Consider the following 56,867-nt stretch of genomic DNA (forward strand, 5'->3'; position numbering starts at 1 on the left):
GCACCAAAGAAGGAAGCGCCCAAAGCCGAAAAGGCTCCGGAGAAGGCACCAGCCGCGCCGGCCAAGGCCGTTGCTCCTTCCAAGCTCGCCGTCACCATCCCCGACGTCGGCAACTACGACCACATTCCCGTGATCGAAGTCTTCGTCAAGGACGGGGATGTTGTCGAGAAAGACGCCCCCCTGCTGACCCTGGAATCCGACAAGGCCACCATGGATGTGCCCGCACCGGCGGCGGGCATCGTCAGCGGCCTGAAGGTCAAGGTCGGCGACAAGCTGTCCCAGGGCGATGCGGTGTGCACCCTGGAGGTTTCCGGTGGCGGGGAAGCCGAGCCGGCTGCCGCAGCGGAAGAAAACAAACCCACTCCGGAGAAGAAGGCCGAAGCCGCTCCGGCCGCTTCAGCGCCGGTTCCGGCCCCCGCTGCACCAGCCTCAAGCGACGCCATCCCCTACGCCAGCCCGGGCCTGCGCAAGTTCGCCCGGGAACTGGGCGTGAATCTTGCTCAAGTCTCCGGTAGCGGCCCGCGTGGGCGGATCACGCGCGATGACGTTCAATCTTTTGTGAAACGGGCGCTGTCATCGCCCACGCCGGCCGCACCAGTTTCTGCTCCCTCCGGGGGCGGGATTCCCGCCATCCCGGCGGTGGATTTCAGCCAGTTCGGGCCGATCGAGTCCAAGCCGCTGGCCAGGATCCGCAAGCTGTCGGCCGCCCATCTGCACCGGGCCTGGCTGAATATCCCCCATGTGACGCAGACCGATGAGGCGGATATCACGGAGCTGGAAGCGTTCCGCAAGAGCCAGAGCGATGAATTGGTGGCGGCCGGCGGGGGCAAGCTGACCTTGTTGCCGTTCGTGATGAAGGCGGTAGCCAAGGCGATTCAGGCCTATCCGGAATTCGCGGCTTCGCTGTCGCCGGATGGGGAGAGCCTGATTTTCAAGAAGTATCTGCATATCGGCTTTGCGGCGGATACGCCCAATGGGCTGGTGGTCCCGGTGGTGCGGGATGTGGACAAGAAGGGGATTGTGCAGCTGGCCCAGGAGACCGGGGAGCTGGCGAAGAAAGCAAGAGACGGCAAGCTCAAGGGCGAGGAGATGCGCGGCGGCTGTTTCTCCATTTCCAGCCTGGGCGGCATCGGCGGCAGTCATTTCACGCCGATCGTGAATGCGCCGGAGGTGGGAATCCTGGGTGTGTCCAAATCCACCGTCAAGCCCATCTGGGACGGCAAGGCGTTCCAGCCCAGGCTGATGGTGCCGTTGTCGCTGTCCTACGATCACCGCGTCATCGATGGGGCTTATGCGGCACGGTTCATCGTGTTGCTGGTGAAGCTGTTGCAGGATCTGCGCAGGCTGGCGTTGTAGCGCATCCACTATCGTCATTCCCGCTTCCGCGGGAATGACGACTTGATAAATTTTCCGCCCACAAAAAAGGGGCCGCATTGCGGCCCCTTTGCACAGCACCTGCCGATCGATCAGAACTTCACGTTCATCTGCGCATAGAAGAAACGGCCGGGCAGGTCGTAGGTGGAGGCGTCGTAGCCGTTCAGCGAGCAGCTGTAGCACACCGGCGGATTGGCATCGAACAGGTTGTTGACGCCGGCGCTGATGCTCGGCTTGTACGGCAGCGGCAGGGTCCAGCCGAACTGCACGTCGTCATAAAGAATCGAATGCAGCCGGTTGGTGGTATCGCAGACCGGACTCCCGGCGGCATTGCCGCACTGCTCGTTCAGCGCCGACAGGTAGCGCAGGGCCCAGGTTGCCGTGAAGGGATCCAGCCCCCAGCTCAGGCGCAGATTGGAACGCCAGCGCGGAATGCCGCTGTCGGTCACCTCGACGCCCACCGCTTTCGGATCTTCGAGGCCGCTGTCGGTGGCAATCTGCTTGTAGTTCGCGGTGTAGGTGGTCTGCCAGTTGGCGCCGAAGCGGCCGATGGCGTACTTGGGACTGTCCCAGGTGATGCCGAAGTCGAGACCCTGGGTATCGATCCGCCCGAAATTCTGCAGGATATTGTTGAAGCCGTTGATGTCTCCGGTACGGCTGCGGGTGATGCCGCTGCAGAAGCTCGAGGTGGGATCGCCGCTGGCGACGCAGCGGTTCAACTGGGTCTGCGCGTCCGGGGCCTTGATGGCGCTGTCGATGCGGTGCTTGTAGTAGGTCAGCTCGAAATCGAGGTGACTCGACCAAGCCTGCCGCTCGGCCCAGGACGGACTATAGATCACGCCCACCGTGGTGCTCTTGGCGGTCTCCGGCCGCAGGCTGCTGTTGCCGCCGGTCTGCACCGAGATCTGGGTGTTGTTCTGCTGATAGGTGGCGGGATTGGGCACGCCCAGCAATGCGCAATTTGCCTGGGTGGCGGCATCCGCTCCGGAACAGGGATCGACCAGCGTGTCGTCGAAGCGCGCCTTGGAGCCGTACAGCTCGCCGACCGACGGCGCGCGGAAGCCCTGGGCGTAGGTGGCGCGGATGGTGATGTCCGCAACGGGTTCCCAGCGCACGGCGAACTTGTTCTTCACCGTACTGCCGAAGGTGGAGTAGTTGGAATAGCGCGTGGCCAGATTCAACTCCAGGCGCTTGGCCAGGAACTGCTTGGACAGCAGCGGCACCGACAGCTCCAGGTAGGCTTCGTCCACCGTGTAAGCCCCGCTGGTCGGCGCAGAAGGCACGCCGTTGGACTCGCCGGCCACCACCACCGAGTCGGGAGAATAGCTGCCCTGCACGCGGCGATGCTCGTAGCCGGTGGCGAAATCCAGGGTGCCGGCCGGCAGGGTGACGGGACTGCCGGAAAGATTGGCGGTGAAATCGTCCAGCGTCTGCGTGCTACTGTCGTTTTCCGTGAACAGGATGTAGCTCAGCATGTCCGAGGTGATGGTGCCCGGACCGCCGAAGACGTCCAGCGGTACGCAGGGCGCCGTGCACGAGCCCACCGGGCCCAGGGCGTTGGCGATATGGCGGATGTTGTAGGTGCCGTGGACCGTCTGGGTGGCGTCATTGGTGGCGCTGACGTAGTTGATGTCCCAGGCGTAGAACTTGTCGAACAGGTGGAACTCGCCCTCGAAGCCGGTGCCGATGTAGCGCGTGTTCACATCCTGGGCGAAGACGCGCGGGCCGCCCTCCACCGGACGCCGGCCGATCAGGGCCAGGTTGGTGTTCGCGTCGAGGGTGTAGCCCAGCGGGTTGTAGGGGTTCGAGGCATCCACCCCCACCGTGTCGGCCAGGCCGCCGGTACCGGCGCCGGCACCGAGGAAGATCGGTTCCGGCGCAGCCTGGTTCACCGAGTGCCGGCCCTGATAAAGACCCTTCAAGTAGAAGCGCACGTCATCGTTCAGCTTGTAGCGGCCCTGGCCGAAAATCGCGGTGCGCCGCGACGGCGTCAGCAGCAGGTTGTAGGGCGCATAGTTGAAGCGGTCGTCATCGCCGAACTGGTGAAAGTCGTTGGGGAAATTCGCCTTGCCGCTCACCGGGCCGTTGAGCGTGACGTCGCATTGCGACTGGCTGTTCGAATCCAGCGGACAGAGCGTGCTGTTGTTGTTGTTCGGCGGGGTAAAGATGTAGCGGCCATTGGGCGTGGCGGAACTGCCGCCGGCCAGCCCCAGTCCCGGAATCGGGAAAGACGATTGATCCCAGGCCGAAGCGCTGATCTGCTGTTGCTGGAAATGGCTGATGTCGATGAAGTAGTCGGAGCGCGCGGTCTGGCCGCCGAGGGAAATATTGCCATTGTAGGTCTGGCCGCCACCCTTCTCGTACTTGCCGAAATAGGCGTGCAGCAGCCCGCCATCCTGGCTTTTCTTGGTGATGATGTTGACCACGCCGCCGATGGCGTCCGAACCATACAGCGAGGAAGCGCCGTCGGTGAGGATCTCGATCCGCTCGATGATGCTGGCCGGGATGGTGTTGAGATCCACCGCGCCCGAAACGCCCGAAGCCGAGGATTCGTTGACCCAGCGGATGCCGTCCACCAGCACCAGGGTCCGATTGGCACCGAGGTTGCGCAGGGAGATGGTGCTGGAACCGGAGCCGACACCGCCGCCATCGGCCGGGAAGCCGAAATTGCCGGCCGAGTTGAACTTGGTGTTGAGCGAGGAGCCGCTCACCGACAGGCGTGCCAGGAAGTCGCCGACGGTGGCGATGCCGCTGGCCTCCATCTCCTTGGCGGTGATCACCTGAACCGGTGAATGGCCTTCGCGTTCCGACTTCTTGATGCGGCTGCCGGTGACTTCCACCGCCTGCAGCTTGGTGGCGCTGGTACCGTCTCCCGAACTGTCCTGGGCCAGCGCCGGAAACGACGCTGCGGCCAGAAGCGCGGCGCACAGGAACAGCTGCGCCAATATCGCCATGACATGACTAGGTTTCACGCGGCTTCTCCCTCTTTCCTTGAGTGGATCAACCGCCACAGCAACAGCCGGTTCCGGCTCGCAAATCCCCGTCCCCTGCCCTGCCGCAGCGGATCATTTGACGAACAACCGATTTGTCCCCTTGTCCCGGCGCCTTGCCCGTAATCCGCAGGCGCCTCGCCGGTACGGCTTAACATTACACCCATGTGAAAGCCTTGTGAAAGCCGCGGCGACCACTCCCTTCCGGGCGCCCTCGTGGGGAAGGACGGCGAGGGGTACCCGGCTCCTCCGATTTGATGGACAATCCCGCGCAGTTCTAGAGCCCAAAAAATGCGCATATTCAGGAATCTGGCCGTGGTCACGGCCACCCTCATGACCGTGGCCGCCTGTCACCTCGACCGCGACGACCCGCTGGTATTCGGCACCCGCCTGCCGCAGCCCGCGGCCGACCAAGGCCAGGCTCAGACCCAGGCCGCCGCGCCGGCACAGCCGCCGCAGCAGGCCCCGCTACCGCCGATGACCATGAACGAAATCGCCGTCGCCTACGTCAAGCTGGTGCTCTCCCTCGGCGAGTTGGACGAAGGCTATGTCGATGCCTATTACGGACCGCCGGAATGGCGCGACGAGGTGAAGGCAAAGAAGCTCGACGCGGCCAAGATCGAATCCGAATCGCAACGCCTGATCGTGCGCCTCATTGCCACGGCGCCGGAAGCCTTGCCGTCCGACCCGGAACTGGCGGCGCTGCGCAAGAGCTACCTGAAGAACCAGCTCGGCGCCCTGTCGGCGCGCGCCGCCATGCTGCAGGGGCGCAAGTTCTCCTTCGACGACGAAGCCCGTGCCCTCTACGACGTGGAGGCGCCGCACTACGCCGAATCCGATTTCCAGCCGGCACTGAAACAACTCGACGCCCTGTTGCCGAAAGAGGCCGGCACCCTGGCGCAACGCTACAACCGCTATATCGACCGCTATGCCGTCCCCAAGGACAAGCTGCAGAGCGTGATGCGCGCCGCCATCGGCTACGCCCAGCTGCACGTGCGCGGTCACCTCGAACTGCCGCAGGGCGAGCGCTTCGAACTGGCCCTGGTCGGCGACAAGCCGTGGAGCGCCTACAACTGGTACCAGGGCAATTTCTACAGCCGCATCGAAGTCAACGCCGAGCAGCCGGTCAGCATCAGCCGCGTCATCCAGCTGGCCTCGCACGAGGGCTACCCCGGCCACCACGTCTACAACAGCCTGCTGGAAAAGGACCTGGTGCGCGGCCAGGGCTGGCCGGAATACCAGGTCTATCCGCTGTATTCGCCGCAATCCTTCATCGCCGAAGGCTCCGCTGATTTCGGCGTGGAACTGACCTTCCCGGAAGCCCAGCGCCTCAATTTCGAGCGCGAGCTGTTCGACCTGGCCGGATTCGACGCGAGCCAGGTCGAAACCTACGACCGCGTGACCCGCGCCGCCAAGGCGCTCAACCCCGCCGCCATCGAAGCGGCGCGGCGCTATCTCGACGGCCGCATGGACGCGGATTCCGCCGCCAACTGGCTGCAGATCTACGCCCTGGCCTCGCCCGAGCGCGCCCACCAGCGCATCGCCTTCTTCGACCACTACCGCAGCTACATCATCAACTACTCCTACGGCGAGGAACTGATCCGGAACTACGTCGAGGCCAAGGGCGGCCGCGACGCCGGCTCCGACGCCCAGTGGCATGCCTTTATCCGCCTGCTGAGCAGCCCGCGCGTCGCCACCGAACTGAACTGAGCCCCGGCATCGGCGAAAACCCGGGGCGGCAGACTGCCGATTTGGGCCCTCCGCACGTTTAAAAATGCAGGGGGGCCTTCCCGCCTCCGGGGGCGTCGCTGCTACACTGGAAGGGTGCAGGCGTCAGCATTCAGCGCGCCGGATTGATGACTACTTTGGAGACAGATGATGTCGGACAGCAAGGTCTATCGTCGCATTGCGCGCATGGACGAAGAGTTTCCGGGGCTGCTCGCCGCGTTCAAGCCGGCGCTGAAGGGCCTGATTCCGGATGAGGTCAATTTCACCGAGGATTCCTACGACGAATTGTTCGCCGTCCTCTCGGCCGCCCTCTACTACGTGAAGGACGTCAAGCTGCGCAAGGCCTCCGCCAACAAGTCCGGTGGCAATCCCAAGCTGGTCGCCATGCTGGTGGACGAGGGCGTCAAGGACAAGGACGCTGTCCTCGCCGCCAAGGTGCTCGAGCGCCTGGCGCCGTACGTGCCGCCGAAGGTCTTCGTCACCACCCTGTCCACCATGTACGGCAGCAGCGATCCGCTGTTCCGTGAATACCACGGCGCCATCGGCCGCATCATGGCCGACCTGTACCGCATCGCCACCGGCTTCGAGCCGGGCGAGCACTGCCCCGAGGCCCTGGTGCAGTGGGCTTCCGGCCCCAATCGCGAACTGCTCTTCAACGAACTGTTCGCCTGAGGCTGACGCGTCCTTAAAAAAGCGGCCGGGAGATTCCCGGCCGCTTTTTTTGTTGCCATTGCTGTCTTTGCGCCTGTTAAAAAAATCTAAAAAACCGGGAGCCCGGCCCGATGCCCCGTGCCGGACTCCCTTACAACGCGCTTACAACAGAACCGCGAAAAGCGTCTTACTTGGCGACGCCGGCACTGGTCGTCGCCGACACGCCGGTATTGAGCGAAGCACTCGGCAGGGCATTGCTGACGGTGGCGCTGGCGCCGGCCGTCGTCGCATCGACCTTGGCCTTGGCCGCGGTCTTCGCATCGGACGCCTTGGTCTTGATCTTCGCCACATGCTCCTTGGCGCTATCCTTGGTGGCGGCGGCAGTGGTCTTGACCTTGTCGGTCGCGGCCTGCGCCGTGCCCTTGGCGGTGTCGGTCGCCGCCTGCGCGGTGCTCTTCACCGTGCCGGTGGCGGCGCTGGTGGTGTCCTTCAGGGTGCTGCCCAGGCCCAGGCCGCCTTGTGCGCTGGCGTCGGTCTGCACCGTCGCGCCCGTACCCAGGCCGAGATTCGCGCCGAGGCCGGCCTTGGCCTCCCCGTCGGCAAACGCCGCACCTGCGGCAAGCACGGTTGCCAGGGCCAGACCGGACATCAGTTTGCTGTTCATTGACCAAAAGCTCCTTTGAGTTTCTTCAGTGGTGTCGAGGGTTTGGATGGATTCACCCGTCCCTTCGACGCCCGCATGATGCAAGCGTCCGGCTGAATCGATCCTGAATAGCGGCCCCTCGAAAAGACTTTCTTTCACGGCGGCAAAATCGCCGCCCCAAAGAAAAAGGCGGCCGCAGATTCTGCGGCCGCCTTTCGGACAGCGTACTGCGTTCGGCTTACTTCGCGGCCGGGGCCGGAGCAGCAGCGTCGGCGGCCGGAGCAGCCTTGGCCTTCTTGTGCTTCTTGGCCTTCTTCTTCGGAGCCGGGGCAGCTTCGGCGGCCGGGGCGGCAGCCGGAGCAGCGGCGGCAGCCGGAGCGGCCGGGGCAGCGGCGGGGGCGTCAGCGGCGAAAACCTGGCCAGCAACCAGCAGGGCGCCCGAAACCAGCAGGGTGGAAAGCAGCTTGGAACTCATTGTGATCTCCTAGGTGATGGTGTCATGCCGTCGTTCATTCCGCTGTACGGTTTGAATCGGCGCGGCAAGTATCATTGGTATTTACTGAACGGCTTCTGAACCCGGTAGACAACGCCTCCCAAGGCACCGGAGCCGGCACGGAACCTAACACGAAATGCCAACGAATGCCTCACATGCGGCCATCTGGAAGATCGTCAGAACCATTCCGCATGGACGCGTCGCCAGCTATGGACAAGTGGCCCGTCTCGCCGGCCTGCCGCGTCATGCCCGCATGGTCGGCGCCGTCCTCGGCCTCGCCCCCGCTGCGATGAAACTGCCCTGGTACCGGGTGATCAATTCGCAGGGCCGCATCGCCCTGCCGCCGAACAGCCCAGGCTTTCGCGAGCAGCGCAAGCGTCTGCGTGACGAAGGCGTCATCGTGGTGAAGGGAAAGATCGACCTGAAGAAATTCGGCTGGAAGGCCGGCAACGACAGTCCCCTGCTGGATTGAACCACGGGGCGCGCAAACCCCCGCTGTCGCACCGCCCATTTTGCGAAACCCGCCCCGCCGCATCTCCTGCGGACGGACGAGACGGGCGCCCCGCCCCCTGTGCCAAGCTGCGCTTGGCCGCGGCATCCCGGGTGAAGGCGCACTTCAAAGTGCTCCCGCCCGGCATGCGGCCGGCAACGGCAAACAATAATCCGCAGCGCCTTGGAGCCCATAGGCTCCTGATCCGCCGCGGCCAGTGGAGGAAAGAACCATGATGGGTGCAGGCAAGGCGCGGTTCCGCAAATTCTCGATCGCCGCCGCAACGGCCCTGCTGCTGTGTACAGCGCAGGCCGTCGCCGACGTCGACAACGCCACGCTCGGCAACGAGGCGGACGGCACCGACTGGGGCGCCTTCGGCCGCACCTTCAGCGAGCAGCGCTTCAGCCCGCTCGACCAGATCAACAAGCAGACCGTGCCCAAGCTCGGCCTGGCCTGGTCGCTGGACCTGCCCGACGTGTGGAACGTCTCCTCGGCGCCGGTGGAAGTGGACGGCGTCATCTACATCGCCGTCGGCTTCAGCGTCATCTATGCGGTGGACGCCGTCAGCGGCAAGCAGCTGTGGAGCTACGACCCCAAGGTCGACCCCGTCAAGATGCGCATGGCCTGGGGCATTCGCGGCCTGTCCTTCTGGAAGGGCAAGGTCATCGCCGGCGTGCAGGACGGGCGCCTGTTCGCGCTCGACGCCAAGAGCGGCAAGCTGCTATGGGAAACCCTCACCACCGAACCGGGCGACAACCGCTACATCACCGGTGCGCCGCGCGTGTTCAACGGCAAGGTCATCATCGGCCACGGCGGCGCCGACTTCGGCCACGTCCGTGGCTATGTCACCGCCTACGACGCCGAGACCGGCAAGCAGGACTGGCGCTGGTACATCGTGCCGGGCGATCCCGCCAAGGGCTTCGAGAACAAGGCCATGGAAATGGCCGCGAAGACCTGGAACGGGCAGTGGTGGAAGTTCGGCGGCGGCGGCACCGCCTGGAACGCCATGACCTACGACCCGGAACTCAACCGCGTCTACATCGGCACCGGCAACGGCGGCCCCTGGAACGCCAAGCTGCGCAGCCCCGGCGGCGGCGACAACCTGTTCCTGTGCTCGGTGGTGGCGCTCGACGCCGATACCGGTGAGTACGTCTGGCACTACCAGACCGCCCCCGGCGAAAGCTGGGACTTCAATTCCACCATGGACATGGTGCTGGCCACCATCAACATCGACGGCAAGCCGCGCAAGGTGATCCTGCACGCGCCGAAGAACGGCTTCTTCTATGTCCTCGACCGCGAGACCGGCAAGCTGATCTCCGCCGAGAAGCTGGGCAAGGTCACCTGGGCCAAGGGCATCGACATGGCGACCGGCCGGCCGATCGAGGAACCCGGCGTGCGCTACGAGGACGGCGAGGCCCTGATGTGGCCCGGCTCCGGCGGCCTGCACAACTGGCAGCCCATGTCCTTCAGCCCGGACACCGGCCTCACCTATATCCCGGCGCACGAGCTGGCCGGCTACTACAACGACAAGGGCTTCGACCCCAAGACCTACGACATGGACCGCGACGGCTCCATGGGCATCCACGCCTTCTTCGACGACGTGCCGAAGAGCGCCGGCAGCAGTTCCCTGCTGGCCTGGAATCCGGCCACGCAGAAGAAGGCCTGGGAAATCCCGCTGCCCGGCGCCACCAATGGCGGCGTCATGAGCACCCACGGCGGCCTGGTGTTCCAGGGCCAGTCCGACGGCAAGTTCGTCGCCCGCGACGACAGCACCGGCGCCGTGCTGTGGAGCGCCGACATGGGCGTCGGCACCCAGGCACCGCCAATCACCTACAGCGTCGGCGGCAAGCAGTACGTCAGCATCCTCGCCGGCTGGGCCGGCGGCCAGATGCTACTCGGCTCGCTTAGCGCCCAGCACGGCTGGGTCGGGCGCAACCATCCGCGCCGCCTGCTCACCTACGCGCTGGGCGGCACCGCCACCCTGCCGCCGTCGCCGCCTTCCGCACAGCCGGTGCCGGTGGATGACGCCGCCTTCAAGGTCGATCCCGCCCTGGCCGAGAAGGGCAAGGTTCTCTACCAGCACTGCCTGATCTGCCACGGCACCGCCGTCGTCGCCGGCGGCTTCGCTCCCGACCTGCGCGCCTCGGCCATCCCGCTGTCCGCCGAAGCCTTCGCCGCCGTGGTCAAGAACGGCGGCCTGCAGAGCAAGGGTATGCCCCCCTTCGCCGAATTGAGCGACGAGGACCTCACCGCCCTGCGCCACTACATCCGCCAGCAGGCGCGTTACAAGCCCAGCGCCTGGGACCAGATCAAGACCGCCTGGCACTTCATCTGCCTGATGATCAAGATGAAGCTGATGGCCCTGGGGTGGATCAAGCCGTAGGGCGGCCCGTGGCCGCCGCTGCGCTCCACCCGGACGGAGCAACGGCGGCCACAGGCCGCCCTACTGTCCCGGATTGAGGCATAGGGCGGCTACTGAAATTCAGCGCAAAGTCTTCACCCACGCCTCTGTCTCATCCCATAGGCGTGCGGCGACGGCGCGGTCCAGTGCCTCCGCACTGGGCTGCGCCGGCCGGCACTTGTCGTAATACAGGCCGCCGGCGAGCCGCGGATGCGTGGCGCAGTGGATCTGCGTCTGCGCCCCTTCCTCCGGCGTCAGCAGGAAAAAACCTTCCACCGGTGCCAGCGCATTGCGCACAGCTTCGATCAGCCGGTTTCCCGCCAGCCCTTTGGCTGCGATGTTGGTGAACACCGCACCGGGATGCAGGCAGTACGCCTGTACCTTCGACGTCTCGGCATAGCGGCGTTGCAACTCGAACGTGGCATGCACCAGCGCCAGCTTGGACAGCCCGTAGGCGGTCCAGGAATTGTAGGGCTGCGGTGGCGCGAACAGTCCCGCGTTGGAGCCACGCGTGTGCAGCATCGACACCACGTTGACCACGCGCGCCTCACCAACCTGCCGCGCCGTGTCCCGCAGCAAGGGCAGCAGCAAATGGGTCAGGTGCAGGGTGCCGAGGTAATTGGTGCGCCACTGGATCTCGAAGCCGTCCGCCGACAGATGCGGTTCCTTCCACTGCGACAGCAGGTCGAGATGGACGCCGGCGTTGTTGACCAGTACATCGAGCCGGGGGTCTTGCGTACCGGCATACCACGCCGCGAAACGGTTCACGGAATCGGCGCGGCTCAGATCGAGCGGATGCGCGGTGACATCCATCGCCGCGTCCACTGTCTGCAGGCTCTGCCGCAATGCCGTGAGCGCGGCTTGCGGATCGGAGCGCGTGGTGATGACCACCGACGCGCCCCAAGCCGCCAGCGTCCGCGCCGTCTCGAAGCCGATGGAACCGGGCGATGCGCCGGTCACGATGATCTTCCTGCCGCGCAGATCGGCCGGCTCCGCATAAGGCGCGGCGGCGAAGAGACTGCGGATGCGGCGCGATAGCGGGCGTGTAGGGCGTGCGGGTGTCATTGAGACGGACGGTGTCGGCGGAAACTTCCGCTCCGTCCTATCAAATCATGCCGGGCAATCGACGCCACCGTCCGTCCGGATGATGGAGCGCGCTCCAAAATGCCTTGTATTTATTGGCAGAGGTTTACGGGCTCAAACTCCTGCTGCTCGCCACCGTCCGTATGCGCGCCGACAGCGCCGCGCTGGAATACAGCGCCGCCTTCTCCATCACCGCATCGACGAAGGCACGCGTTTCCAGCGGCGTGCTGCGGCGCACCCAGCGCGCGGCCCGCTCCGTATCCCAGCCCTGCGCGTCGGCGGGCAGGCGCTGATCGATGAAATCGGGGCCGCAGTTGTATGCGGCGATGACCAGCAGCAGCCGCGTCATCGGCGCATCGATATGGGAAAAGTGATCCTGCAGGGCGCCGAGGTAGGCCACGCCGAGCTGGATATTGGTGGCGGGATCGCGCAGCTCCGCCGGCGTCGGCTTGCGGTCGGTCCCATGCATGAAGCGATAGCCCTCGCGCGCACCGGAAGCCGGCACCAGCTGCATCAGGCCGCGCGCGCCGGCCACCGACACCGCATCGCTGCGACAGCCCGACTCGATCTCGATCAGCGCCGCCACGAATTCCGGCTGCACCCGGAACAGGTCCGCCGCCGCCCAGGCGATGCGATAGATGTCGGCGCTGCAACGACCGCCGGCATAACGCACCGCTTCGGCTTCGACGTCGCCGAAGGGATAGGACGCGCCGACATGATTGTCCTGGTCGAGTTGCTGCGGCTTCGGCGATGCCGCTTGCGCCGTCGCGACGACAACGACCGGTCCGGGCGCAGGCGCGTTGAGGCTCGGCGCGGTCCGCGGCGCCGCGGACGCCGGCGCCCTTGCCGCGGCCACCACGACGGCCGCTTGCCGGTCCGCGTAGATCGCGCCGGGCATCGACTGCCAGGCTTCACCATGCGCCGCCCGCGCACCCGCCGCAGACGTGCTTGCGGCAGGGGCAACGGCGTTTGCCTTCCGTGTCGCAGCAGGCGCCGCAACCGCCGCCGTGGACCGGGCAGTACCCGCAAGCCGCACCGGCGCAACACCCACCGGTACCGCGCGCACCGCAACCGGGGCTCGCACCTGTTGCACTTCGCACCCCGAAAACCCCGCGACACATACGATCACTGCGAGCACGCGCACTGCGTGTCGCACCAACACCGGCTGGCGGCGCCTCATCCTGAGCTCCTCGAAACGTTCTTCTGAAAATGCTTTTATGATGATGCTTGTACACGGTGCCAGGAACGCCCGCAACGCCCCAAATGGGTAGGGCGCGTTACCGACGTGACCGGGTGTGCATTTTGTTGCTGCGCAACAGGAGAGATTTCCAGCGAATATTTTCAGCTGGCGCAGCGCATTGCATCGCGCGGGGATTTTAAGGCGCGCCATGCCGGTCGACTACGGCAAGCCAGGGAAAGTCCGCTTCAACTGAATCTGCTGGAGATCGCTGCTTTCCGCGTCCACTTCGCGTTGCAGCAGCGCAGTCCTGCGCGGACGCTCTGCACCGCGTCTTCATCCGGTGCAGATGCAGCGGCAACTCCTTCGCCTTGATCGGAAGCCTTGCTTCGCTTCAACGTGAGATACAGGCTTTCGGCCAGGGACGCGATCGACCTGCCGGGGACCCTGCGCAAGGCCTGGCCAGGATGAGCCGCGGCCCTCGCGCCGGGCGGTCCCTTGCGTCCGGCGGATCCGGTAGTGGATCTTGTTGTTATAGTTATAATGTAACAGGATGTCGAGCCGGTTGAAGCGGTGCCGGATGGTTGGTCCAGTGGACCGGCCCCGAAGGATCATCAGGGAATCACATGTTGATTGCGGCAATAGCCTGCGCTGCGTTTTGCGCCACCTATGCGGGCGGCCTGTTCGCGCTGCGGCTCAAGGACCGCCTGCACCTCGTGCTCGGCTTCAGCGCCGGCGCGGTGGTGGCCGTCGCCTTCTTCGACCTCATCCCGGAATCGATTGCCTTCGGACAGGGCTTCCATGCACCCGCGACCCTGCTGCTGTGGACCGCGGTCGGCTTCCTGTTCTATCTGGTGCTGGACCGCATGCAGTTCTTCCTCGGCCACGGCCATGGCGCCCATCACGAGAATGGCCACGATCACGTCCACGACCATGGCGGCGACATCCGCAATTTCGCGCCGCGCGGTTCACTCGGCGCCGTCAGCCTGTCGGCGCACAGCCTGCTCGACGGCATCGCCATCGGCACCGCCTTCCAGGCATCGGCGTCGATCGGCGCGGTGGTGGCCGTGGCCGTGCTGGCCCACGATTTCTCCGACGGCATCAATACCACCAATATCGTCCTCAAGAACGGGGGCACCCGGCAGCGGGCGCTGCGCTGGCTGCTGGCCGACGCACTGGCCCCGGCGGCGGGCATCGGCCTGACCTTCCTCTTCACCATCCCGCAGACCGTACTGGGCGTGGCGCTGGCCCTGTTCGGCGGCTTCTTCCTTTACATCGGCGCCAGCGACCTGATTCCGGAAAGCCACCACGCCCATCCCAAGCTGCTGACCACGCTGATGACGCTGCTGGGCGCCGCCGTCATTTATTGCGCGGTGGCGCTGGTCAGCGGCTGAGTGGTGTATCTCTGAAGTTATAGACCCCGCGCCGGTTCGGCTCCCGGCCCGACGCGTTCCCGCAGGCGCGGTGTCGCAAAATCCAGGAAGGCGCGCAGCTTCAGCGGCAGCAGGCGCTGGCTCGGATAGACCAGGCTGATCGGCACCGCCGGCAGCTCGTAATCGCGCAGCACGATGCCCAGCGCCCCGGCGGCGACCGCCGGGGCAATCGGGTACGACATGGTACGGGCAATGCCCAGGCCGCCGAGCGCCGCCTCGATCACCGCCTCCGCGGTATTCGCCCGCAGCCGCGGCCGGATCTGCACCGAGCTGCCGACCCGGTTGCTTGCGAAGTCCCAGCGGTCGCCGGCCGATAGCGCGTCGAAGGCGATGCAGTCGTGCGCCGCCAGATCTTCGGGCGTTCGCGGCGTGCCGCGCCGGGCAAGATAAGCCGGGCTGGCGAACACCACCAGGTTGGCGGTTCCGATCCGCGTCGCGATCAGGCTGCTGTCCGGCAGCGCGCCGATGCGCACGGCCAGGTCGATGTGATCCTCGATCAGGTTCACCACCCGGTCGCTCATCTGCAGCCGGACGTGGATATCCGGGTAGGCCTTGAGGAATTCGGCGATCACCGGCACCACGTGCACCCGCCCGAACACCAGCGGCGTGCTGATCACCAGCTCGCCGGTCGGCGCCCGGTATTCGCCGGCGGCAATGCGCTCGGCTTCTCCCACGTCTTCCAGGATGCGCTTGCAGGCCGCCACGTAGTTGCGGCCCGCGTCGGTCAGGACCAGCTTGCGCCCGCCGCGCAGCAGCAGGCGGATTTTCAGGTGCGCTTCCAGGTCGGAAACCTTGCGGCTGATGGTGGGCAGCGGCATGCCCAGGCTGCGCCCGGCGGCGGACAGGCTGCCGGTCTCCACCGCCTCGAGGAGAATCGACATGGCTTCAAGCCGATCCATACCTGTTTCCTTCCATTTTCTGGAAGGGTAATTCTCAGGTATGCCGGGTAGTTGTCAAGGATGGAAGGGCGTAACTTGCACGCCCTCGGCCATCCCGGCCAAAAGGATTTCAAGCCAAGGAGGTAGTCATGTCCAACCCCAACGACACCACAGGCAACCAGACCGTCCGTTCCAGCGCGCAGAGCGTCGGCGGGCAATCCGGCGTCATCCCCAATTTCCACCACCTCGCTTCCCACGGTCCCCTGGCCCTGGAGAGCTACATCCATCTCTACCTGGAAGGCGCCGCCAAATCGGGCCTCGACACCACCAGCGGCAAGCGTCGCACTGCCTGATGCGGCGCCGGGTCCGTCAGGCGACGGTTCCGGATTGAAGCAAGCGCCATAAAAAGCCCCGGTGCGGTGCCGCACCGGGGCTGATTTTTTACGGCGGGAGAAATCCGCCGGGCTATGTGCCCAACAGGTTTACCAGAGGCTGACGCGCTTCTCCGGCGGCAGGTACATCTTGTCGCCTTCCTTGACGCCGAAGGCCTCGTAGAACGAGGGCTGGTTCATTTCCGGCACGGTGCCGCGAACCGCCTGCGGCGAGTGCGGGTCGGTCTTGATGCGGACCATGATGTCGTTGTCGCGCGCCTTGCCGCGCCAGACCTGCGCCCAGCCGCCGTAGAAGCGCTGGTCGCCGGTCAGGCCGTCGATGGTCGGCGCTTCCTTGCCGCCCAGCGACAGCTTGTAGGCCTTGTAGGCGATGGCCATGCCGGAGTTGTCGGCGATGTTCTCGCCCAGGGTCAGCTCGCCGTTGACGTGGTAGCCGGGGATCGGCTCGTACGCGGAGTACTGCTCCACCAGGGCGTGCGTCTTCGCCTTGAACTTGTCGAGGTCGGCCTGGGTGAACCAGCCCGGCGGGCTGAGCAGGTTGCCGTTGCCGTCGTACTGACTGCCCTGGTCGTCGAAGCCGTGGCTGATCTCGTGGCCGATGACGGCGCCGATGCCGCCGTAGTTCACCGCGTCGTCGGCCTTCGGGTTGAAGAACGGCGGCTGCAGGATGGCGGCCGGGAACACGATCTCGTTCATTTCCGGGTTGTAATAGGCGTTGATCGTCTGCGGCGTCATGCCCCATTCGTCGCGGTCGATCGGCTTGCCCAGCTTGTCGACGTTGCGCTGGTATTCGAAGCTCTGCGCGCGGACCATATCGCCGATCAGGTCGCCCTTGGTGATCTGCAGAGCGCTGTAGTCGCGCCACTTCACCGGGTAGCCGATTTTCGGCGTGAACTTGGCCAGCTTGTCCTGCGCCTTCTGCTTGGTCTCCGGGCTCATCCAGTCGAGCGTGTCGATATCGGCCTTGTAGGCGGCGAGCAGGTTTTTCACCAGCTGGTCCATGCGCGCCTTGGACTCGGGCGGGAAGTACTTGCCGACGTAGATCTTGCCCAGGCCTTCGCCGATGGACTCTTCCACCACGCCGATGCCGCGCTTCCAGCGCGGCTTGTTCTCCGGGATGCCGCGCAGCGCGGTACCGTAGAACGCGAAGTGCTCGTCGACGAAGCCCTTGCTCAGGAACGGCGCGAAGTCGCTCAGCAGGTGCCAGCGGAAGTAGGCCTTCCACACCGGCAGCGGCGTCTTCGCCAGGATCTTGTTGAAGGCGGTGATGTAGCTCGGCTGGCTCACCACCAGGTAGTCGGTCTTGCCTTCCACGCCGCTGGCGGCGAGGTAGGCCTTCCAGTCGTAGCCGGGCGCGAGCGCCGGCAGCTTGGCCAGCTCGACCTTGTTGTAGGCCTTCACCGGATCACGCAGCTCGACCTTGGTCCACTGCACCTTGGCCAGCTCGGTCTCCAGCGCCACGATGTCCTTGGCGTCCTTCGTCGCGGCCTTGTCGCCGGCCAGGGTGAGCATCTTCTCGACGTGCTGGCCGTACTGGGTGCGCGCCTGCTTCATCTTGTCGTCGTTGAGCAGGTAGTAGTCGCGGTCCGGCATGCCCAGGCCGTCCTGGCCCAGGTCGAACACGTACTTGGTCGAATCCTTGGCGTCCTGGTGCACGCCCGGGGTGTAGGGCGCGCTGACGCCGATCACGTTGAAATGCCCGATCAGGCCGGCGATTTCCTTCTTGTCCTTGAGCGCGTCGATCCTGGCGAACTCGGCATCCAGCGGCTTCAGGCCCTGCTGCTCCAGCGCCGCCTCGTCCATGAAGGTGGCGTACAGATCGGCGATCTTCTGCTGATCCGGATCCTTGGCGTCGACGGACTTCTGCAGGTCCTCGACGATGCCGCGCAACTGCGCCTGCGCATCGTCGCTGAGCTTGTCGAAGGAGCCGTAGCGCCCCTTGTCGGCGGGGATCTCGGTCGTCGCCAGCCACTTGCCGTTGACGTGCTTGTAGAAATCGTCCTGCGCGCGGACCCCGTCGTCCACGTATTGCAGGTCGATGCCGGATACCAGGGCGGGGGCCGCGGGCGCGGCGGCCTCCGGCTTCGGGGCCTCCGGCGGCTTGCTGCAGCCGGCGACCAGACAGGCGCAAGCTGCGCCCAAAAGCAGTTTATTCATCGCATGCCTCTGAATTTGTCGAAGTTATTTATGGGGTGGTGAGTGCACCAGACGGCCGATCATAACAGGGCGCCCGCAGCCCGCAGCCGTCACCCGGGGCATAACTTAATGAGACGCGCCATGGCCCGAAAGGGTTTAAACCGAAGCCGCGATCAACCCGATGGAGGCCCAGTAAGTCGACAGGATCAGCGCCTGCGCCCCCCGGTAGGAGCCGGCGAACCGGCGCAGCGCCAGCGAGGAATCCGACACCACGAACAGCAGCGCCCCGGCCACCGCCAGCAGCGCCGGCCGGCCGCCCAGCGTCTGCAGGCGCAGCGCCGCCGTCAGCGTCATGCCCAGCAGCACCAGGCAATACAGGGCCACCGGGATGCGCAGGCTGCCGGCGCGCGGCAACAGCCAAGCGCACAGGCCCAGCCCGTAAACCAGGGGCAGCAACGTCCAGAGCGGCGGCCAGGCCAGGGGCACGCCCTTGAGGAATGCCAGGATGAACCCCACATGAGCCAGCAGGAAGCTGCCCAGGCCGGCGGCGAACCAGCCGTCTCCCTCGAACATCAGGCAGACGTCGCCCAGCAGCGACAGCAGCAGTGCGGCGGCGACGAGCAGGCGGTAATCGGAACCGGTTGCCGGCACGAGGCTCAGCGCCGCGCCCAGGATCAGCGCGGTGGTGAGCGGCTTGAGCAGGTAGAAGGCGGGATGGCGCCGCTCTTCCCAGTCGGCGGCAATGGCGAGCAGCGCGGAAATCGCGGCGGCGCAGAACAAGGTGGCTGGTATCATCAAGCCAGCTTATCCGGGCTTGAAAGAAAACGCCCGGCTTGATGGCCGGGCGTGGCGCGGGCGCCAAAATGAGAAGGGCTGTTCTCGTGGGCGCAACCTTACGCGCCCTTTGTGAAACATCCATGACGGAGCGCAGCTATGGCAGTGGAAAAAATTGTAAAGAGCGACGCCGAATGGCGTGCCCTGCTCACCCCCGAGCAATACCAGGTGACCCGCCAGGGCGGCACCGAGTGCGCCTTCACCGGCGCCCTGTGGGACGACCACCGCGACGGCGTGTTCAGCTGCGTCTGCTGCGGCGCCGCCCTGTTCGATTCGCACAGCAAGTTCGAATCCGGCACCGGCTGGCCCAGCTTCTTCCGTCCGGTCGACGCCGAGTCCGTCGCCTCGCTGGAGGACCGCAGCCACGGCATGCGCCGCATCGAGGTGCGCTGCGCCCGCTGCGACGCCCACCTGGGCCACGTCTTCCCCGACGGACCCAAGCCCACCGGCGCGCGTTACTGCATCAATTCGGCGGCGCTGAATTTCGAAGGCAGAACCAAGCCGTAATGTCATTCTGAGCGCGGCGAAGGATCCGGCCGGATCCTTCGCCGCGCCCGCCACCACCAGCACCGCAAAACCAAGCTCATGCGCGTCCACTGGCTGCAACACGCCGACTTCGAAGACCTCGGCTGCATCGCCCCCTGGCTCGCCGACGCCGGCCACCTAGTCTCCGGCACCCGCCTCTATGCCGGCGAAACGCCGCCCGACGTCTCCGCTTTCGACGCCCTCGTCGTCATGGGCGGCCCGATGAACATCTACGAGTACGCGCAATATCCCTGGCTGCGCGGCGAGAAGGCGCTGATCCGCGCCGCCGTCGATGCCGGCAAACGCGTGCTCGGCATCTGCCTCGGCGCGCAACTGCTGGCCGACGTGCTGGGCGGCCCGGTGACGCGCAACGCCGACAGCGAGATCGGCTGGTTCCCGCTGACCCTCAGCGCGGCGGGACGCGCATCACCATTGTTCGCCGACCTGCCGGAAACCTTCACCGGCTTCCACTGGCATGGCGACACCTACGCCCTGCCATCCGGCGCCGTCTGCCTGGCGACCAGCGAGGCCTGCGCGCAGCAGGCCTTCGCCCTGGGCGATCAGGTGCTGGGCCTGCAATTCCATCTGGAAGTGACGCGCCCCAATGCGGAAGAATGGTTCCGCCACGAACAGCCGCAGCCGGCGCGCTACGTGCAGACGCCGGAACATATCCTGGCGCAGCGTGAGCGCTTCGAGGAAAACAACCGCTGGATGTGGGCGATCCTGGGACGGTTTTTGTAGGGCGGCCTGTGGCCGCCGCTGCCGCTCGACTTAAATCAACACCCCGGCGTCATACCGGCGAAAGCCGGTATGACGGATTCGGATGACGCCCGGCGATCTGTCCTATACCCCTACCGGAACACGCTCGTCCGCAGGGCCGGCATTACGCTGCTTGCGCGCCCGCTTGCTGCGCACCGGCTTGCGCCCCAGCTCATTGACGTAGCGGTGCAGGGTCTCCGTCGCCTCGGCGCGGCCGTCGCCGGCGTGTTCGCCCATGTTGGAGCGGTAGTAGTCGTAGTTGCCCATGAAGCGGTCGATATCGCTCGGCGTCAGCCGGTGGCGGTCGCCGCGCATGCCCACGCCCATGCGCTCGATCATGTAGGCGTTGAGGCGCTGTTCGAAGGCTTCTTCCGGCACCGCCAGGATCGGCTTGCTGAAGTGGATGGCTTCACCGATCAGCTGATTGCCGGCGGTGGAGAGCACCGCCTTGCAGCCGGCGAGATCGCGGATGAAGCCCTCGTTGCTGGGCGCGCGGAAATCGATGTTCTCGGACTGGCCGCGGAACGGCGTGCCGTACACCACCACCGGCAGGTCGAGCAGGCGCAGCGCGCGGTCGATGTGCGGCAGGTACTGGTGTTCGCCCTTGTTGAAGTAGGCCATCAGGAATTTGCCGTCGCGCGGCTGCACCTTGAGCACTTCCGGCCGCAGCATCGGGCCGACGATGTGCATGTTCGGATAGGCCGGCTGCGCCGGATAGAAGCTGGAGATGAGGATGCGTTCGGGGATGCCCATCAGCGCGCGGTAGCCGATGGCGTCGCGCATGCCGAGCAGGCGCAGGTCCGGCGGGAAGTGCGGCTTGCAGTAGGCGATGATGCCGACGTGGTCGTAGCTGATGCGCGGGATCTTCAGCTTCTGCGCCGCGCGGTGCGTCCAGGCCTCGGAATCCGAGATCACCAGGTCGATGCCGCGTTCGCGGAACTCCTTTTCCACCAGGGCCGAACCGGCGCCGCCGAACAGCAGGTCGGCCATCGGCGAGAAGTTGCGCGACAGGGTGCGCGAGGTCGAATGGCCGCCGCGCTCGTTGTAGGCATAGCCGATGATGGGGATGCGCACCGTCGGGAATTGCGGCGCCAGCACGTCGTAGGCGTCGCCCCCGGCGAACACCGTTACCTCGTGTTCGGCCATCAGCGAGGGCAGTACCGCGCCGCTGCGCATGGCGTGGCCGCGCCCGTAGCCCATCACCCCGTATGCGATCCGCATCGTCGCCTCCCCGCGGCGCCGGTACGCGCCGGTTGTCCTGAACGATCGGATTATCCGGACCAATTGTGACAAACCGGTGGAACGTCACGGGATTGTCACCCCGCGGAATCCGGCTATGATGGCTTTCAGATCCCTTACAGCTCCCCCATGGACTTCCTGTACAACCCAGACATCTGGGCTGCTTTCCTGACGCTGGCCGGTCTGGAGATCGTGCTCGGCGTCGACAACATCATCTTCCTCTCCATCAGCGCCTCCAAGCTGCCGCTGGAGCAGCAACCCCGGGCCCGTACCATCGGCTTGGCCGGCGCCATGCTGACGCGCATCGCCCTGCTGCTGTCGCTGGCTTTCCTGGCGCGCCTCACCGCGCCCTGGGTAACCATCCTCGGCCAGGAACTGTCCGGCCGCGATTTCATCCTGCTTATCGGCGGCTTGTTCCTGATGGGCAAGAGCACGCTGGAAATCCACGAGCAACTGGAAGGCGCGGAAGCCACCGCCGCAGGCGGCACACCGCGCACGGCCAGCTTCTTCGGCGTCATCACGCAGATCATGATCCTGGACATCGTGTTCTCGCTGGATTCGGTCATCACCGCCGTGGGCATGACGCAGAACATCCCGGTGATGGTCGCGGCCATCGTCGCCGCCGTGGTGGTGATGATGTTCTTCGCCGGCACCGTGGCGCGCTTTGTCGACGAGCATCCCACCATCCGCACCCTGGCCCTGGCGTTCCTGATCCTGATCGGCATGTCCCTGGTGGCGGAGAGCTTCGATTTCCATGTACCGAAGGGGTATATCTACTTCGCCATGGCGTTCTCCGGAGCGGTGGAGATCGTCAACTTGCAGATGCACAAGCGGCGCAGGAAGGCTGCAGGCAAATAAGCCTGCCCCGCGGCGGCCGGGTCCGCCGGCTACTGCACGGTCAGCGTGAGGCTGCTTCCGGCCGCGGTGATGACGAATTGGCCTCGCGCCGGAGGGGTCACCGTGGCGCTGAGGGTGCAATTGGTCGCGGCGGGAACCGTTGCGTTGCTCAGGGTGATTTCCGTCGTGGTGGAATTCGGCATGGTGGTCGCCACCGTGCCGGGGGTGCAACTGTAGCTGGGACCGGCGTTGATGCTGAGGCCGGAGCTGAACGTGATGGAAGTGCTGACTCCGGTTTCGTCCGTGGCCAGGCTGTTGGTGATCTGCACGCCCACCACGGTCGTGGCGCCGAACTGAATCGTGGAAGGATTGACGAAGCCGCTGAAGCCGTTGCCGGCGCCGCTGCTGGAGCTGCTGCTCGAGCCACCACCGGACGAAGATGAGGAACTGGATCCGCTGTCGGGGCAATTCAGCGTGCCGGTGCCGATGCAGAGCGTGTGCCCGCCGCACGCGGCCAAGCCGGACAGGCAGGCCCATCCAAGTCCGATTTTCCAGAATCGTTTGAGCACACGCTTCTCCTCGGCAGCCATTGCACACCTGCCGGCCTGGTGCGGGTTCCGTCAAACGACAGCGTTCCCACGCTGTTCTTCCCGAACACCAAAGCCGATCATTCGGCGACGCGGGCGGCACGCATGGCCGCCTTCAGCCTGATTTTGCCCTATTGCGCGGCGCTTCGCGCGCGCATGAGCGGTACAATGAGCCGATGCAATTCGAAGCTCCGAATCCCGAAGTAGTGGCCTTGGTCGCGGCGCTGAATCCCGCGCAGAAAGAAGCGGTTACGGCGCCTCCCGAACATCGCCTGGTATTGGCGGGCGCGGGCTCCGGCAAGACCCGCGTGCTGACGCACCGCATCGCCTGGCTGATCGCGGTGGAAAACGTCTCGCCGCATTCGATCCTGGCGGTGACCTTCACCAACAAGGCGGCGTCGGAGATGCGCGGGCGCATCGAGTCGCTGATCAACGTTCCGGTGCGCACCATGTGGGTCGGCACCTTCCACGGCATCGCGCACCGCATGCTGCGCCTGCACTGGAAAGAGGCGCGCCTGCCGCAGAACTTCCAGATCCTCGATGCCGATGACCAGCAGCGGCTGGTGAAGCGCGTGCTGCGCAGCCTCGACCTGCCCGACGACAAGTGGCCGCCGAAGATGGTGACGGGCTACATCAACGGCCAGAAGGAAGAAGGGCGGCGCCCCGAAGCGATGCAGGACCAGGGCGACTACGCGCAGCGCCAGCTGGCGCGGGTCTACAGCGCCTACCAGCAGCAGTGCGAGGCCAACGGCCTGGTGGATTTCGCCGAGCTGCTGCTGCGCGCGCACGAGCTGTGCCGCGACAACCCGCAGATCCAGGCGCATTACCGCAACCGCTTCCGCCATATCCTGGTCGACGAGTTCCAGGACACCAACACCCTGCAATACGCCTGGCTGCGCGTGCTGGCCGGCGATCGCGGGGTGCTGTTCGCGGTGGGCGACGACGACCAGTCGATCTACTCCTGGCGCGGCGCCAAGGTCGAGCACATGATGCGCCTGGGACACGATTTCCCGGGGCTGGAAGTGATCCGCCTGGAGCAGAACTACCGCTCCACCGGCACCATCCTCAAGGCCGCCAACGGCCTCATCTCCAGGAACAACGGCCGCCTCGGCAAGAACCTGTGGACCGAGGACGGCGAGGGTGAGCCGATCCAGCTTTACGCCGCCTTCAACGAATACGACGAGGCCGAGTTCGTCGTCAACAAGATGAAGTCGCACCTCGACGGGCGCTGCCGCTATGTCGATCTCGCCGTGCTGTACCGCTCCAACGCGCAGTCGCGCGTGCTGGAAGAGTCGCTGATCCGCAACCGCATTCCCTATCGCATCTACGGCGGCCTGCGCTTCTTCGAGCGCATGGAAGTGAAGGACGCGCTGGCCTACCTGCGTCTCACCACCAGCCGCGACGACGACAACAGCTTCGAGCGCGCGGTCAACACGCCGGCGCGCGGCATCGGCGCGACCACGCTGGAACGCCTGCGCGCCCTCGCGCGCGAGCAGGGCACTTCCTTGTGGAAGGTGGCGCAGGAAGCCGGCGCGGCGCTGGGCCGCAGCCACGGGAACCTGAAGCAGTTCCTCGACCTGATCGACGGGCTGGCCCGGGACATCCAGGACGAGCCGCTGTCGAAGATGATGGAAACGGCGATCGAGCGCTCCGGCCTGCGCGAGCACTACAAGAAGGAAAAGGGCGAGCAGGCCGAATCGCGCCTGGAGAACCTGGACGAACTGATCAACGCCGCGCGCGGCTTCGAACGCCCGGCGGAAGACGAGGGCATCGCGCCGCTCGATTCCTTCCTGGCCCATGCCGCTCTGGAATCCGGCGAGCGCCAGGCAGGCGAGGGCGAGGACTGCGTGCAGCTGATGACGCTGCACTCGGCCAAAGGCCTGGAGTTCCCCATCGTCTTCCTGGTGGGCATGGAGAACGGCCTGTTCCCACACCAGCGCGCGGTGGAGGAGGGCAGCCTCGAAGAGGAGCGCCGCCTCTGCTACGTCGGCATCACCCGCGCGCGCAAGCAGCTGTACCTGAGCTATGCCGAAGTGCGGCGCGTCCACGGTGTCGAGCAGATCGGCTCGCCCTCGATGTTCGTGCGCGAAATCCCGCCCGAGTACATCGTCGAAACGCGGCCGCGCGCCGGCATCCTGCGGCCGACCTTCTCCCAACCCTCGCGTTCCTACGGCTCCGGCGGCGGCTATAGCCCCGGCAGCAACTATCCCAGCCGCGGCGGCTACGACCGCACGCCGTCGCGCACCGCGACCAGCGCCGCCACCGCCAACGATGTGCCCGGCGGCTACAAGCTCGGCGCGCGCGTGCGACACGCCAAGTTCGGCGAAGGCACCATCCTCACCTTCGACGGCGACGGCGACCGCATGCGCGTCGAAGTGCGCTTCCGCGAAGCCGGCACCAAGTGGCTGATGCTGGCGCAAGCCAAGCTGGAAGCGCTATAAAAGCGCCCATGAACAAGGCCGAGTGGATCCTGCTGCTGGTGGTCGTCGGGATATTGGTGGCGCCCTTCGTCACGGTGAAGGCGCTGGCGACCTTCCGCAGGCGCGGCAAGCTGCCGCCGGCGCAGCCGTACAAGAACGGCGACGAAGACTAAGCCCAGCGTAGCCCGGGAAGCGCATAGCGCTACCCGGGGTCTTTCATTCTGCGGTGAACCTCCCGGGTAGCGCTACGCGCTTCCCGGGCTACGGCTTGGTGCTGAAACTCAACCCGCCTTCACCTTCACCAGCATCCCCTTGATGCCGTTGTCGTCGAGCCGCTGCAGGATTTCCTGCGCCTTGGCCAGGCTGGCCTGCGGCCCGATGCGCACGCGGAACCAGGTCTCGGCCTGGTCGATGGTCACCTGCTCAATCTTCGACTCCACCCCCAGCAGCGCCAGGCTGGCGCGGCTGCGATCGGCTTCCTCGCGGGTCTTGTAGGCGCCGACCTGGATCAGGTACTGCCCCGGTTCGGCGATTTCCGGCGTGGTGGCCTTGCCGGCCTTGGCCGACGCCGCGGCGTCCTCGCGCGGAATCACCACCTCGTAGCTCGGCAGCATCTCGTAGAAGGCGTACTTCGACGGCTGCTTCGGCGGCAGCGGAATCGGCTTCTGCGCCTGCGCCGCAGCGGCGGCCGGAGTCGCAGCGCTGGCGATCAAGGGTGAAGTCTTGGCCGGGCGGTTGATCCATACCCAGCCGGCGGCGCACAGGCCCAGCGACAGCCCGATCACCAGGCCTACCACCAGCCCCGGGTTGCCGCCGCCGGACCTGCCGCCACCACCACCGCCGCTGCGACGCGCGGCGGCGCCGCGTCCGGCATTGCCGCGGCCACTGCCGGTACTGCGGTTCTTGGCGTAATCCTTCGCCATCACATTTTCTCCGGCGCGGACACGCCCAGCAGATCGAGGCCGTTGCGCAGCACCTGCTGCGTCGCCACCGCCAGCGCGATGCGCGCGTTGCGCAGGCCGGCGTCGTCCACCAGCATCGGCTGGGTGTTGTAGAAGCCATGGAAGGCCGCTGCCAGCTCGCGCAGGTACTGCGCCACCAGGTGCGGCTCCATCAGGTCCGCCGCGGCCGCGACGATGTCGGGATACTTGGTCAGCTGTCCGATCAGGCCCAGCTCGGCGGCTTCGGTGAGGTGCGGCAGCGCCGCCTTGCCGGTTTCCGGCGTCCACGCCGGCAGGCCGCGCTCGCCCAGCTGGCGCAGCACGGCGGCGACGCGCGCGTGCGCGTACTGGATGTAGTACACCGGGTTGTCGTTGGTCTGCGCCCGCGCCAGGTCGATGTCGAACACCAGCTGCGAGTCGGACTTGCGCGCCGCCAGGAAGTAGCGCGTGGCGTCGCGGCCGACCTCGTCGATGAGGTCGCGCAGGGTGACGTAGCTGCCGGCGCGCTTGGAAATCTTCACCTCTTCGCCGCCGCGCATCACCGTCACCATCTGGTGCAGCACGTATTCGGGCCAGCCCTTCGGGATGCCGATTTCCAGCGCCTGCAGGCCGGCGCGCACACGGGCGATGGTGCCGTGATGATCGGCGCCCTGCTCGTTGATGACGCGCACGAAGCCGCGCTGCCACTTGGCCACGTGGTAGGCCACGTCCGGCAGGAAATAGGTGTAGCCGCCTTCGGACTTGCGCATGACGCGGTCCTTGTCGTCGCCGAAGTCGGTGGTGCGCAGCCACAGCGCGCCGTCCTGCTCGAAGGTGTGGCCGCTCTTCAGCAGCGCTTCCACCGTCTGCTCGACCTTGCCGTCGCTGTAGAGCGAGGACTCGAGATAGTAGACGTCGAAGTGCACGCCGAAGGCTTTCAGGTCCAGGTCCTGTTCGCGGCGCAGGCAGGCGACGGCGAAGCGGCGGATGGCTTCGAGATCGTCCGGGTCCTTGGCGGCGGTCACATCCTGGTCGTCGGCGATGACGGTCTCACCGGCGAGATAGGCCTTGGCCACATCCTTGATGTACTCGCCGCGGTAGCCGTTCTCCGGCCAGCCCGGCTGCTCCGGTTCGACGCCCTTGCAGCGCGCCTGCACCGACAGCGCGAGGTTGGCGATCTGCGCGCCGGCGTCGTTGTAGTAGAACTCGCGGCAGACGTCCCAGCCGGCGGCGGCCAGCAGCCGCGCCAGGCTGTCGCCCACCGCCGCGCCGCGGCCGTGGCCGACATGCAGCGGACCGGTCGGGTTGGCGGAGACGAATTCCACCATCGCCTTCCTGCCCGCGCCGTTGTTGTTGCGGCCGTAGGCCGCGCCGGCATCGAGGATGTCGGCAACTATGGACTGGAAGGCGGCGGGCGCCATGAAGAAGTTGATGAAACCCGGCCCGGCGATCTCCACCTTGGCCACCAGCGGCGAAGCCGGCAGCGCCTGCACCAGCTCCTCGGCGACCTTGCGCGGCGGCTTGCCCAGCGGCTTGGCCAGGGCCAGCGCCAGGTTGGTGGCGAAGTCGCCGTGCTTGCTGTCCTTGGTCGGATCGAGGTTGATCGTCTCCGGCGCGGTCACGGCGGAGCCGGCCAACAGCGTAGCGAGTGCCTGGCGCAGCAGGGCAAGGATCTGGAGTTTCATTCGGATGCGCGGTGCTTCGCGCGATGGTCAGGTTTTGAACTGCGGATTGTACCGCCTGCGCATCGAGCGCAGCGGCAAATAGTAGGGCGGCCCGTGGCCGCCATTGCTCCGTCCAGGTGATGCGCAGCGGCGGCTCCCTGTAGGTCGGTTCGGAGTGCGCTGTCGGCTCCGCTACGCTTGAGCCGACCTACGACCGCCGCGGCAAGGGGTGGCCTAAAACAGGTCCGCCGGATCGACATCCACCGACCAGCGCAGGCGCTTGGCCGCGGGCAGCGTTTCGATGGCGGCGAGCCACCGTTCCAGCAGCCGGTGCAGGGCGGAACGCGAGGCGCCGCGCAGCAGCAGTTGCGCGCGGTGATAGCCAGCGCGGCGGGCCATGCCGGCAGGCGCGGGGCCGAGCGCCTCGACGCCGGAATTTTCCGGCATCAGTTCGCGCGCCTGACGCAGGAAGGCCAGCGCCTCGCCTTCCTGCCGCGCCTCGGCGCGGAGCAGCGCCAGATAGCCGAAGGGCGGCAGGCCGAACTCGCGGCGCTCGCGCAGCAGGGCTTCGCAGAACGCCGGGTAGCCTTCCTGCACCAGTATCCGCAGCAGCGGATGCTCCGGCTGATGCGTTTGCAACAGCACTTCGCCCGGCTGGCCCTTGCGGCCGACGCGACCGGCGACCTGGGTCACCAGCTGCCCCATGCGTTCCAGGGCGCGGAAGTCGCTGCCGTACAGGGCCTGGTCGACGTCGAGCACGCCGGCGAAGCTGAGGCCGGCGAAGTCGTGGCCCTTGGCCAGCACCTGGGTGCCGACCAGGATGTCGATGGCGCCGCGGCGCACGTCGGCCAGCAGCCGCTCCAGTTCGCCGGCGCGGCCCAGGCGGTCGGAATCGAAGCGCTCGATGCGGCGGCCGGGAAAGCGCAGCCGCAGGCTGTCTTCCACCCGCTCGGTGCCCTGGCCCACCGGCACCAGCTCGGTGCCGCCGCAGTCGGGGCAGGCCAGCGGCATCGGCACGGAATGGCCGCAGTGGTGGCAGATCAGGCGGCGGCGGGCGCGGTGCAGGGTCATCCGCGCATCGCAGTTCGGACAGGGCGCGACCCAGCCGCAATCGTGGCACAGCAGCGCCGGGGCATAGCCGCGGCGGTTGAGGAACAGCAGGGCCTGGCCCCCGCCGGCAAGATGCCGCTCCACACCCTCCAGCACCGGCGTGCTGAGTCCGTGCTGCAAGGGCTGGGCGCGCATGTCGATGACGCCGATGCGCGGACCGGCGGCGGTGAACACGCGCTGCTGCAGGCGCAGGTGGCGATAGCGACCGGCCGCGGCATTGTGGCGGCTCTCCAGCGCCGGAGTGGCGCTGCCCAGCACGGCCGGGATGCGCAGGCGCTGCGCCCGGATCAGGGCCAGGTCGCGCGCGGCATAGCGCAGGCCTTCCTGCTGCTTGTAGGAGACGTCATGCTCCTCGTCGATGATCAGCAGACCTGGCCGCGCCAGCGGCAGGAACACCGCCGAACGGGTGCCGACGAGCACGTCCACCTCGCCGCGGCGCGCGCGCATCCAGTTGCGCGCCCGCTCGTTGTCGCTGAGGCCGGAGTGGTAGCTGGCGACGCGGGCGCCGAAGCGGCGCTCGAAGCGCTCCGCCAGTTGCGGCGTCAGGCCGATCTCCGGCGCCAGCACCAATACCTGCTTGCCGGCGGCGAGGGCGTCGGCGGTCAGTTGCAGGTAGATCTCGGTCTTGCCGCTGCCGGTGACGCCCTCCAGCAGGGTCGCCGCGTAGCCGGGCGGCGCTGCGCGCAGGGCTTCCAGCGCGGCGGTCTGCTCGGCGGTCAGCGGCGGCGGCGTTTCCAGGATGCGCAGTTCCGCGCCGCCGGCCGCCGCGACGTGTCCGATCCAGCCCCGCTCCAAGGCGCGGCGGATGGCGGCGGCGGCTTTGGGCTGCGCTTCCAGCAGGGTGGCGCGCGACAGGGCGCCTTCGCCCAGCTTTTCCAGCACCGCGCGCAGCGCCGCCGAGCGCGCCGGCAGGTCGGGCAGCGCGACGCTGCCGGCGGCGGTCAGGCTGAGCAGGGTCGGCGCGGCGGTCGAGGGTGCGGCCTTGCCGTGGCGCAGCGGTCCCGGCAGGGCCGTGGCCAGCACTTCGCCCAACGGATGGTGGTAGTAGTCGGCGGCCCAGCGGCACAGGGCCAGCAGTTCGGCGTCGAGCAGGGGTGTTTCGTCCAGTACCGCCGTCACCGGCCGGCATTCGAACTCCGGCTCCCCCACCTCCCGGGGCGGTTCCAGCACCACGCCGATCTGCTCGCGCCGCCCGAACGGCACCCGCACCCGCACGCCCGGCAGCAGCCTGCCAGGCTCGATTTCGCCCAGGGCGTAATCGAAGGTACGCCGCAGCGGTACGGAGATGGCGACGCTGACCAGCTTCACGGAAGCCTTGTGGATAATTGTGTGGACAGAAAGCCACGATGCGGCGGCGTACGCAGGGAGGCAAAATCGGGCCAAACTTGTTTCATAAATATAACAATATATAAATCATTAACTTGCGAGACATTTTGAAAGATGGCTCTGCGCCGGCTCTTGACCCCGGTCAAATCATGCGTTCCCCGCCCCATGTGTATAAAAACGGTGCAGCACCCCATTTTCCCCCGCCGCAGCAATAGTGCGGAATGACCTAATGGCGCGGGTTCCGCCTCGAAACGCCCGTGGTGAGCCGTGTTCAGCCGCCCGCGATGCTGCCGTCGAGCCGCGTCTTGCGGGTGTGCAGCATACGCCGCTGGGTGCGGCCGATCAGCCCGATCCAGGCCGGCGACAGCAGCAGGGTGGCGGAGATCACCGCGATCACCAGCTGATACTCGAAATTGGTGATCAGGCCGCTTTGCACCCCCACCGCGGCCAGCACGAAGGAGAACTCGCCGATCTGCGCCAGGTGGGCGCCGGCATAGATCGAATAGCGCCAGGGGTCGCCCAGGGCATGGAAGATCAGGGCGTTGATGACGGTGTTGCCGAGCAGCACCGCCACCGCGATGAAGCCGACCAGCATGGCGTGCTCCACCACGAAATCCAGGCTGACCAGCAGCCCGACCGAGACGAAGAACACCGCCACGAAGACCACCCGGAACGGCTCCATCCGGTCCGCCACCCACTCGGTCTCGCGCGCGGCGCCGACCAGCATGCCGGCGAGAAACGCGCCCAGGCTGGCCGACAGCTCGAAACCTTCCGCCAGCAGGGCGAAGCCGAGGCACAGGGCGAAGGCGACGAAGATCTGCAGCTCGCGGTCGCCGCGCAGCTTCTCGCTGAACGGCAGGCGCAGGTTCTTGCCCCACACGATCCAGGACAGCAGGGCCAGGGCCAGGGTGCCGCCGACCAGCTGCAGGGCGATGGTCTTGCCGCTGATGCCGTCGTTGCCGAAGAAGTCGATCACGATCAGCATCGGGATCACCGCCAGGTCCTGCGCCAGCAGCACGCCGAGCGCGTCCTTGCCGATCTTGGCCTCGGTCTGGCCGGTTTCGCGCAGGTAGTTCAGCACCAGGGCGGTGCTCGACAGGCTGACCACGAAGCCCAGCAGGATGATGCGCGAGTGATCCCAGCCCAGCCACCAGCCGAGCAGCCAGATGGCGCCGACGCTGGCGCCGATCTGCACGGCGGTGCCGATGAAGGTGATGCGCCAGCGCGTCAGCAGGTCGCGCGGATTGTTCTCCATGCCGATGAAGAACAGCAGCAGCAGCACGCCGAATTCGCCGATGCGCGACAGGGTGGCGCGCTCGGTCAGCAGCGCCAGGCCGTGCGGGCCGAGCAGGATGCCGGCCGCGAGATATCCCACCACGTGCGGCTGGCGCAGCGCGCGCGAGATGAAGGCCACGCCCAGGATTCCCAGGATCGCGGCCACGATCTTCAGCATGAAGGGATCGTAATGCATAAAATATCGCTGTAATTACCCAATCTTAGTGTGCGCAGACGGGTTCGCGTTCCCTTCGATCCGAACCCGCCTGACGAACGCGCGCCGCCAGCATCCGCATTCCATGTCCGCCACTGCTTCCGCCAGCGTTCGTTACGCCCTGCCCGGCCTGGTGCTCGGCGCGGTGCTGATCGGCCTGGCACCGATCTTCGTGCGCCTGGCTGGTGTCGGCCCGACCGCGGCGGCGTTCTGGCGCGTGTTCCTGGCGCTGCCGGTGCTGTACCTGCTGCAACGGGCCACCACCAGCGTGGCGACGCGCGGCGAGCAGGCGCGCCGCGGCGGCAGCACCCTGATCCTGTGGCTGGCGGGGCTGGCCTTCGCCGGTGACCTGGCGGTGTGGCACCAGTCGATCCACCTCACCTCGATCGCCAATTCCACCCTGCTCACCAACCTGGCGCCGGTGTTCCTGACCCTGGTGCTGCACTTCGGCTTCGGCCAGCGCCATGCGCCGCGCTTCTGGTTGGGCCTGGTGCTGGCGCTGACGGGCGCGGTGGTGCTGCTCGCCGGCAGCCTGCGCATCGGCCCGGAGACCGTGCTGGGCGACCTTTGCGCCATCGTCACCGCGATGTTCTATGCGGCGTATCAGCTATTGGTCAGCCGCGGCCGGCAGAATTTCTCCGCCCTGGACGTGATGCTGCGTAGCTCGGCCGGTGCAGCCGTGGTGCTGCTGGTCATCACCATCGCCACCGGCGAGCCGTTCTGGCCGCGCGATGCGCATTCCTGGGCGATCCTGGCGGCGCTGGCGGTGATCTCCCACGTCGGCGGCCAGGGCCTGATCGCCTGGGCCCTGGCCCACCTGCCGGCCTCGTTCTCCTCGGTGACCCTGCTGGTGCAGCCCATCGCGGCCACCATCTTCGCCTGGCTGATCCTGAGCGAAGGCTTCGGGCCGCAGCAGGTACTGGGCGGGGTGATCGTGATGGCCGGCATCCTGCTGTGCCGCTTCGCCATGCCGGCGCGGAATCCGCAGGTGGAGGCGGAGAAGGCCGGGGCTTAGCGTTGATCCGGCTTCAGCCGGTACCGACACCGCCCGGCACGTTGTAGTCGAAGCACTTCTGTTCGACCCGCTCGTTCATGCGCCAGCCCTGCGCGGTGCGGGTGAATTTGTCGTGGTACCAGAGGCCGAGGAACATCACCTGGCTCTTGCCTTCGCCCAGGTTTATCTGCATCGGGTTGAAGCAGATGATGGTGGAGCTGGCCAGGTCGCCCTCGATCTTCAGCGCGGCGTTGCTCACCATGTGGAAGTAGTTGGGAAATTTCGGCAGCACCTCCGACAGCCAGGCCTTGATTTCCGGATAGCGGCCGTCGATGCCGCCCATGGCGCGGTAATCGATGTAGGCGTCGGGCGTGAAGATCGCGTCGAGCAGGTCGAAGTTCTTGGTGTCGATGGCGGTGGCGTAGTCGGTGAACAGTTGCTGGATTTCCAGGCGATCGGAAATCTGCTGCAGGCTCAACATGGGGCTCCTCCGGATGTTTTTGCTCGTCGCAGCAGCATGTGCATTCGGCAGGGGCGGGGCTTCGTCCGTTTGGGGCAGTGGCGGCGGGCCGCTTTACACGCGCGGCCGGGCGCCAGATGGTGGCTGCAATGCGTTACGCTTGCGGGTACACATTGAGCGAGACCGCATGATGATGCCGGTGTTGTCGATCCAGAACCTGTCCAAGAGCTACGCCTCGGGCCTGCAAGCGCTGAAGGGCGTGAACCTGGAAATCCGCAAGGGCGAGATCTTCGCCCTGCTCGGGCCCAACGGCGCGGGCAAGACCACGCTGATCAGCATCGTCTGCGGCATCGTCACCGCCAGCGAGGGCGTGGTCATCGCCGACGGCCACGACATCGTGCGCGACTACCGCGCGGCGCGGACCAAGATCGGGCTGGTGCCGCAGGAACTGGCCACCGACACTTTCGAAACGGTGTGGGCCACGGTGAACTTCAGCCGCGGCCTGTTCGGGCGCGCGCCGGATCCGGCGCACATCGAACGGGTGCTGCGCGACCTGTCGCTGTGGGAGAAGCGCAAGGACCGCATCATGACCCTGTCCGGCGGCATGAAGCGGCGCGTGATGATCGCCAAGGCGCTGGCGCACGAGCCGGAGATCCTGTTCCTCGACGAGCCCACCGCCGGCGTCGACGTGGAGCTGCGCCGCGACATGTGGGCGCTGGTGCGCGGCCTGCGCGAGAAGGGCGTGACCATCATCCTGACCACGCACTACATCGAGGAAGCCGAGGAGATGGCCGACCGCATCGGCGTGATCAGCAAGGGCGAGCTGATCCTGGTGGAGGACAAGGCGACGCTGATGAAGAAGCTGGGCAAGAAACAACTCACGCTGCAGCTGCAGGAACCGATGGACGCGATCCCCGCCGCGCTGGGCCAATGGCAGCTGGCGCTGAAGGCCAACGGCAACGAACTGGAATACAGCTTCGATACCGGCGAGGACCATACCGAGATCCCGGCCCTGCTGCGGCGCATGGGCGAGCTGGGGATCGCCTTCAAGGATCTCAACACCCGGCAGAGCTCGCTGGAGGACATCTTCGTCAGCCTGGTCACCACGCGCAAGGGAGCGACGGCATGAGCTGGCTCGACTTCAACCGTCGCGGCGTCTGGGCCATCTATCACTTCGAGATGGCGCGCTTCCGCCGCACCCTGCTGCAAAGCCTGGTCACGCCGGTGATGACCACCTCGCTGTACTTCGTGGTGTTCGGCTCGGCCATCGGCTCGCGCATGACCCAGGTCGGCGGCGTGCCCTACGCCGCCTTCATCGTGCCCGGCCTGATCATGCTGTCGCTGTTCACGGAGAGCCTGTCCAACGCCTCGTTCGGCATCTACTTCCCGAAGTTCACCGGCACCATCTACGAGCTGCTGTCGGCGCCGGTGTCCTCGCTGGAAATCGTGCTGGCCTACGTCGGCGCCGCGGCGAGCAAGTCGATCCTGCTCGGCCTGATCATCCTGGCCACCGCCTCGCTGTTCGTGCCGCTGCACATCCTGCATCCGTTCTGGATGCTGGCCTTCCTGATCCTCACCGCCGCCACCTTCAGCCTGTTCGGCTTCATCATCGGCATCTGGGCCAAGGGCTTCGAACACCTGCAATTCATCCCGATGCTGATCGTCACGCCCCTGACCTTCCTCGGCGGCGCCTTCTACTCCATCGACATGCTGCCCCCCGCCTGGCGCACCGTGACCCTGTTCAACCCGGTGGTGTACCTGATCAGCGGCTTCCGCTGGGCCTTCTTCGGTACCGCCGACGTCGGCGTGGGCATCAGCCTGTCGATGACTCTGGGGTTCTTCGGGCTGTGCCTGGGGCTGGTGACGTGGATTTTCAGAACCGGGTACCGGTTGAAGAATTAGGGGTCCGGGTCCGCGGCTGTTGATGCAAAGCATGGTGTTTTTCATCATGCGTGCCATGCGTGCCAAGGGTTTTTGTTGGCACGCATGCGGCGAGCGGTGCGCGTACAACGTTGTTCGTCCACGCGTCGAATTCAGCAGAACTGGATCCCCGCCTGCGCGGGGATGACGAAGAGGGATGGGTCCGCGCTTGGCTCCTCCCTCGATACAAATCGCTGCGCGATTCACTCGGGACGAACGGAGGGTGGCGCGGCGCAACGGAAAAAGCGGCCCCTCACCCCACGCCCGTGACTCGGAGCGCGCAGCGGTGGAGCGGGAACGGGCGACAAGAACCCGGATGACGTTTGGGCCCTTTTCCGTCATAGCGGTGTCCGGTTAGCGTGTAGCCTCCAGGAAAACAACCATGTCCAATAACAATCTCCTCGCTCAGCCCCTGAACCTGCCCTGCGGCGCCACGCTCCCCAACCGCATCTGCAAGGCGGCGATGACCGAGGGTATCGCCGATGCGCAGTTGCGCGCCACGGAGCGCCATGTGCGGCTCTACCGCCGCTGGGCCGAGGGCGGCGCCGGGCTGCTGATCAGCGGCAACGTGATGATCGACCGCCGCGTGCTGGAGCGGCCGGGCAATGTGGCGATCGATCCGGCGACGCCGGATGCGGAGGCGATGACGCGCCTGCGCAACTGGGCCAGGGCGGGGACCAGCAACGGCAATCACCTGTGGATGCAGATCAACCACGCCGGCCGGCAATCGCCCTGGTACGTGACGGGCCAGCCGCTGGCGCCGTCCGAGGTGCAGCTGAACCTGATGGCGAACTATCGCCGGCCGCGCGCGTTGCGCGAGGAGGAGATCCTCGACTTCATCCAGCGCTATGCCAACGTGGCGCGCACCGCCCGCGAAGCGGGCTTCACCGGCGTGCAGGTGCACGGCGCCCACGGCTACCTGATCAGTTCCTTCCTCTCGCCGGTGACCAATCGCCGCAGCGATGCCTGGGGCGGCAGCCTGGAGAACCGCGCGCGTTTCCTGCTGGAGGTGGTGAAGGCGACGCGCGCAGCGGTGGGCCCGGACTACCCGGTAGGGCTGAAGCTCAACTCGGCGGATTTCCAGAAGGGCGGCTTCAGCAACGAGGAATGCCTGCAGGTGGTGCAGTGGCTCAACGGCAGCGGCCTGGACCTGCTGGAGGTCTCCGGGGGCACCTACGAGCAGCCGCGCCTGCTCGGCTACACCGGCGAAGCATCCACCGCGGTGGATGCGACGCAGGCCTCGGTGACGAGCAGCAGCACGCAGCGGCGCGAGGCTTATTTCCTCGAATACGCCATGGCGATCCGCAAGGTGGCGAAGATGCCGCTGATGGTGACCGGCGGCTTCCGCACCCGCGCCGGCATGGAGCAGGCCCTGGCGGAAGGCTCGGTGGACGTGATCGGCCTGGCGCGGCCGCTGTGCACCGATGCGGACGTGCCGAAACGGCTGCTGGCCGGCAGCGATGCGAAGCTGCCCGATTACGAGCACCGCCTCAGGCTCGGCAACGGCGTGTTCGCGCCGACCACCAAAGTGTTCCTGTTCAAGCTGGTCAACCTGCTCGGACAGCAGGGCTGGTACTACCAGCAGATCGCGCGCATGGGCGATGGCTTGAAGCCGGTGCTGGAACGCGGCGTGTTCGGCGCGTTCGTGCGCTACCTGTGGGATGAGTACACGACGGCCTGGCGGATGAGAAGGGCGCGGGCGGCACTGCGGGGGTGAGTATTTTGTAGGGCGGGCCATGCCCGCCGCTGCGCCGCACTCGGATGGAAACAGCCGGCGGGCACGGCCCGCCCTACGAGTACCGCGTCATGCCGGCGAAAGCCGGTATGACGGTGTTGATGGTTTAAACCGACCGGCTCGTCTCAACGAAAATCGTAGGCCAGGCTGAGGCTCGCGGCGTACTGCCACTTCTCGTCGACGGTCGGGCTGTTGCCGGCCTGCCCGAGCAGGGTGGTGGCGGCGAACACGCCGTCGAGGAACCAGTGGTCGGCGAAGATGTAGGTCATGTTGGTGCCGACGCCGACGGACTTGAGGCCGCCGCCGGGTGTGTACACCGGCAGGTGGGTGTTCTCCGAGACCTGCTCGGTCACGCCGAAAGCGTGGTTCATGTAGTTGGTGTCGGCGATGGTCACCGAGGCGCCGGCGAAGACGAAGAATTTCTTGTTGCCGGCCACCGGCATGTAGACGCTGGCGTCGCCGATCCAGCCGCCGACGCCGCCGAGGTTGTGGCGGATGTCGCCGCGCACGATCACCGGGAAGATGACGTATTCGGCGAACAGCTTGGGCGCAGCCGAGGGCGACAGGTTGGTGCGGCCGCGCAGGCGATAGTAGGTGCCTTCGTTGCGACCGAGGTCGTAGGTCAGCGCCAGGCCGGCGCGGTAGTCGCGGCCGCGCAGCAGGTTCACGCCCAGGCCTTCGCCGGTGGAGAAGAAGGCGAGGTCGCGGTAGCGGATGTCGATGGTGGGGCCGGGCTCGAAGTAGTAGTTGTCCGAGCCTTCGAAACGCGGCAGGAACTCGCCGCCGAAGCCGATGATCTTCTCCCAATGCGGGGGATCGGGGTCGAAGCGCTTTTTCAGGGCGATGCCGGCGGAGTACTGCCATTCGCCGAGCGGGCTGGGAGTCTGCGCCTGCGCCGTCCCGGCGGCGGCAAACGCGACGATGCACAAGCCGCCTCTTGCAAGGAAGCACATCAGAACAGCGCCCAGTGATCGCCCAAGCTGCATTCCCGGCTCCGTGGCTTGAGGGTTATGGAGCTAGGCTACCGCGTTATGCGCCGCAGGTGGAAACTAAAGTCGTCACGGAAAACCGATGGGGGTCAGTTGAGAACGCGCGGTACGGCCAGGCGGAAGGGATCGATCATGGCGTCGAAGGCTTCGCCCTGGTCGGTCACCATCTGGAAGCTGCCGTGCATGGTGCCGACCGGCGTGTTCAGCGGACAGCCGCTGGTGTACTGGAACTGCTCGCCGGGCTTGAGGGTGGGCTGGTAGCCGACCACGCCGGGGCCGCGCACTTCCTCGGTCTTGCCTTCGCCGCTGGTGATGATCCAGTGGCGCGAGCGCAGCTGCACCGTCACTTCGCTCTCGTTGCGGATGGTGACGTGGTAGGCGAACAGCCAGGACTGGCTTTCCGGCTCGGACTGGTCCGGCACGTAGCGCGGCTCCACCGTGATGCGCACGCCGCGTGTGACCGTATTGCTCACCGGATTTCGCCCCTCGATCTGCTGCTCACATGAAGCCCGCCTGTAGTTGCGCCGCTTCGCTCATCATCTCACGGGTCCAGGGCGGATCGAACACCAGCTCGACCTCGGCCTCGCGCACACCGGGTATCTGCATCACCTTGCTCTTGACGTCGGCCACCAGCACATCGCCCATGCCGCAGCCGGGGGCGGTAAGGGTCATGACGATGCGCACCCGCCAGCCGCTTTCCGCGGCCGGCTCCAGGCGGCATTCGTAGATCAGGCCCAGTTCGACCACGTCGATGGGGATTTCCGGGTCGTAGCAGGTCTTCATCTGCTGCCACACGGCCTGCTCCACCTCGTCTTCGCTGGCATCGGGGGCGATATCCGGCACGCCGGCGGGCGTCTTGCCGATGGCATCGGCGTCCTTGCCCTCGATGCGGAACAGATGGCCCTGCATCTGCACGGTGTAACTGCCGCCCAGGGCCTGGGTGATGCTGGCTTCGGCGCCTTCGGGCAGCTCGACGCGGGTGCCGGCGGGAATGAGCACGCCGACTACATCGCGGCTGAGGGTGACGGTTTCGTAGGACATGCTTGGGGAACTGGGGGCGGGGGAGCCGCGATTAAAGACCAATCTGGTCCGGTATTTTAACGCCTGTCGCGAATCGGCGCAGGGCGGTTGTGGGAACGCTCCTTTCAATGCAGGATGTGGGCCTCCACAACGACCGGGATGTCGCCCCATGAATGCATCGCTCAAATCCGCCATGGCACTGTGCCTGCTGTGTGTCGGTGCCGTTCAGGCCGACCCGCTTGAAAAGGCGCCGGAGCGCCGCGCCGTGACGGTGAGCGGGCAGGGCGAGGTCAGCGCCGCGCCGGACCGCGCGCGGCTGAGCATGGCGGTGGAGGAGACCAGCCCGGACCTGAAGGCGGCGCAGGCCAAGGTCAACGGCGTGGTGCGCACCTATCTGGCGCAGGCCAAGGCCCTGGGCGCGAAAGACGAGGATGTCTCCACCGCCGGCCTGAGCATCAACGCCGAGTACGACTATTCCAACCCCAAGGGCGGCCGCAAGTTCCTGGGCTACCACGTCACCCGCAGCATCGAGGTGGTGGTGCGCGACCTGGACAAGATCGGCGACTACCTGCAGCGCGCCACCGACGCCGGCATCAACAACGTCTCCAATCCACAGCTGGAATCGTCCAAGGCCGACGAGTTGCAGCGCCAGGCGCTGGCCAAGGCGGCACTGGACGCCCAGGCCAAGGCCCGCGTGCTGGCCGACACCCTGGGGGTGAAGCTGGGGGCGGTGCACACCATCAGCGCCAGTTCCGAGGCACCCCAGCCGGGTCCGCAGCCCCGTATGGCCTTTTACGCAAAGGCGGCTGCGGCACCCGAGGGCAACGACCAGATGGGCTTCGCCGCAGGCGAAATCCGTTTCACCACCAGCCTGGTGGCGGAGTTCGACCTGGGAGCGCCCTGAGGCGAGGTAAGAGCCTCGGACAAGCCCGCGCGTGCGAAGTTCACGGATTGATGGGATAATTCCGCACTTTCCTCCCTCAACGGGATAGAAAGTGCCGCAGAACCCGCCGTCAGCCCACCCTTTGGTCGGCATCATCATGGGCTCCCGCTCCGATTGGGAGACGATGGCGCACGCCGCACGCACGCTCGATAGCCTGGGCGTAGCGTACGAAACACGCGTGGTTTCCGCGCACCGCACTCCCGATCTGCTGTTCGAATACGCCGGCTCCGCCGCCGGGCGCGGCATCCAGGTGATCATCGCCGGTGCCGGCGGCGCGGCGCACCTGCCGGGCATGGCCGCGTCGAAGACGCGCCTGCCGGTGCTGGGCGTGCCGGTGCAGTCGAAGGCGCTGAGCGGGATGGACTCGCTGCTGTCGATCGTGCAGATGCCGGCCGGGATTCCCGTGGGGACCCTGGCCATCGGCAACGCCGGCGCCACCAATGCGGCCCTGCTGGCCTGCTCGATCCTGGCCCTCGGCGACGCCGGGCTGGCCGCACGCCTCGACCACTTCCGCGCCGCGCAGACGGCGCAGGTGCTCGAGCATCCCGACCCCAGCGTTCCGACGTAACCAGAAAGCAGCCCACTCATCGTGAAGATCGGCATCCTTGGCGCCGGCCAGCTCGGCCGCATGCTGGCTTTGGCCGGCTATCCACTCGGCTTCGAGTTCGCTTTCCTCGACCCGGCCACCGAAGCCTGTGCCGCGCCGCTGGGCGAGCACCTGCGCGCGGACTACCTCGACCTGGCGGCGCTAGAGAAATTCTGCGCCGGCATCGATCTCGCCACCTTCGAGTTCGAGAACGTACCGCAGCAGGCCGCCGAATTCGTCGCCGCGCGGACACCGCTGTTCCCGGCGCCGCGCGCGCTGACCTCAGGCCAGGACCGGCTCAGCGAGAAGCAGATGTTCGTCGCTCAGGGCATCCCGGTGCCGAAGTTCGCCGCGGTCAGCTCGCGCATCGGCCTGGAGGCGGCGGCCCAGCACACCGGCCTGCCGGCGGTGCTGAAGACGCGCCGCATGGGCTACGACGGCAAGGGTCAGTACGTGCTGCGCAGCGCCGCCGATTTCGACGCGGCCTGGGCCCAGCTCGGCGCACAGCAGCTGATCCTCGAATCCTTCGTGCCCTTCGAGCGCGAGGTGTCGTGCCTGGCGGTACGCGGCCGCGACGGCGAGGTGAAGTTCTACCCGCTGGTGCAGAACGTGCACCGCAGCGGCATCCTGCGCACGGCGCGGCCGCGCAACGGCGATCCGCTGCAGGCGCTGGGCGAGGAGTACGCGCGGCGCATCCTGCAACACCTGGACTATGTCGGCGTGCTGGCCTTCGAGTTCTTCGTCGCCGACGGCGGCCTGCTCGCCAACGAGATCGCGCCGCGCGTGCACAACTCCGGCCACTGGAGCATCGAGGGCGCGGAGTGTTCGCAGTTCGAGAACCATCTGCGCGCCATCGCCGGCCTGCCGCTGGGCAGCACCGCGCTGCGCGGCGAATCGCTGATGGTCAATTTCATCGGCAGTGCGCCGGCGCTGGAGGCGATGGCCGCGCTGGAGGGCGTGCACGTGCACCTCTACGGCAAGCAGCCCAAGCCGCTCCGCAAGATCGGCCACGCCACCCTCACCGCGCCGGACAGCGCCACGCTGGAAGCGCGTCTGCGCCGGCTCGAACCCCTGCTCGACCAGGACGGCTGACCCCCCAAAGCAGGGGCAGTGCGATGGACATCGCGCTGCGGTCACCCAAAATGCGCTAGGGTCGGTATGGCGATTCCGGACCGGCGGCGCGTTTTCACTCAGCTGCGCTTAAGGTTCGGTCCTGTACTTTGTGAACCAGCGCCATGCCACCGCATGGCGCGGAAGCGCAAGCCGTTGCCAAAGGGGGAGTCAGCCATGTCCGCAAACCATCCGATCCGATCCAGTTCAGCGATCCTGAGCAGCCACAAGGCGCTGCTGCGCGCGGCGATCTTCGGCCTGGCCCTGCCGCTCGCGGCCTGCGTAGTGCCCGATGGCGGCTATGACCAGCCGCAACAGCCGTATCCCTACCCGCAGCCGCAACCGGTCTATACCCAGGACCCGTCGCAGCCCCAACCCTACCCGCAGCCGCAGGATGGTTCCTACGACACTTCGTACGACGCCACCGCCAGCGAGCCGCCGCCGCCGCTGCCGGTCTATGACCAGCCGGAATGCCCGGGGCCCGGTTACATCTGGACCCCCGGCTACTGGGGCTACAACGGCGGCTATTACTGGGTGCCCGGCACCTGGGTGGAGCCGCCGCAGCCGGACGTGTACTGGACCCCGGGCTACTGGGGCTGGGCCGGCAATGTCTACGTCTTCCACGGCGGCTACTGGGGTCCGCAGGTCGGCTATTACGGTGGCGTGAACTACGGCCATGGCTATGAAGGCCACGGCTACGAGGGCGGGCGCTGGGATCGCGGCCAGTTCCAGTACAACCGCGCCGTCAACAACATCAACGTCAACCGCGTTCACAACACCTACAACAGCACGGTGATCAACAACATCACGGTCAACAACACCAGCTACAACGGCGGCCCCGGCGGCACCCGCGACCGGCCCGACCCGCAGGACCGGGGCAACCGGCAGCGCTTCCGCCCCACGCCGGAACAGTTGCAGCACCAGAACGCCGCCAGCGGCAACCACTCGATGTACGTGTCGGAGAACCGCGGCCAGCCGCCGGTCGGAGCGGTGCAGCGGCCGGGCATGTTCGGCAACCGCACGCCGGTCCAGGTTCCGGTCAACAATGCGCCAGGACAAAGGCCGCTGGACCAGCAGCGCTTCCAGGATCAGGGGCGCCAGCAACAGGACCAGCAACGCCAGCAGGAACAACAGCGCTTCGAACAGCAGCGGCAGCAGCAGGATCAGTTGCGCCAGCAGGCCGACCAGCAGCGCAACAACGAGCAGCAGCGTCTGCAGGAGCAGCAGCGCCAGATGCAGCAACAGCAGCAGAATCAGCAGCGGCAACAGCAAGATCAATTGAGACAGCAACAGGATCAGCTGCGGCAGAACCAGCAGCAGCGCCAGGATCAGATGCGCCAGCAGCAGGACCAGCAACGCCAGCAGGAACAACAGCGCTTCGAACAACAGCGGCAGCAGCAGGATCAGCTGAGGCAGCAGAACCAGCTGCGGCAGGAGCAGTTCCGCCAGCAACAGCCGCAACAGAACCCGCAGCAGCAGTTCCACCGCGAGCCGGGGAACACGCCGCCGACCGTGCCGCAGCGTCCGAACCCGCCGCAGGCGCATACGCAGCACGAGGACGTGCGGCCCAAGCCGCAGTGAGTTTCGAAGCGTAGTTTGCGATTGCGGTGACGGTGGCCCGGGAAGCGCATAGCGCTACCCGGAAGCCGTTGCAGGGAAAGGTGAAACGTCCCTGCGAACGCCAAGCGTTCGCAGGGATGGTGCTCAGGTCTTCTTCAGCGCCGCGTTCACTTCCTTCCACAAATCCCGGTAGGCCTCCGCGGCGTAGCCGTAGGATTCGAACACTTCCAGCGGCGCGCGGTGCTCGCCCATGCGTTCCACCGCCGAAGCGTAGGGAATCACTGTCTTGGCCACGTCCTTGATCATCTTCGGCGGCTGCTCGATCAGCATGCGGTGCAGCAGGCGGCGCCGGTCGGCCATCGAGTAGAACGGCTTCAGCGTGTTGCGCGGATAACCTTCCGCCTCGTAGTAGTCGATCACCGTCTTCAGCGCGCGCAGCGACAGGTGCGTCGGCACCGTCGGCACCAGCACGAGGTCGGAAGCGGTGAAGACGTTGTCGGCGAGGTGCGACAGGCTCGGCGGGCAATCGAGCACCACCAGGTCGTAGCGGCGGTTCACCGGCTTGAGCCGTTGCAGCAGCGCGTCGCGCGCGCCGTCCTTGCGCAGCCAGGTGTCGAGGTGGCGCGTGTGCAGGTCCGCCGGCAGCAGATGCAGCTTGTCGTAGGCGGTGCTCTGGATCTGGCCTTCGATGTCGGCCCCGGCGCGCCACATGGACTTGTCCGGGATTTCCTCGGTATTGGCCTGCAGGTACCAGCTGGCGGCGCCCTGGGGATCGAGGTCCCACAGCAGGGTGCGCAGTCCGGATTGCGAGGCCAGGTAGGCCAGGTTGACCGAGGCTGCCGTCTTGCCGACGCCGCCCTTGAGGTTGTAGACCGCCAGCGTTTTCATGCGCGCGCCTCCCCATGAGGCCCCCTTTTGATGGGGCCTTGCACCATGCACGGCCAATCCGGATCCGCCCATCCGGATGGATGGGCCCCAATCGGCGATACGCTGAATTTAGAACAATTTCACGGACTTGGCACAGACGGCCGGGAGAGGGCCGCATTCCGCGCAGCCGTGAAGGCTGCGCGGAAGATCATTTAGTCATTTTAAATCAAGGACTTGATCAGATATCGAGGTTGCTGACCAGCAGCGAGTTGCGCTCGATGAAGTCGCGGCGCGGCTCGACGTCCTCGCCCATCAGCGTGGTGAAGATCTGGTCGGCGGCGACCACGTCTTCCACCTGCACCCGCACCAGGCGGCGGATCGCCGGATCCAGCGTGGTTTCCCATAGCTGGCTCGGGTTCATCTCGCCCAGGCCCTTGTAGCGCTGGATGTTGAGGCCGCGGCGGGTTTCGCTGAGCAGCCAGTCGAAGACCTGCTCGAACGTGCTCACCGCCTGGGTGCGCTCGCCCCGGCCGATGGTGGCGCCCGCGCCGAGCAGGGTTCTGGTCTGCTCGTTGAAGCGCACCATCTGCTGGTAGTCGACGCTGGCGAAGAAGTCTTCGCCGAAGCTGTACTGGTATTCCAGCCCATGCAGGCGCCGCTCGATGCCGAGCAGCGGCCCGCTTTCGCCGATGGCGCCCTTGACCTTGTAGCGCGAGGCGCTATGGCCGTCGTTGAGCGCGGCGGTGAAGGCGGCGACCCAGGTCTCCAGGGCGGCGGCTTCGGTCGGCACCGGCGCCATCTTGCGCAGCTGTTGCAGCAGGTCGGCTTCGTAGTGGCGCGTCAGGCGATCGACCACGCCATTGAGGTGCGAGTAATCGCGCACCAGGTGCGACAGCGCGGCCTGGGTCAGCGGCGGCTGGCCGGTGGCCGGGATCAGCACCGCGTCGTCGAGGGCGGCGCGCAGCTGCCACTCCTCCATCTCGCGGTCGTCCTTGATGTAGGTTTCCTGCTTGCCGGCTTTCAGCTTGTACAGCGGCGGCTGCGCGATGTAGACGTGGCCGCGCTCGACCAGGCTGTACATGTGGCGGTAGAAGAAGGTCAGCAACAGGGTGCGGATGTGCGCGCCGTCCACGTCCGCGTCGGTCATGATGATGATGCGGTGGTAGCGCAGGTTTTCCGGCTTCATGTCGTCGCGGCCGATGCCGCAGCCCAGCGCCGTGATCAGGTTGCCGACCTCCTGCGAGGACAGCATCTTCTCCAGCCGCGCCTTCTCGACGTTGAGGATCTTGCCCTTGAGCGGCAGGATCGCCTGGAAGCGGCGGTCGCGGCCCTGTTTGGCGGAGCCGCCGGCGGAGTCGCCCTCGACCAGGAAGATCTCGGACTGCGCCGGATCCTTCTCCTGGCAATCGGCCAGCTTGCCGGGCAGGCCGGCGATGTCCAGTACGCTCTTGCGCCGGTTGAGTTCCTTGGCCTTGCGCGCGGCTTCACGGGCGCGGGCGGCATCCACCACCTTGGCGCCGATCACCTTGGCTTCGCGCGGGCGCTCGAGCAGGAATTCCTTGAGCTTCTCCACCAGCACCGATTCCACCGCGGCCTTGACCTCGGAGGACACCAGCTTCTCCTTGGTCTGCGAGGAGAACTTGGGGTCGCGCACTTTCACCGACAGCACCGCGGTGAGGCCCTCGCGGGCGTCGTCGCCGATCGGCTCGACCTTTTCCTTCTTGGCCAGGCCTTCGGTCTCGAGGTAGTCGTTGATGGTGCGGGTCAGGGCGTTGCGGAAGCCGGTGAGATGGGTGCCGCCATCCTTCTGCGGGATGTTGTTGGTGAAGCAGAACACCCCTTCCTGGTAGGAATCGTTCCACTGCAGGGCGGCTTCGACCACGATGCCGTCCTTCTCCGCGTTGACGTAGACGATGGTCTCGTGCAGCGGTGCCTTGTTCTTGTTGAGGTACTCGACGAAGGCGCGGATGCCGCCGTGGTATTCGTAGATGTCCTCGCGGGCGCTGGCTTCCTCGCGCAGCACGATGCGCACACCGGAATTGAGGAAGGACAGTTCGCGCAGGCGGCGCGCCAGGATGTCGTAGTGGAATTCGGTCTGGGTGAAGACCTTGTGGCTCGGGTAGAAGCGCACCAGGGTGCCGCGCTTGGTGGTCTCGCCCTGCTCCGCCAGCGGCGCCTGGGGTTCGCCCATGCGGTATTCTTGGTGGTAGTGGCGGCCGTTGCGGTAGATGTCGAGCAGCAGCAGCTCCGACAGCGCATTCACCACCGACACGCCGACGCCGTGCAGGCCGCCCGAAACCTTGTAGCCGCTGCCGCCGAACTTACCGCCGGCGTGCAGGATGGTCATGATCACTTCCGCCGCCGAACGCCCCTCTTCCTCGTGGATGTCCACCGGAATGCCGCGGCCGTTGTCGTTCACCGAGACGCTGTTGTCGGCGTGCAGGATCACCTGTACCTCGGTGCAATAGCCCGCCAGGGCTTCGTCGATGGCGTTGTCCACCACCTCGAAAACCATGTGGTGCAAGCCGGTACCGTCGTCGGTATCGCCGATGTACATGCCGGGCCGCTGACGGACCGCTTCGAGGCCCTTCAAGACCCGGATGCTGCTGGCGTTGTAGGTGGTGTCGTCGTTCGGGGGAGTGTTCATCGTCTGGTTCTGTTCTGACTCGCTATTTTACCCGTTTGCCAGGGGTCGCAGGAGGCCATGTTCCACGTGGAACATGCGGGCGTCGGGGGTGTTTTTCAGCGGACCGGCGAGTTCCAGCGCGGTCACGAACTTCTGACCGGGATAGGCCAGCAATACCTTCAGTAGACGCGTTTGGAACTCGGAAGACAACTCGGCGGAGAAATCGTCGAGCAGCAGCACCGGCACCCGGCCGCCCCGCTCCGCCACGATCCAGCACTGCGCCAGGATGAAGGCTGCCACCAGCAATTTCTGCTGGCCGCGGCTGATGCGGCCCTTCACCGATCTGGCGGGGCCGCCCTCGCCATCCGCCTGGCTGTCGCTCATGTGGCTGGTATAGAAGCCCAGTTCGGCGCGCTGCGGCCCGCTCATGGTCAGGCCATGCCGCCGGTCCCGCTCCAGGCTGGCTTCCAGCACCTCCAGGTAGGCGCGGTCCGCGTCCCAACCCTGGCTGTAGCGCAGCTGCCAGCGTTCGCCCGGCAGCAGGTCGGCCAGCAAGGCCTGGCTGCGTGCCTCCACTTCCAGGGCATGGGCCCGGCGCAGGGCGCTCAATTGCTCGGCGGCTTCCGCCAATTCCCGGTTCCAGGGCGCCAGCATGGCCACCGAACCGCCCTCGCGCAGCATGGCATTGCGCTGGCGCAGGGCGCGGCGCGCCCGTTTCCAGGTCGGCATGAATCGATGTTCCACGTGGAACACACCCCAATCGAGGAAGCGGCGACGGATTCCCGGCCCCTCTTCCAGCATCCGGTGCATGCCCGGATCGAGGATCTGCAAAGGCAGGCGCCGCACCAGCTCCGACAAGGCCAGATCACCCTGGCCGAACTCGATGGCGATCTCCCGCTCCCGCCAGGTCAGCTTGAGCAGTTCCGGGGGCACGCCCGAGGGATCGACGACCTGCCCCGCCACCTGCCAGGCCTGGGTGCCATCCCGCGCCAACTGCGCCGGCAATACGCGCCAGCTGCCGCCCCGCCCCAGCACATGCAGGGCTTCCAGCAGCGAGGTCTTGCCGGCGCCGTTCTCCCCGGTGATCAGGTTGAAGCGCGGATGAGCGTCGAGCTGGAGGTTGGTGAACAGGCGGAAATCACGCGCCTGGAGCTGGGAGATCAACATGATCCCGGCCGCCCTGGATTCGTTTTAATCAGTGCGCAAACAAAAACGCCCTCACGTCGGAACGTGAAGGCGCTTGCTGAAACTCGGCGTAAGGACCGGGATGCCGCTACACCCTCTCCCCTCTCGTTCCAGCCTTGATGCGTGAACAGCTGGCTTCTCAGGATGCGGACGCGGCTCAAAGCCGCATCGGCATCACGACGTACTTGTTGGCGTTGTTGGCCGCGTCGTAGACCAGGCCGCTGGCGTCGCCGCTGCGCAGTTCCATGATGAACTCGTTGCCTTCGATGGCGTCGAGCGCGTCCAGCAGGTAGCCGACGTTGAAGCCGATCTCAAGCGGGGCGCCTTCGTACTGCACCTCGACTTCCTCCTCCGCCTCTTCCTGCTCCGGGTTCTGCGTCTGGATGCGCAGGGTGCCGCCCGACAGGGTCAGGCGCACGCCGCGGAATTTCTCGTTGGACAGGATCGCCGCTCGGGACAGCGCCGCGCGCACCCGGCCGCGGTCGCCATGCACGGTCTTGTCCGAGCCTTCCGGAATGACGCGCTCGTAATCGGGGAAACGGCCTTCGATCAGCTTGGAGGTCAGCTTCAGGCCGTCCAGGTCCACCTGCACCTGGTTGGCGGAAAGATTCAGCTGGATCTCGGTGTCGTCCGCTTCGACCAGGCGCTGCAATTCCAGCACGGTCTTGCGCGGCAGGATCACCTGCAGGTCCTTCTTCACGCCGGTGTCGCGGCGCAACTCGGCCATGGCCAGGCGGTGGCCGTCGGTTGCGACGGTGCGCACGCGGTTGGCGCGGATCTCCAGCAGCAGGCCGTTGAGGTAATAACGCACATCCTGCTGCGCCATGGCGAACTGGGTGCGGCTCAGCAATTCCTTCAATTCCTTGCCGGTCAGCGTGAGCCTGGTTTCGGAGCCCGCCGCGCTGAGCGAGGGGAATTCGGCCGCATCCAGGGTGGCCAGGGTGAAGCGGCTCTTGCCGGACTTCATGGTCAGGCGGTTCTGGTTCAGCTCGACGCCGATGGTGGCGCCTTCCGGCAGGCCGCGGCAGATGTCGTGCAGCTTGCGCGCCGGCGCGGTGGTCTTGCCGGGGCTCAGGTTCTGCACCTGCACGCGTCGCTCGACCTGGAGCTCCAGGTCGGTGGCGGTCAGCACCAGCTCGTCCTCCTGGGCCACCATCAGGATGTTGCTGAGGATCGGCAGCGACTGTCTTCGCTCCACCACGCCGATCACCGACTGAAGTGCGGAAAGCAGCTCGCCTCTCGGGATTTGGATATTCATGGAGCCGGATCGGATGGTTGGGCAGGTGGACTAAAGATAAATATGGGTTTGAATATAAAAGACAGCTGTATTAATAGTGTCGTCACTTTTCGCTGGATAAATCTGTAAATTCCAGCATATTCAATAACTTGTATTCTTTTTCCGGCCGAATCCAGCACCTGTGCAAGGCCTCGTTACCCTCTAGCAAGCTGTGCACAAATAGATATTCAGGCTTATCCGCTGGATTATACACAGGCAATTCCAGGCTCCGTACCCAGCTTTGCAGGGTGCTCAATTGGTCAGCATGCGCAGCAGGTTTTCATAGTCCTCGCGCAGGCGTTCGTCGTCGCGTTTCAGCTCCACCACCTTGCGGCAGGCGTGCAATACGGTCGTGTGATCCTTGCCGAAGGCGGCGCCGATTTCCGGATAGGAGTGCTGCGTCAGTTCCTTGGCCAGCGACATCGCCACCTGGCGCGGGCGCGCCAGTGTGCGGGTGCGGCGCACCGAGCTCAGATCGGTCAGGCGGATGTTGTAGTAGCCGGCGACGGTGCGCTTGATGTTCTCCAGCGTCACCGCGCGGTCGTAGGACGCGAACATGTCCTTGAGGCAGCTGCGCGCGAACTCGGTGGTGATCGGGGTTGCGGTGAGGCGCGCCGACGCGTTGAGGCGATGCAGCGCGCCTTCGAGTTCGCGCACGTTGGAGCGGATGCGCTGCGCCACCAATGCGGCGACGTCGTCCGGCATGCGGATGCCGAGCGTCTCGGCCTTGGCCAGCAGGATCGCCACGCGCGTTTCCAGTTCGGGCGGCTCGATCGGCACCGACAGGCCCCAGGTGAAGCGCGACTTGAGGCGTTCGTCGAGCGCGTCGAGCTCGCGCGGATAGCGGTCGCAGGTCAGCACGATCTGCTTGCGGCCGTCGATCAGGGCGTTGAAGGTATGGAAGAACTCTTCCTGCGAATGCTCTTTGCCTGCGAGAAAGTGGATGTCGTCGATCAGCAGCGCGTCGACCGAGCGATAGAAATTCTTGAACTCGGCCTGGCGGCCGAAACGGATCGCCGACACCATCTGGTTGAACCACTGCTCGGCGCCGACATAGACGATGCGCGCATTTTCGCGGCCGGCCGAGATGGCATTGCCGATGCCGTGCATCAGGTGCGTCTTGCCCAGACCGGACTGACCGTAGATCAGCAGCGGGTTGTAGACGTTGCCCGGGCTGCTCGCGACATGAAGGCCGGCAGCGCGCGCCTGCGAGTTGGATTTGCCTTCGATGAAGGTCTGCAAGGTGTAGCGCGGATCGAGCCGGCCCTTGGCGAACGGGGAATAGTCCTCGCCTTCCGCCGGCGCCGCGCCGCTGCCGGTGCCGGATGCGGCGGGACGCGTCTCGGCGCCGCTGCCGACCGCGATGTTGACGATGAGGTCATAGCTGGCGAGGCTCGACACCGCGCGCTGGATCTTCTGCAGGAAGTCGGTGCGCACGCGCTCCATCACCACGCGGTTGGGCGCCAGCAGCGTCACCTGGTCGGCCGAGACCACGGCGCGCAAGGGCCTGATCCAGGTGCCGATTTCCTTGCCGGGAAGTTCCGCTTCGAGGCGCTCGACGCACCGGTCCCAAAGGTCCTCTCTCAGCATGCCCCGTCCATCCGTCTGCATTCGTTTTTGGACGAAGAGTCTAGCCGCTGGTCCCTGACTTATCCACAGGCTGAAGCCACCCTGTCGAGTACAATCACGGACGCCCTTGTATCCGCACCGAATATTCTCCGGAAGGCGTCCGAAACCGGCGCCCGGCCGACGGATTTGCGGCTGCTGTTGCTTGGGATGTTGCTTGATGGGGCGTTAGACCTATAAAATAGCTCTCTTTTGTCCCGCTCGAGCAAGCAGTCATGAAACGTACGTTCCAGCCGCACACCCTGCGGCGCAAGCGCACCCACGGTTTCCGTGCCCGTATGGCCACTGTCGGTGGTCGCCAGGTGCTGGCGCGTCGCCGCGCCAAGGGCCGCGCCCGTCTCATCCCGTAAGCTGCTTGAGTTCAAGCTTGAGCCCGAAGTCGGACCTGGGTCGATGCACGCACGCGCACAGCTGCAACGCCGCGTCCGCATCCGCCAGCCTGCCGAATTCAAACAGGCTTTCGCCAAGGGCTTCAGGATCACGCGGACGCCGCTAGCCGCGGTATGCAGGCCGAATAACGGCACGGACCACGCGCGTCTCGGTCTGGCCATCGCACGCAAGGCCGCGCCCCGGGCGGTGGATCGCAACCGCATCAAGCGGCAGATCCGTGAAAACTTCCGGCACAATCAGCAACGCCTGCCCGCCGTGGACCTGGTGTTCTACGGCACGCCCGGCCTGCATGGCATGAACAACGAGCAGCTGCGCGCAACCCTGGCGGAAATCTGGCTCAAGGTGATCGATCGATGCGGTGGCTACACGTCCTACTCGTCGGATTCATCCGCGCCTACCAGCGCTTCATAAGCCCCCTGCTCGGGCCGCGCTGCCGTTTCTATCCCACGTGTTCCCAATATGCCGTCGAGGCCATCGAGCGTCACGGCCCCGTCAAGGGCCTGTGGTTAGCCTTGCGCCGTATCGTGCGCTGCCATCCGCTCAATCCGGGCGGCCACGACCCGGTTCCGGAACACCAGCCCACCCACTGCTCCACCATCTGTAAGCCCAGGTAGAAGCTCTCCATGGAAAATCGCCGCATGGTACTGGTCGCGTTTCTCGGCCTGTTCCTGTTCCTGCTCTACCAGGCCTGGGAAACCGACTACGCCAAGCCGGCGCAGACGCAGCAGTCGGGCAATGCCAGTGGTGTCGCAGCCGATGCCGCCGGCAAGGCCAGCACCGCGGCGGCGGGCGCCACCGATGTCGCACCCGCGGCGGGTACGCTCACCCAGCAGCATGTGCAGGTGCAGACCGACCTGCTGATGGTCGACATCGCCCTGGCCGGCGGCGAGATCCGCCGCGTCGAGCTGAGCGACTACAGCACCGACAAGAAGCACCCCGACCAGAAGCTGGCACTGCTCGACGACCGCAACGGCGAGCTGTTCACCCTGCTCAGCGGCATCGCCGGCAGTGAGCAGCCGCTGTCCAGCAACCAGTCCAGCTTCACGTCCCCGCAAGCCGCCTACAAGCTGGCCGACGGCGCGGCCACGCTCGACGTGCCGCTGGAATACACCGACGCCTCCGGCTACAGCGTGCGCAAGGTGTTCCATTTCAAGCGCGACAGCTACGAGATCGGCGTCACCCAGACCCTGGTCAACCACAGCGGCAAGGAGTTGCAGGCTGCTTCCTTCCTGCGCTACCAGCGCACGCCGCCGCCGGCCGAAGCGGGCCCCGGCTTCATGCACACCGCCGGCGGCTTCCTCGGCATCGGCGTCTACCAGCAGGACAAGCCGGGCAGCAGCGACTACGCCTACAAGAAGAAAGCCTTCAAGGACCTGGACAAGGCGGAGTACGACGTCAAGCAGACCGGCGGCTGGATCGCCATGCTGCAGAAATACTTCGTCGTCGCCGTCATCCCGCCGCCCGATCAGGCGGCGGAATTCAGCGGCAAAAAGAATCCGAGCAGCCAGCAGCCATACCAGGCGCAGTACACCGGAGTGCTTGCGCCGGTGGCCGACGGTACCGAACACAGCTACGACAGCCGTCTCTACATCGGTCCGATTGCCCAGGGCAAGATGGAAGGCGTGGCGCCCGGCTTCGAGCTGACCGAGGACTACGGCATCCTGAAGTCGGTGGCCAAGCCGCTGTTCTGGGTGCTGTCGCAGTACCACAAGCTCACCGGCAACTGGGGCTGGTCGATCATCCTGCTGACCCTGACGGTGAAGGCCCTGTTCTTCAAGCTGTCCGAGGCGCAGTACCGCTCCACCGCCAAGATGAAGAAGTTCAGCCCGCGCATCAAGGAACTGCGCGAGCGGTTCGGCGACGATCGTGAGCGCCTGAACAAGGCGATGATGGAGCTGTACAAGAAGGAAGGCTTCAACCCGCTGGCCGGCTGCTGGCCGCTGCTGGTGCAGATGCCGGTGTTCTTCGCCCTGTACTGGGTGCTGGCGCAGAGCGTGGAATTGCGCCAGGCGCCGTTCATCCTGTGGATGCAGGACCTGTCCGGTCCCGACCAGTACTACATCCTGCCGGTGCTGTACGGCATCAGCATGTGGGTGCAGCAGCGCCTGTCCGGCCAGTCGGCGACGATGGACCCGACCCAGGCGAAGATGATGAACATCATGCCGATCTTCCTCACCGGCCTGTTCCTGTTCTTCCCGGTCGGCCTGGTGCTGTACTGGCTGGTCAGCAACCTGACCAACATCCTGCAGCAGTGGGTCATCGCGCGCCGCCTCGAGGCCGCGGACCTGAAGAAAGGCGAGCTGGTGAAGAAATAGGCCACGCCTCCCGCAAGCCCTGCAACAACGATCCCCGCTCCGGCGGGGATCATTGTTTTTGGCGCCACCCCATGCGCGTACACTGCTGCTCATGAGAACTGCGGTCACCGACACCATCGCCGCCATCGCCACGCCGCCGGGCCGCGGCGCGGTGGGCATGGTGCGCGTATCCGGTCCGCTGGTGCCGCGGATCTGCGAGTCGCTGGCCGGCAAGCTGCCGCCACCGCGCACCGCCGCGCTGCGCAGCTTCCGCGACGCCGCCGGCGCGCGCATCGATCAGGGCCTGCTGCTCTATTTCCCCGCGCCGAACTCCTACACCGGAGAGGATGTGCTCGAGTTGCAGGGCCACGGCGGTCCGGTGGTGTTGAGCCTGCTGTTGCGAGCCGCCTGCGCGGCCGGCGCGCGGCCGGCGCGGCCCGGTGAATTCTCCGAGCGCGCTTTCCTCAACGGCTGCCTCGACCTGGCGCAGGCCGAGGCCGTGGCCGACCTCATCGACGCCTCCAGCCGCAGCGCCGTGCGCGCCGCGCTGCATTCGCTCCAGGGGGAATTCTCCAACCGCGTGCAGGGCCTGCTCGACGAGCTGATCGCGGTGCGCGCCGACCTCGAGGCCGCGCTGGATTTCGCCGACGAGGACGTGCCCTGGATCACGCCGCAGACCCTGCACGACCGCACCGCCGGCCTGGTCGAAATCACCGCCGACCTGATCCGCGAAGCGGCGCAGGGGCGCCGCCTGCGCGAAGGCATGACCGTGGCCATCGCCGGACAGCCCAACGTCGGCAAGTCCACCCTGCTCAACCGCCTCGCCGGGGCCGAGGCCGCCATCGTCTCGCCGCATGCCGGCACCACCCGCGACCTGCTGCGCGAGCACATCGTGGTCGACGGCCTGCCGCTGACCATCATCGACACCGCAGGCCTGCGCGAGACCAGCGACCCGGTCGAACAGGAAGGCGTGCGCCGCGCCTGGGCCGCGCTGGAAAAAGCCGAGCTGATCCTGTTCCTCGCCGACGACCGCAACGGTCTCACCGAAACGGACGCCGCGCTGTTGGCGCGGCTGCCGCCGGAGATCGAAACCCTGCTGTTGTTCAACAAGTGCGACCTCAGCGGCGGCGCCCCATCGCGCGACAAGGACGCCCAGGGCCGCATCCGTCTACGCCTCTCCGCCGCCGGCGGCCAGGGCATCGATCAACTCGCCGCCGAGATCAAGCGGGCTGCCGGATTTTCAGCCGCCGATGCCGAAGGCCTGTTCACCGCAAGGGCGCGCCACCTCGATGCCCTGCATCGCGCCCAGGCTTCGCTGCGTCTTGCCCGCGCTCACGGCGCGCGCAACACCTCGCCGGAACTGATCGCCGAAGAGCTGCGCTTGGCACAGCAGGCCCTGGACGAAATCACCGGGCGCTTCAGCAGCGAGGACCTGCTGGGCCGCATTTTCTCCAGTTTCTGTATTGGCAAGTGATTAACCGCGGAATTTAAGTGTCGGTGGTTGTTCTTTAACGATTTCCCCCATGCTCGCGGCTTGAGTAGGCTTGGGGTGGGTAGTACGATGGGAAGAATGTCGATTAACCTCAATCTGGACAAGGCACTAATTTTCCGGATTGTGCATCGCGATAACCTGCCTTGGATTCTGGATCACGGCCTACATTGTCGGAACTCTGGGATATTCGATCCGAATTACGTGAACATTGGCAATCCCGAATTGATCGACAAACGCCACCATCGGGTTGTGTCAGTGCCCCCCGGTGGAACTCTCAGCGATTACGTCCCTTTTTACTTCACCCCGTATTCACCAATGCTGTACAACATTAAAACTGGCTGGGCGGGGATTCGGCAACGTACGAATGACGAGATCGTGATCTTAGTATCCTCCCTTCGCCGCCTAGCCGAGTTGGGACTTCCTTTCTTGTTTTCCGATCGACACGCATATCTGACGAGTGCGCAATTTTCGTCTGACATGGCTGATCTTATCCGCATCGACTGGCCAATCCTTCAGCGGCGAGATTTCAAGCGAGATGTTGAGGATCCTGGCAAAGTGGAACGTTACCAAGCGGAGGCGTTGGTTTACGGACGGCTACCAGTCGAAGCCTTGATAGGAGTGGGTTGTCACACCGACATCGTAGCAACAAGAGTCCGCGTTTTGTGTGATCAAAGAGCATTGAACTTGCGTGTAGTTACCTCCCCCAGTTGGTACTTCTGATGATTCTATATACGAAGGGAAATTTATTGGAGGCCGATGTAGACGCCGTGGTCAACACGGTAAATACCGTGGGTGTAATGGGAAAAGGTATCGCTTTGATGTTCAAGGAAGCGTTTCCCGACAACTTCAAGCAGTATGAGGCGGCCTGCAAGAAGAAAGAGATCAAAGTTGGCCACATGTTCGTAGTAGAACGCCTCGAGCTTCTTGGTGGCCCTCATTGGATAATTAATTTTCCGACCAAGAAGCACTGGCGGCAGCCGACTAAGTTGGAATGGATCGTTGAGGGGCTGGCAGACTTGCATAGAGTGATTACAGAAAATCACATTCGCTCGATCGCAGTTCCCCCTTTGGGTTGCGGCAATGGTGGCTTGGACTGGAAAGACGTTCGACCGACTATTGAGGCTGCGTTAAGCGACTTGGCGGGTGTTGATGTCCTCGTGTTCGAACCGACCGACAAGTACCAGAACGTCGCGAAGCGCTCAGGCGTACAGAAACTTACTCCAGCTAGGGCGTTAGTGGCAGAACTGATTCGGCGATATTGGGTGCTTGGTATTGAATGCACTCTTCTTGAGATTCAAAAATTGGCTTGGTTTTTGGAACGCAATATCGAGAAGCTGGGGCTTGCTGATCCCCTGGACCTTCGTTTTGAAGCCAACAAATACGGCCCATACGCCCATCGCTTGCAGCATTTACTGAACGCTATGGACGGGAGTCACCTCCACTGCGAAAAGCGATTGGCCGACGCGGGTCCCCTGGATATCATCTGGTTTGACGATTCCAGCACGGACTTTGTAGCCGCGTATTTAAGTAGCAGCGATGCAAAGGTTTACCGTGATGCTTTGGAGGTCACGGCAAAATTGATCGATGGCTTTGAATCGCCACTTGGCCTGGAACTTTTAGCGACAGTGGACTGGCTAGTTTATAAGGAACACTGCGAACCCACTAGAGACGCACTCAAGAACGGTCTGCGGCATTGGGCGGGAGGGGGGCTGGCAGCCGAGCGAAAGACGAGACTATTTGATGATCGGCTTATCGATCTAGCGATAGGTCGGCTCGGAGAATGGCCATCGGCCTAGAGTCGTTGGCTCACCGCCGCCAAATGGGTTCGCGGTTCCGTTCGGCGAGTCGCGCCGGTGGTCGGTCCGCACAAGAACCCCGGTTCGGCGCATACTAGCGCCAGCCGATATCGCCTGCCACGGCGTAGACCATTGACCGCAACGACTCCTCCCAAGCCTGAATTCTGGTGCGCTTCCTGCCACCGGCACCGGCCCATCGCCATGCTCGCCGCGAAGCGGGACAAGACCCGTTCCTACTGCCGCGACTGCTACGAGAAGAGGAAGCTGGCCTTGCGGACCATCAAGCCCGGCTGAAGCGGCTTTACGGCTTTGCCGGGGGGCGCCGCAGCCGCCACATCAACACGGCAACCCATAGCGCGATCATTGCCGCCAGCGGCACGATAGCCGTGGTCAGGATCGAGCCGGGCAGCTGTGCCGGG

General features: G+C 65.8%; 51 protein-coding genes (1 of these 51 running past the window's edge). 27 read left to right on the forward strand and 24 right to left on the reverse strand.

Annotated elements, in window-relative coordinates; translation table 11 throughout:
• Positions 1–1,356 (forward strand): dihydrolipoyllysine-residue acetyltransferase (gene aceF, locus BP26_RS0112905; RefSeq protein WP_029919546.1); only part of this gene is annotated, 1,356 nt, incomplete at its 5' end.
• 110 nt (positions 1,357–1,466) lie between these two features.
• Here aceF and BP26_RS0112910 read toward each other — a convergent pair.
• Positions 1,467–4,346 (reverse strand): TonB-dependent receptor plug domain-containing protein, encoded by a 2,880-nt coding sequence (locus BP26_RS0112910; RefSeq protein ID WP_211254911.1) that lies wholly within the window; start codon positions 4,344–4,346, stop codon positions 1,467–1,469.
• Positions 4,347–4,655: 309 nt separating this feature from the next.
• Between BP26_RS0112910 and BP26_RS0112915 the strand changes: the two genes are divergently transcribed.
• Both BP26_RS0112915 and BP26_RS0112920 read left to right on the forward strand, forming a co-directional pair.
• Positions 4,656–6,074, forward strand: coding sequence for a hypothetical protein (locus BP26_RS0112915; RefSeq protein WP_157572508.1), 1,419 nt, complete (start codon positions 4,656–4,658; stop codon positions 6,072–6,074).
• Positions 6,075–6,239: 165 nt separating this feature from the next.
• Complete coding sequence (locus tag BP26_RS0112920; protein WP_029921003.1) at positions 6,240–6,764, forward strand: hypothetical protein; 525 nt, start codon at positions 6,240–6,242, stop codon at positions 6,762–6,764.
• Positions 6,765–6,930: 166 nt separating this feature from the next.
• Here the strand turns inward: BP26_RS0112920 and BP26_RS26685 are convergent, their stop codons facing one another.
• A complete protein-coding gene (locus BP26_RS26685; RefSeq protein ID WP_029921004.1) occupies positions 6,931–7,407 on the reverse strand; it encodes a prolipoprotein diacylglyceryl transferase in 477 nt (158 codons plus the stop codon).
• Between the two features lie 217 nt (positions 7,408–7,624).
• Entirely contained in the window at positions 7,625–7,861 is a 237-nt protein-coding gene (locus tag BP26_RS0112930) for a hypothetical protein (protein ID WP_029921005.1), read from the reverse strand.
• Between the two features lie 154 nt (positions 7,862–8,015).
• On the opposite strand from BP26_RS0112930, the gene BP26_RS0112935 reads away from it, so the two are divergent.
• A complete protein-coding gene (locus BP26_RS0112935; RefSeq protein ID WP_029921006.1) occupies positions 8,016–8,351 on the forward strand; it encodes an MGMT family protein in 336 nt (111 codons plus the stop codon).
• 250 nt (positions 8,352–8,601) lie between these two features.
• Positions 8,602–10,752: a PQQ-dependent dehydrogenase, methanol/ethanol family gene (locus tag BP26_RS0112940; protein WP_036516827.1), complete on the forward strand. Its 2,151-nt coding sequence runs from the start codon at positions 8,602–8,604 to the stop codon at positions 10,750–10,752.
• A gap of 99 nt (positions 10,753–10,851) precedes the next feature.
• Here the strand turns inward: BP26_RS0112940 and BP26_RS0112945 are convergent, their stop codons facing one another.
• Positions 10,852–11,730 carry an SDR family NAD(P)-dependent oxidoreductase gene (locus BP26_RS0112945; RefSeq protein WP_169740702.1) on the reverse strand — a complete coding sequence of 293 codons (879 nt, stop codon included), beginning with the start codon at positions 11,728–11,730 and terminating at the stop codon, positions 10,852–10,854.
• Positions 11,731–11,959: 229 nt separating this feature from the next.
• Entirely contained in the window at positions 11,960–12,751 is a 792-nt protein-coding gene (locus tag BP26_RS29505; RefSeq protein WP_051748927.1) for a transglycosylase SLT domain-containing protein, read from the reverse strand.
• 905 nt (positions 12,752–13,656) lie between these two features.
• Between BP26_RS29505 and BP26_RS0112955 the strand changes: the two genes are divergently transcribed.
• Entirely contained in the window at positions 13,657–14,424 is a 768-nt protein-coding gene (locus tag BP26_RS0112955; RefSeq protein WP_029921010.1) for a ZIP family metal transporter, read from the forward strand.
• 17 nt (positions 14,425–14,441) lie between these two features.
• On the opposite strand, the gene BP26_RS0112960 is transcribed toward BP26_RS0112955, so the two are convergent.
• Positions 14,442–15,362: a LysR family transcriptional regulator gene (locus tag BP26_RS0112960; RefSeq protein ID WP_029921011.1), complete on the reverse strand. Its 921-nt coding sequence runs from the start codon at positions 15,360–15,362 to the stop codon at positions 14,442–14,444.
• 128 nt (positions 15,363–15,490) lie between these two features.
• Between BP26_RS0112960 and BP26_RS0112965 the strand changes: the two genes are divergently transcribed.
• Complete coding sequence (locus tag BP26_RS0112965; RefSeq protein WP_029921012.1) at positions 15,491–15,694, forward strand: hypothetical protein; 204 nt, start codon at positions 15,491–15,493, stop codon at positions 15,692–15,694.
• A gap of 129 nt (positions 15,695–15,823) precedes the next feature.
• On the opposite strand, the gene BP26_RS0112970 is transcribed toward BP26_RS0112965, so the two are convergent.
• Together BP26_RS0112970 and BP26_RS0112975 are read right to left on the reverse strand one after the other, a co-directional pair.
• Positions 15,824–17,890, reverse strand: coding sequence for a M13 family metallopeptidase (locus BP26_RS0112970; RefSeq protein ID WP_029921013.1), 2,067 nt, complete (start codon positions 17,888–17,890; stop codon positions 15,824–15,826).
• 135 nt (positions 17,891–18,025) lie between these two features.
• The gene (locus BP26_RS0112975; protein WP_029921014.1) at positions 18,026–18,664 is read right to left on the reverse strand and encodes a lysoplasmalogenase; all 639 of its coding nucleotides are present in this window, start codon (positions 18,662–18,664) and stop codon (positions 18,026–18,028) included.
• Positions 18,665–18,802: 138 nt separating this feature from the next.
• Between BP26_RS0112975 and msrB the strand changes: the two genes are divergently transcribed.
• Entirely contained in the window at positions 18,803–19,210 is a 408-nt protein-coding gene (gene msrB, locus BP26_RS0112980; protein ID WP_029921015.1) for a peptide-methionine (R)-S-oxide reductase MsrB, read from the forward strand.
• Between the two features lie 78 nt (positions 19,211–19,288).
• The gene (locus tag BP26_RS0112985) at positions 19,289–19,969 is read left to right on the forward strand and encodes a type 1 glutamine amidotransferase (protein WP_029921016.1); all 681 of its coding nucleotides are present in this window, start codon (positions 19,289–19,291) and stop codon (positions 19,967–19,969) included.
• A gap of 102 nt (positions 19,970–20,071) precedes the next feature.
• On the opposite strand, the gene BP26_RS0112990 is transcribed toward BP26_RS0112985, so the two are convergent.
• Positions 20,072–21,208, reverse strand: coding sequence for a glycosyltransferase family protein (locus BP26_RS0112990; RefSeq protein WP_051748929.1), 1,137 nt, complete (start codon positions 21,206–21,208; stop codon positions 20,072–20,074).
• 147 nt (positions 21,209–21,355) lie between these two features.
• Here BP26_RS0112990 and BP26_RS0112995 point away from each other — a divergent pair, with 147 nt between their 5' ends.
• Positions 21,356–22,084 (forward strand): TerC family protein, encoded by a 729-nt coding sequence (locus BP26_RS0112995; RefSeq protein ID WP_029921018.1) that lies wholly within the window; start codon positions 21,356–21,358, stop codon positions 22,082–22,084.
• Between the two features lie 29 nt (positions 22,085–22,113).
• Here the strand turns inward: BP26_RS0112995 and BP26_RS0113000 are convergent, their stop codons facing one another.
• Positions 22,114–22,632, reverse strand: coding sequence for a hypothetical protein (locus tag BP26_RS0113000; RefSeq protein ID WP_157572510.1), 519 nt, complete (start codon positions 22,630–22,632; stop codon positions 22,114–22,116).
• 194 nt (positions 22,633–22,826) lie between these two features.
• Between BP26_RS0113000 and uvrD the strand changes: the two genes are divergently transcribed.
• Entirely contained in the window at positions 22,827–25,091 is a 2,265-nt protein-coding gene (uvrD, locus tag BP26_RS0113005) for a DNA helicase II (protein ID WP_029921020.1), read from the forward strand.
• Positions 25,092–25,099: 8 nt separating this feature from the next.
• A complete protein-coding gene (locus BP26_RS29510; RefSeq protein ID WP_157572511.1) occupies positions 25,100–25,243 on the forward strand; it encodes a hypothetical protein in 144 nt (47 codons plus the stop codon).
• Between the two features lie 108 nt (positions 25,244–25,351).
• Here BP26_RS29510 and BP26_RS27620 read toward each other — a convergent pair whose 3' ends face one another.
• The 4 genes from BP26_RS27620 to BP26_RS0113030 form a co-directional block, all read right to left on the reverse strand.
• Positions 25,352–25,993: an SPOR domain-containing protein gene (locus BP26_RS27620; protein WP_051748930.1), complete on the reverse strand. Its 642-nt coding sequence runs from the start codon at positions 25,991–25,993 to the stop codon at positions 25,352–25,354.
• Positions 25,993–27,675: an arginine--tRNA ligase gene (gene argS, locus BP26_RS0113020; protein ID WP_029921022.1), complete on the reverse strand. Its 1,683-nt coding sequence runs from the start codon at positions 27,673–27,675 to the stop codon at positions 25,993–25,995. The genes BP26_RS27620 and argS overlap by 1 nt, the downstream gene beginning before the upstream one ends.
• 213 nt (positions 27,676–27,888) lie before the next feature.
• Entirely contained in the window at positions 27,889–30,072 is a 2,184-nt protein-coding gene (locus BP26_RS0113025; protein WP_029921023.1) for a primosomal protein N', read from the reverse strand.
• Between the two features lie 289 nt (positions 30,073–30,361).
• Positions 30,362–31,561 carry a cation:proton antiporter gene (locus tag BP26_RS0113030; RefSeq protein ID WP_051748931.1) on the reverse strand — a complete coding sequence of 400 codons (1,200 nt, stop codon included), beginning with the start codon at positions 31,559–31,561 and terminating at the stop codon, positions 30,362–30,364.
• Between the two features lie 103 nt (positions 31,562–31,664).
• On the opposite strand from BP26_RS0113030, the gene BP26_RS0113035 reads away from it, so the two are divergent.
• Positions 31,665–32,594: a DMT family transporter gene (locus BP26_RS0113035; RefSeq protein WP_029921025.1), complete on the forward strand. Its 930-nt coding sequence runs from the start codon at positions 31,665–31,667 to the stop codon at positions 32,592–32,594.
• Between the two features lie 13 nt (positions 32,595–32,607).
• On the opposite strand, the gene BP26_RS0113040 is transcribed toward BP26_RS0113035, so the two are convergent.
• On the reverse strand, positions 32,608–33,054 hold the full coding sequence (locus BP26_RS0113040) for a nuclear transport factor 2 family protein (RefSeq protein WP_029921026.1): 447 nt from the start codon (positions 33,052–33,054) through the stop codon (positions 32,608–32,610).
• A 169-nt stretch (positions 33,055–33,223) separates the two neighbouring features.
• Here BP26_RS0113040 and BP26_RS0113045 point away from each other — a divergent pair, with 169 nt between their 5' ends.
• From BP26_RS0113045 to BP26_RS0113055, 3 genes are all read left to right on the forward strand, one after another.
• Positions 33,224–34,162: an ABC transporter ATP-binding protein gene (locus BP26_RS0113045; RefSeq protein WP_029921027.1), complete on the forward strand. Its 939-nt coding sequence runs from the start codon at positions 33,224–33,226 to the stop codon at positions 34,160–34,162.
• Positions 34,159–34,935, forward strand: coding sequence for an ABC transporter permease (locus BP26_RS0113050; RefSeq protein ID WP_029921028.1), 777 nt, complete (start codon positions 34,159–34,161; stop codon positions 34,933–34,935). The genes BP26_RS0113045 and BP26_RS0113050 overlap by 4 nt, the downstream gene beginning before the upstream one ends.
• Positions 34,936–35,335: 400 nt before the next feature.
• Positions 35,336–36,670, forward strand: coding sequence for an NADH:flavin oxidoreductase/NADH oxidase family protein (locus tag BP26_RS0113055; protein WP_029921029.1), 1,335 nt, complete (start codon positions 35,336–35,338; stop codon positions 36,668–36,670).
• A 143-nt stretch (positions 36,671–36,813) separates the two neighbouring features.
• Here BP26_RS0113055 and BP26_RS0113060 read toward each other — a convergent pair whose 3' ends face one another.
• From BP26_RS0113060 to sufT, 3 genes are all read right to left on the reverse strand, one after another.
• Positions 36,814–37,617 (reverse strand): MipA/OmpV family protein, encoded by an 804-nt coding sequence (locus BP26_RS0113060; protein WP_051748932.1) that lies wholly within the window; start codon positions 37,615–37,617, stop codon positions 36,814–36,816.
• Between the two features lie 149 nt (positions 37,618–37,766).
• Positions 37,767–38,150: a Co2+/Mg2+ efflux facilitator ApaG/CorD gene (gene apaG / locus BP26_RS0113065; RefSeq protein ID WP_029921031.1), complete on the reverse strand. Its 384-nt coding sequence runs from the start codon at positions 38,148–38,150 to the stop codon at positions 37,767–37,769.
• Positions 38,151–38,175: 25 nt separating this feature from the next.
• A complete protein-coding gene (sufT, locus tag BP26_RS0113070; protein ID WP_029921032.1) occupies positions 38,176–38,718 on the reverse strand; it encodes a putative Fe-S cluster assembly protein SufT in 543 nt (180 codons plus the stop codon).
• A gap of 148 nt (positions 38,719–38,866) precedes the next feature.
• Here sufT and BP26_RS0113075 point away from each other — a divergent pair, with 148 nt between their 5' ends.
• The 4 genes from BP26_RS0113075 (at position 38,867) to BP26_RS29515 (ending at position 42,917) form a co-directional block, all read left to right on the forward strand.
• Positions 38,867–39,601, forward strand: coding sequence for an SIMPL domain-containing protein (locus BP26_RS0113075; RefSeq protein WP_029921033.1), 735 nt, complete (start codon positions 38,867–38,869; stop codon positions 39,599–39,601).
• 136 nt (positions 39,602–39,737) lie between these two features.
• On the forward strand, positions 39,738–40,208 hold the full coding sequence (purE, locus tag BP26_RS0113080; RefSeq protein ID WP_036516849.1) for a 5-(carboxyamino)imidazole ribonucleotide mutase: 471 nt from the start codon (positions 39,738–39,740) through the stop codon (positions 40,206–40,208).
• Positions 40,209–40,229: 21 nt separating this feature from the next.
• Positions 40,230–41,318, forward strand: a complete 1,089-nt coding sequence (locus BP26_RS0113085; protein ID WP_029921035.1) for a 5-(carboxyamino)imidazole ribonucleotide synthase — start codon at positions 40,230–40,232, stop codon at positions 41,316–41,318.
• Between the two features lie 195 nt (positions 41,319–41,513).
• Positions 41,514–42,917 carry a YXWGXW repeat-containing protein gene (locus BP26_RS29515; RefSeq protein WP_051748933.1) on the forward strand — a complete coding sequence of 468 codons (1,404 nt, stop codon included), beginning with the start codon at positions 41,514–41,516 and terminating at the stop codon, positions 42,915–42,917.
• A gap of 123 nt (positions 42,918–43,040) precedes the next feature.
• Here the strand turns inward: BP26_RS29515 and BP26_RS0113100 are convergent, their stop codons facing one another.
• The 5 genes from BP26_RS0113100 to dnaA form a co-directional block, all read right to left on the reverse strand.
• Entirely contained in the window at positions 43,041–43,784 is a 744-nt protein-coding gene (locus BP26_RS0113100; RefSeq protein ID WP_029921036.1) for a ParA family protein, read from the reverse strand.
• Between the two features lie 217 nt (positions 43,785–44,001).
• Positions 44,002–46,410, reverse strand: a complete 2,409-nt coding sequence (gyrB, locus tag BP26_RS0113105; protein ID WP_029921037.1) for a DNA topoisomerase (ATP-hydrolyzing) subunit B — start codon at positions 46,408–46,410, stop codon at positions 44,002–44,004.
• Between the two features lie 27 nt (positions 46,411–46,437).
• Entirely contained in the window at positions 46,438–47,556 is a 1,119-nt protein-coding gene (gene recF / locus BP26_RS0113110; RefSeq protein WP_051748934.1) for a DNA replication/repair protein RecF, read from the reverse strand.
• A 175-nt stretch (positions 47,557–47,731) separates the two neighbouring features.
• The gene (gene dnaN / locus BP26_RS0113115; protein ID WP_029921039.1) at positions 47,732–48,832 is read right to left on the reverse strand and encodes a DNA polymerase III subunit beta; all 1,101 of its coding nucleotides are present in this window, start codon (positions 48,830–48,832) and stop codon (positions 47,732–47,734) included.
• Positions 48,833–49,102: 270 nt separating this feature from the next.
• Positions 49,103–50,437, reverse strand: a complete 1,335-nt coding sequence (dnaA, locus tag BP26_RS0113120; protein ID WP_211254915.1) for a chromosomal replication initiator protein DnaA — start codon at positions 50,435–50,437, stop codon at positions 49,103–49,105.
• A gap of 254 nt (positions 50,438–50,691) precedes the next feature.
• Here dnaA and rpmH point away from each other — a divergent pair, with 254 nt between their 5' ends.
• The 7 genes from rpmH to darG all read left to right on the forward strand — a co-directional run bounded on the left by rpmH (position 50,692) and on the right by darG (position 56,448).
• Complete coding sequence (rpmH, locus tag BP26_RS0113125) at positions 50,692–50,826, forward strand: 50S ribosomal protein L34 (protein ID WP_029921041.1); 135 nt, start codon at positions 50,692–50,694, stop codon at positions 50,824–50,826.
• A gap of 43 nt (positions 50,827–50,869) precedes the next feature.
• Positions 50,870–51,277, forward strand: coding sequence for a ribonuclease P protein component (rnpA, locus tag BP26_RS0113130; protein ID WP_051748935.1), 408 nt, complete (start codon positions 50,870–50,872; stop codon positions 51,275–51,277).
• On the forward strand, positions 51,220–51,480 hold the full coding sequence (gene yidD, locus BP26_RS28585) for a membrane protein insertion efficiency factor YidD (RefSeq protein ID WP_084183056.1): 261 nt from the start codon (positions 51,220–51,222) through the stop codon (positions 51,478–51,480). The genes rnpA and yidD overlap by 58 nt, the downstream gene beginning before the upstream one ends.
• A gap of 9 nt (positions 51,481–51,489) precedes the next feature.
• Positions 51,490–53,181, forward strand: coding sequence for a membrane protein insertase YidC (gene yidC, locus BP26_RS0113135; protein WP_029921043.1), 1,692 nt, complete (start codon positions 51,490–51,492; stop codon positions 53,179–53,181).
• A gap of 91 nt (positions 53,182–53,272) precedes the next feature.
• Positions 53,273–54,634: a tRNA uridine-5-carboxymethylaminomethyl(34) synthesis GTPase MnmE gene (gene mnmE / locus BP26_RS0113140; protein WP_029921044.1), complete on the forward strand. Its 1,362-nt coding sequence runs from the start codon at positions 53,273–53,275 to the stop codon at positions 54,632–54,634.
• A gap of 96 nt (positions 54,635–54,730) precedes the next feature.
• Positions 54,731–55,372: a type II toxin-antitoxin system toxin DNA ADP-ribosyl transferase DarT gene (gene darT, locus BP26_RS28590; protein ID WP_084183057.1), complete on the forward strand. Its 642-nt coding sequence runs from the start codon at positions 54,731–54,733 to the stop codon at positions 55,370–55,372.
• Positions 55,372–56,448 (forward strand): type II toxin-antitoxin system antitoxin DNA ADP-ribosyl glycohydrolase DarG, encoded by a 1,077-nt coding sequence (gene darG, locus BP26_RS0113145; RefSeq protein ID WP_029921045.1) that lies wholly within the window; start codon positions 55,372–55,374, stop codon positions 56,446–56,448. Before darT ends, darG begins: the two co-directional genes overlap by 1 nt.
• A gap of 301 nt (positions 56,449–56,749) precedes the next feature.
• Here darG and BP26_RS0113155 read toward each other — a convergent pair whose 3' ends face one another.
• Positions 56,750–56,867, reverse strand: partial view of a DUF1648 domain-containing protein gene (locus BP26_RS0113155; RefSeq protein ID WP_029921046.1) — the 3' portion only. Its footprint extends 392 nt past the window's final position; 118 of the gene's 510 nt are visible here — the last part of the coding sequence; its start codon lies beyond the right edge, outside the window — the gene reads right to left on this strand; the stop codon is at positions 56,750–56,752.

Source organism: Nevskia soli DSM 19509, assembly GCF_000711955.1.
GTDB lineage: Bacteria > Pseudomonadota > Gammaproteobacteria > Nevskiales > Nevskiaceae > Nevskia > Nevskia soli.

Bases quoted from the DNA above. Each gene is read 5' to 3' on its own strand.
- BP26_RS29510 (WP_157572511.1), top strand. From the start codon at position 25,100: ATGAACAAGGCCGAGTGGATCCTGCTGCTGGTGGTCGTCGGGATATTG.
- recF (WP_051748934.1), bottom strand. From the start codon at position 47,556: ATGTTGATCTCCCAGCTCCAGGCGCGTGATTTCCGCCTGTTCACCAAC.
- BP26_RS0112985 (WP_029921016.1), top strand. From the start codon at position 19,289: ATGCGCGTCCACTGGCTGCAACACGCCGACTTCGAAGACCTCGGCTGC.
- BP26_RS0112955 (WP_029921010.1), top strand. From the start codon at position 13,657: ATGTTGATTGCGGCAATAGCCTGCGCTGCGTTTTGCGCCACCTATGCG.
- BP26_RS0113030 (WP_051748931.1), bottom strand. From the start codon at position 31,561: ATGCATTACGATCCCTTCATGCTGAAGATCGTGGCCGCGATCCTGGGA.
- yidD (WP_084183056.1), top strand. From the start codon at position 51,220: ATGCGGTGGCTACACGTCCTACTCGTCGGATTCATCCGCGCCTACCAG.
- BP26_RS0113100 (WP_029921036.1), bottom strand. From the start codon at position 43,784: ATGAAAACGCTGGCGGTCTACAACCTCAAGGGCGGCGTCGGCAAGACG.
- msrB (WP_029921015.1), top strand. From the start codon at position 18,803: ATGGCAGTGGAAAAAATTGTAAAGAGCGACGCCGAATGGCGTGCCCTG.
- BP26_RS29505 (WP_051748927.1), bottom strand. From the start codon at position 12,751: ATGCCCGGCGCGATCTACGCGGACCGGCAAGCGGCCGTCGTGGTGGCC.
- argS (WP_029921022.1), bottom strand. From the start codon at position 27,675: ATGAAACTCCAGATCCTTGCCCTGCTGCGCCAGGCACTCGCTACGCTG.
- BP26_RS0112935 (WP_029921006.1), top strand. From the start codon at position 8,016: ATGCCAACGAATGCCTCACATGCGGCCATCTGGAAGATCGTCAGAACC.
- rpmH (WP_029921041.1), top strand. From the start codon at position 50,692: ATGAAACGTACGTTCCAGCCGCACACCCTGCGGCGCAAGCGCACCCAC.
- mnmE (WP_029921044.1), top strand. From the start codon at position 53,273: ATGAGAACTGCGGTCACCGACACCATCGCCGCCATCGCCACGCCGCCG.
- BP26_RS0113045 (WP_029921027.1), top strand. From the start codon at position 33,224: ATGATGCCGGTGTTGTCGATCCAGAACCTGTCCAAGAGCTACGCCTCG.
- BP26_RS0113055 (WP_029921029.1), top strand. From the start codon at position 35,336: ATGTCCAATAACAATCTCCTCGCTCAGCCCCTGAACCTGCCCTGCGGC.
- purE (WP_036516849.1), top strand. From the start codon at position 39,738: ATGGGCTCCCGCTCCGATTGGGAGACGATGGCGCACGCCGCACGCACG.
- BP26_RS26685 (WP_029921004.1), bottom strand. From the start codon at position 7,407: ATGAACAGCAAACTGATGTCCGGTCTGGCCCTGGCAACCGTGCTTGCC.
- BP26_RS29515 (WP_051748933.1), top strand. From the start codon at position 41,514: ATGTCCGCAAACCATCCGATCCGATCCAGTTCAGCGATCCTGAGCAGC.
- darT (WP_084183057.1), top strand. From the start codon at position 54,731: ATGTCGATTAACCTCAATCTGGACAAGGCACTAATTTTCCGGATTGTG.
- uvrD (WP_029921020.1), top strand. From the start codon at position 22,827: ATGCAATTCGAAGCTCCGAATCCCGAAGTAGTGGCCTTGGTCGCGGCG.
- BP26_RS0113040 (WP_029921026.1), bottom strand. From the start codon at position 33,054: ATGTTGAGCCTGCAGCAGATTTCCGATCGCCTGGAAATCCAGCAACTG.
- BP26_RS0112970 (WP_029921013.1), bottom strand. From the start codon at position 17,890: ATGAATAAACTGCTTTTGGGCGCAGCTTGCGCCTGTCTGGTCGCCGGC.
- BP26_RS27620 (WP_051748930.1), bottom strand. From the start codon at position 25,993: ATGGCGAAGGATTACGCCAAGAACCGCAGTACCGGCAGTGGCCGCGGC.
- BP26_RS0113075 (WP_029921033.1), top strand. From the start codon at position 38,867: ATGAATGCATCGCTCAAATCCGCCATGGCACTGTGCCTGCTGTGTGTC.
- BP26_RS0112915 (WP_157572508.1), top strand. From the start codon at position 4,656: ATGCGCATATTCAGGAATCTGGCCGTGGTCACGGCCACCCTCATGACC.
- BP26_RS0112930 (WP_029921005.1), bottom strand. From the start codon at position 7,861: ATGAGTTCCAAGCTGCTTTCCACCCTGCTGGTTTCGGGCGCCCTGCTG.
- BP26_RS0112995 (WP_029921018.1), top strand. From the start codon at position 21,356: ATGGACTTCCTGTACAACCCAGACATCTGGGCTGCTTTCCTGACGCTG.
- BP26_RS0112920 (WP_029921003.1), top strand. From the start codon at position 6,240: ATGATGTCGGACAGCAAGGTCTATCGTCGCATTGCGCGCATGGACGAA.
- BP26_RS0112965 (WP_029921012.1), top strand. From the start codon at position 15,491: ATGTCCAACCCCAACGACACCACAGGCAACCAGACCGTCCGTTCCAGC.
- BP26_RS0113035 (WP_029921025.1), top strand. From the start codon at position 31,665: ATGTCCGCCACTGCTTCCGCCAGCGTTCGTTACGCCCTGCCCGGCCTG.
- BP26_RS0112940 (WP_036516827.1), top strand. From the start codon at position 8,602: ATGATGGGTGCAGGCAAGGCGCGGTTCCGCAAATTCTCGATCGCCGCC.
- yidC (WP_029921043.1), top strand. From the start codon at position 51,490: ATGGAAAATCGCCGCATGGTACTGGTCGCGTTTCTCGGCCTGTTCCTG.
- BP26_RS0113050 (WP_029921028.1), top strand. From the start codon at position 34,159: ATGAGCTGGCTCGACTTCAACCGTCGCGGCGTCTGGGCCATCTATCAC.
- BP26_RS0112975 (WP_029921014.1), bottom strand. From the start codon at position 18,664: ATGATACCAGCCACCTTGTTCTGCGCCGCCGCGATTTCCGCGCTGCTC.
- rnpA (WP_051748935.1), top strand. From the start codon at position 50,870: ATGCACGCACGCGCACAGCTGCAACGCCGCGTCCGCATCCGCCAGCCT.
- BP26_RS0112960 (WP_029921011.1), bottom strand. From the start codon at position 15,362: ATGGATCGGCTTGAAGCCATGTCGATTCTCCTCGAGGCGGTGGAGACC.
- darG (WP_029921045.1), top strand. From the start codon at position 55,372: ATGATTCTATATACGAAGGGAAATTTATTGGAGGCCGATGTAGACGCC.
- gyrB (WP_029921037.1), bottom strand. From the start codon at position 46,410: ATGAACACTCCCCCGAACGACGACACCACCTACAACGCCAGCAGCATC.
- sufT (WP_029921032.1), bottom strand. From the start codon at position 38,718: ATGTCCTACGAAACCGTCACCCTCAGCCGCGATGTAGTCGGCGTGCTC.
- dnaN (WP_029921039.1), bottom strand. From the start codon at position 48,832: ATGAATATCCAAATCCCGAGAGGCGAGCTGCTTTCCGCACTTCAGTCG.
- BP26_RS0112990 (WP_051748929.1), bottom strand. From the start codon at position 21,208: ATGCGGATCGCATACGGGGTGATGGGCTACGGGCGCGGCCACGCCATG.